34 protein-coding genes and 1 tRNA gene are annotated in these 42,349 nt (G+C 73.8%); 25 read left to right on the forward strand and 10 right to left on the reverse strand.

Annotation, left to right across the window (positions count from 1 at the left end):
* Nucleotides 1–459: 459 nt before the first annotated feature.
* Nucleotides 460–1,161 (reverse strand): Crp/Fnr family transcriptional regulator, encoded by a 702-nt coding sequence (locus tag AC6EXY_RS27500; protein WP_279354697.1) that lies wholly within the window; start codon nt 1,159–1,161, stop codon nt 460–462.
* Between the two features lie 598 nt (nt 1,162–1,759).
* Nucleotides 1,760–1,996, reverse strand: coding sequence for a hypothetical protein (locus AC6EXY_RS27505; protein WP_101834132.1), 237 nt, complete (start codon nt 1,994–1,996; stop codon nt 1,760–1,762).
* Nucleotides 1,997–2,141: 145 nt separating this feature from the next.
* On the opposite strand from AC6EXY_RS27505, the gene nth reads away from it, so the two are divergent.
* From nth to AC6EXY_RS27525, 4 genes are read left to right on the forward strand one after another with little or no spacing between them, the layout of a single operon-like run.
* Nucleotides 2,142–2,876 carry an endonuclease III gene (nth, locus tag AC6EXY_RS27510; protein ID WP_101834037.1) on the forward strand — a complete coding sequence of 245 codons (735 nt, stop codon included), beginning with the start codon at nt 2,142–2,144 and terminating at the stop codon, nt 2,874–2,876.
* Nucleotides 2,873–3,586 (forward strand): NUDIX hydrolase, encoded by a 714-nt coding sequence (locus AC6EXY_RS27515; protein WP_499818467.1) that lies wholly within the window; start codon nt 2,873–2,875, stop codon nt 3,584–3,586. Before nth ends, AC6EXY_RS27515 begins: the two co-directional genes overlap by 4 nt.
* Complete coding sequence (locus tag AC6EXY_RS27520; RefSeq protein ID WP_423748146.1) at nt 3,583–4,050, forward strand: plastocyanin/azurin family copper-binding protein; 468 nt, start codon at nt 3,583–3,585, stop codon at nt 4,048–4,050. Before AC6EXY_RS27515 ends, AC6EXY_RS27520 begins: the two co-directional genes overlap by 4 nt.
* Nucleotides 4,051–4,069: 19 nt before the next feature.
* A complete protein-coding gene (locus tag AC6EXY_RS27525; RefSeq protein ID WP_101834033.1) occupies nt 4,070–5,254 on the forward strand; it encodes a MarP family serine protease in 1,185 nt (394 codons plus the stop codon).
* Nucleotides 5,255–5,303: 49 nt separating this feature from the next.
* Here AC6EXY_RS27525 and AC6EXY_RS27530 read toward each other — a convergent pair whose 3' ends face one another.
* Nucleotides 5,304–6,218, reverse strand: coding sequence for an alpha/beta fold hydrolase (locus AC6EXY_RS27530; protein ID WP_499818466.1), 915 nt, complete (start codon nt 6,216–6,218; stop codon nt 5,304–5,306).
* 131 nt (nt 6,219–6,349) lie between these two features.
* A complete protein-coding gene (locus AC6EXY_RS27535; protein ID WP_101834032.1) occupies nt 6,350–6,847 on the reverse strand; it encodes a phage holin family protein in 498 nt (165 codons plus the stop codon).
* Nucleotides 6,848–7,137: 290 nt separating this feature from the next.
* On the opposite strand from AC6EXY_RS27535, the gene AC6EXY_RS27540 reads away from it, so the two are divergent.
* From AC6EXY_RS27540 to AC6EXY_RS27570, 7 genes are all read left to right on the forward strand, one after another.
* On the forward strand, nt 7,138–8,079 hold the full coding sequence (locus AC6EXY_RS27540) for a Fic family protein (protein WP_101834030.1): 942 nt from the start codon (nt 7,138–7,140) through the stop codon (nt 8,077–8,079).
* Between the two features lie 355 nt (nt 8,080–8,434).
* Nucleotides 8,435–9,640 (forward strand): septum site-determining protein Ssd, encoded by a 1,206-nt coding sequence (gene ssd, locus AC6EXY_RS27545; RefSeq protein WP_499818465.1) that lies wholly within the window; start codon nt 8,435–8,437, stop codon nt 9,638–9,640.
* 5 nt (nt 9,641–9,645) lie between these two features.
* A complete protein-coding gene (locus AC6EXY_RS27550) occupies nt 9,646–10,845 on the forward strand; it encodes a TadA family conjugal transfer-associated ATPase (protein ID WP_101832809.1) in 1,200 nt (399 codons plus the stop codon).
* The gene (locus AC6EXY_RS27555) at nt 10,842–12,158 is read left to right on the forward strand and encodes a type II secretion system F family protein (RefSeq protein WP_243407719.1); all 1,317 of its coding nucleotides are present in this window, start codon (nt 10,842–10,844) and stop codon (nt 12,156–12,158) included. Before AC6EXY_RS27550 ends, AC6EXY_RS27555 begins: the two co-directional genes overlap by 4 nt.
* Nucleotides 12,159–12,223: 65 nt before the next feature.
* Nucleotides 12,224–12,502, forward strand: coding sequence for a DUF4244 domain-containing protein (locus AC6EXY_RS27560; protein WP_279354660.1), 279 nt, complete (start codon nt 12,224–12,226; stop codon nt 12,500–12,502).
* A gap of 9 nt (nt 12,503–12,511) precedes the next feature.
* A complete protein-coding gene (locus AC6EXY_RS27565; protein ID WP_499818463.1) occupies nt 12,512–13,000 on the forward strand; it encodes a TadE family type IV pilus minor pilin in 489 nt (162 codons plus the stop codon).
* The gene (locus AC6EXY_RS27570; protein ID WP_101832808.1) at nt 12,997–13,497 is read left to right on the forward strand and encodes an Rv3654c family TadE-like protein; all 501 of its coding nucleotides are present in this window, start codon (nt 12,997–12,999) and stop codon (nt 13,495–13,497) included. Before AC6EXY_RS27565 ends, AC6EXY_RS27570 begins: the two co-directional genes overlap by 4 nt.
* Here AC6EXY_RS27570 and AC6EXY_RS27575 read toward each other — a convergent pair.
* Both AC6EXY_RS27575 and AC6EXY_RS27580 read right to left on the reverse strand, forming a co-directional pair.
* Nucleotides 13,470–14,348: a hypothetical protein gene (locus tag AC6EXY_RS27575; RefSeq protein ID WP_499818462.1), complete on the reverse strand. Its 879-nt coding sequence runs from the start codon at nt 14,346–14,348 to the stop codon at nt 13,470–13,472. The two genes, AC6EXY_RS27570 and AC6EXY_RS27575, sit on opposite strands and share 28 nt — an antisense overlap.
* Nucleotides 14,349–14,460: 112 nt before the next feature.
* Nucleotides 14,461–16,800 (reverse strand): DEAD/DEAH box helicase, encoded by a 2,340-nt coding sequence (locus tag AC6EXY_RS27580; protein WP_243407271.1) that lies wholly within the window; start codon nt 16,798–16,800, stop codon nt 14,461–14,463.
* 361 nt (nt 16,801–17,161) lie between these two features.
* Between AC6EXY_RS27580 and AC6EXY_RS27585 the strand changes: the two genes are divergently transcribed.
* The 7 genes from AC6EXY_RS27585 to AC6EXY_RS27615 all read left to right on the forward strand — a co-directional run bounded on the left by AC6EXY_RS27585 (nt 17,162) and on the right by AC6EXY_RS27615 (nt 29,525).
* On the forward strand, nt 17,162–17,503 hold the full coding sequence (locus tag AC6EXY_RS27585) for an STAS domain-containing protein (protein ID WP_101830686.1): 342 nt from the start codon (nt 17,162–17,164) through the stop codon (nt 17,501–17,503).
* 45 nt (nt 17,504–17,548) lie between these two features.
* The gene (locus tag AC6EXY_RS27590) at nt 17,549–18,100 is read left to right on the forward strand and encodes an ATP-binding protein (RefSeq protein ID WP_101830687.1); all 552 of its coding nucleotides are present in this window, start codon (nt 17,549–17,551) and stop codon (nt 18,098–18,100) included.
* Between the two features lie 571 nt (nt 18,101–18,671).
* On the forward strand, nt 18,672–21,011 hold the full coding sequence (locus AC6EXY_RS27595; RefSeq protein WP_101830688.1) for a sodium-translocating pyrophosphatase: 2,340 nt from the start codon (nt 18,672–18,674) through the stop codon (nt 21,009–21,011).
* 537 nt (nt 21,012–21,548) lie between these two features.
* On the forward strand, nt 21,549–24,707 hold the full coding sequence (gene topA, locus AC6EXY_RS27600; RefSeq protein WP_499818461.1) for a type I DNA topoisomerase: 3,159 nt from the start codon (nt 21,549–21,551) through the stop codon (nt 24,705–24,707).
* Nucleotides 24,707–27,145: a dTMP kinase gene (tmk, locus tag AC6EXY_RS27605; RefSeq protein ID WP_499818460.1), complete on the forward strand. Its 2,439-nt coding sequence runs from the start codon at nt 24,707–24,709 to the stop codon at nt 27,143–27,145. Before topA ends, tmk begins: the two co-directional genes overlap by 1 nt.
* Nucleotides 27,146–27,180: 35 nt before the next feature.
* Nucleotides 27,181–28,473, forward strand: a complete 1,293-nt coding sequence (locus AC6EXY_RS27610; protein ID WP_499818459.1) for a DNA polymerase III subunit delta' — start codon at nt 27,181–27,183, stop codon at nt 28,471–28,473.
* A gap of 71 nt (nt 28,474–28,544) precedes the next feature.
* Nucleotides 28,545–29,525: a PSP1 domain-containing protein gene (locus tag AC6EXY_RS27615; protein WP_499818458.1), complete on the forward strand. Its 981-nt coding sequence runs from the start codon at nt 28,545–28,547 to the stop codon at nt 29,523–29,525.
* Between the two features lie 16 nt (nt 29,526–29,541).
* Here AC6EXY_RS27615 and AC6EXY_RS27620 read toward each other — a convergent pair whose 3' ends face one another.
* Nucleotides 29,542–30,279: a response regulator transcription factor gene (locus AC6EXY_RS27620; RefSeq protein WP_101830692.1), complete on the reverse strand. Its 738-nt coding sequence runs from the start codon at nt 30,277–30,279 to the stop codon at nt 29,542–29,544.
* Nucleotides 30,280–30,609: 330 nt separating this feature from the next.
* Here AC6EXY_RS27620 and AC6EXY_RS27625 point away from each other — a divergent pair.
* A tRNA-Thr gene (locus AC6EXY_RS27625) sits at nt 30,610–30,681 on the forward strand.
* 472 nt (nt 30,682–31,153) lie between these two features.
* Here AC6EXY_RS27625 and AC6EXY_RS27630 read toward each other — a convergent pair.
* Nucleotides 31,154–31,693, reverse strand: a complete 540-nt coding sequence (locus tag AC6EXY_RS27630) for an inorganic diphosphatase (protein WP_101830871.1) — start codon at nt 31,691–31,693, stop codon at nt 31,154–31,156.
* Between the two features lie 502 nt (nt 31,694–32,195).
* Here AC6EXY_RS27630 and dacB point away from each other — a divergent pair.
* The 5 genes from dacB (at nt 32,196) to folE (ending at nt 39,851) form a co-directional block, all read left to right on the forward strand.
* Complete coding sequence (gene dacB, locus AC6EXY_RS27635) at nt 32,196–33,617, forward strand: D-alanyl-D-alanine carboxypeptidase/D-alanyl-D-alanine endopeptidase (RefSeq protein ID WP_101830862.1); 1,422 nt, start codon at nt 32,196–32,198, stop codon at nt 33,615–33,617.
* A 127-nt stretch (nt 33,618–33,744) separates the two neighbouring features.
* Nucleotides 33,745–34,857 carry a zinc-dependent metalloprotease gene (locus tag AC6EXY_RS27640; RefSeq protein WP_101830863.1) on the forward strand — a complete coding sequence of 371 codons (1,113 nt, stop codon included), beginning with the start codon at nt 33,745–33,747 and terminating at the stop codon, nt 34,855–34,857.
* Nucleotides 34,858–34,912: 55 nt separating this feature from the next.
* Nucleotides 34,913–36,667 carry a hypoxanthine phosphoribosyltransferase gene (gene hpt, locus AC6EXY_RS27645; protein WP_499818457.1) on the forward strand — a complete coding sequence of 585 codons (1,755 nt, stop codon included), beginning with the start codon at nt 34,913–34,915 and terminating at the stop codon, nt 36,665–36,667.
* Between the two features lie 224 nt (nt 36,668–36,891).
* The gene (gene ftsH, locus AC6EXY_RS27650; RefSeq protein ID WP_101830865.1) at nt 36,892–39,114 is read left to right on the forward strand and encodes an ATP-dependent zinc metalloprotease FtsH; all 2,223 of its coding nucleotides are present in this window, start codon (nt 36,892–36,894) and stop codon (nt 39,112–39,114) included.
* Entirely contained in the window at nt 39,111–39,851 is a 741-nt protein-coding gene (folE, locus tag AC6EXY_RS27655; RefSeq protein ID WP_423748050.1) for a GTP cyclohydrolase I FolE, read from the forward strand. Before ftsH ends, folE begins: the two co-directional genes overlap by 4 nt.
* A 105-nt stretch (nt 39,852–39,956) precedes the next feature.
* Here the strand turns inward: folE and hisG are convergent, their stop codons facing one another.
* Together hisG and AC6EXY_RS27665 are read right to left on the reverse strand one after the other, a co-directional pair.
* A complete protein-coding gene (hisG, locus tag AC6EXY_RS27660) occupies nt 39,957–40,805 on the reverse strand; it encodes an ATP phosphoribosyltransferase (RefSeq protein WP_101830873.1) in 849 nt (282 codons plus the stop codon).
* A 65-nt stretch (nt 40,806–40,870) separates the two neighbouring features.
* Nucleotides 40,871–41,161 carry a phosphoribosyl-ATP diphosphatase gene (locus tag AC6EXY_RS27665; RefSeq protein WP_101830866.1) on the reverse strand — a complete coding sequence of 97 codons (291 nt, stop codon included), beginning with the start codon at nt 41,159–41,161 and terminating at the stop codon, nt 40,871–40,873.
* A 228-nt stretch (nt 41,162–41,389) separates the two neighbouring features.
* On the opposite strand from AC6EXY_RS27665, the gene AC6EXY_RS27670 reads away from it, so the two are divergent.
* Nucleotides 41,390–42,184 (forward strand): HAD family hydrolase, encoded by a 795-nt coding sequence (locus AC6EXY_RS27670; protein ID WP_101830874.1) that lies wholly within the window; start codon nt 41,390–41,392, stop codon nt 42,182–42,184.
* The last annotated feature ends 165 nt before the right edge of the window (nt 42,185–42,349 follow it).

Consider the following 42,349-nt stretch of genomic DNA (forward strand, 5'->3'; position numbering starts at 1 on the left):
GGCGGGCCCGGCGGGCCGAACGGGCAAGGCGGGCGGACCCGGCCCGCCGACGCGGGCGGCCGCGGCGGGGCCGGCGAGCAGGCCCGGGAGGTCACGCGGCAGGCGGGCGCCGAGCGGGCGGGCACGGCCACCGCTTCGGCCGTGCCCGGCGGCTGACCGGCGGGCACGGCGGCACACCGCCCGCATCAGGCACTCCGCTCGCGTCGGGGACTCGGCCCACGTCGGGCACTCCGCTCGCGTCGGGCACTCCGCTCGCGTCGGGCACTCCGCTCGCGTCGGGGACTCGGCTCGCGTCGGGGACTCGGCCCGGCTCGGGCGGATGGGCCGTGCGCCCGCGCAGCGTGAAGCCGGCGGGGGCGTCCGATCACGGCCTCCCCCCGCCGGCACTGAGCGCGGACGTACGTCGGCACAGCCGTCCGGACCGCGCCGCACGCGAGCGCGACGCGGACCCGGACGCGGCTATCTGGCCCGGCGGGACAGCCGTTCGCGGTCGAGCAGGACGACGGCGCGTGAGTCCAGGCGCAGCCAGCCACGGGTAGCGAAGTCGGCGAGCGCCTTGTTGACCGTCTCCCGGGAGGCGCCGACCAGCTGGGCCAGCTCCTCCTGGGTGAGCCCGTGCTCGACGCGCACGCCGGCGGCCTCGTTGCCGGGCTGCGCCGGCTCGCCGAACCGTTCGGCCAGGTCGAGCAACGCCTTCGCCACCCGCCCGGGCACGTCGGTGAACACCATGTCCGCGACGTTGTCGTTGGTGCGGCGCAGCCGGCGGGCGAGCACCCGCAGCAGCATCGCGCCCGCCTCCGGGCGAGAACGCAACCAGGGCCGCAGCGCGGTGTGCTCCAGCGACAGCAGTGACGCGTCGGTGACCGCGGTGGCGGTGGCCGTGCGTGGCCCGGGGTCGAACAGCGACAACTCGCCGAACAGGTCCCCGGGACCCATGACGGACAGCAGGTTCTCCCGTCCGTCGGCAGACTGACGTCCTATCTTCACCTTTCCGGACAGGACCACGTACACCCGGTCGCCGACGTCTCCCTCTCGGAACAGCACGTCCCCGCGGGTGACGTCCTGCCGATCAAGATGGTCGGAGAGGGCTAGCCGGTCCTGTTCGGAGAGCCCCACGAACAGCGGTACGCGGGCAAGCAGATCCTCCACGGTCCTGAGCATGCCAGGACTATCGCCAGAGAGCACGGGCAGGGACCCCCAGCATCGAAATGCACCCCGAGGGGTGAACGTAACGCGACCGAACGTGCGCTGATGGCGAGAATCAGGCCTTGATCAGGCACTTCCGGTTGACACATCCGGGGTTTTCGCCTGGCCCAGGATGACCATGTTGCAGTCCGCGCGAACGGTGTCGCCTGAACGGGCCACATCATGCCGGGCAGATCGTCCCGCCGCCGTCCGGGCCCATCGTCCCGGTCCGCCCACCGGCCGATCGACCAACGGACACCGGACCGGCACGCCGGGCCCACGGAATCGAGCCACCTCGACCGTCGCCCCTCGCCGGCCCTGGGAAGCCGGCCGGCGCCAGCCCACCATCGACGGGCTGAGCTGGGCGGACAGCCAGGACCGACGGCACCGCGCCGACGCGGGATCACCGGCGTGGAGCACATCACCCACGACCGGCGGACGCGGGGGCCGCGTGTGCGAGCACGGAACGGCAAGTTGTGCTATGGGCGGTCGTGCTACAGGCGGTGGCGGCCGAATCCGCGCGCGCCGGCCTCCCTGCGCCGAGGTGGCCGTCAGGCCGCGCGCCGAGGGGCCGTCAGGCCGCTCGATGCTTGCCCGGCGGCGGACGGCGCAGGCGCCGCCGATACCGCTCCAGTGCCGCCGGCAGGCCCTGGTGCGCGAGCGTGTCGACCTCGTCCGGCTGCGCGTTGTGAAGGAAGCCCTCGAGCCCCTTGCCGGTGTCCGCGGCGTTCAACGGGCGTTCCACCCGTTCCATCGCCAGCAACAGTCCGAGCAGGAGGAGGGGAAAGAAGATCGCTGCGATGACAAACATGACTCCCCCATGGTGGCCGACGATCGGCCGCGCGCCGCGGGCGGGGGTCGGCGTGTCGCGGATCGGTGTCATCGCGGTGACGATCGTGGGGCTTCGGCCGCGACGCCGGTCTCGGCGCCCCGCCGGGGCGGATACGCTGCCAGACATGCCCGCCGCCCTCGATGTCGCGACCGAGACGCCTCTCGCGCGAACACGGCGGGCCCGTCGGATCGTGCGTCTGCTGGGCGAGATACATCCGGACGCCCGTATCGCGTTGCATTTCGACAACGCACTTGAGTTGCTGGTCGCCACGGTGCTGTCGGCACAGTGCACAGACAAGAAGGTCAACGAGGTCACTCCCGCGGTCTTCGCGCGCTATCCGTCCGCCGCGGCCTACGCGGGCGCCGATCGCGCCGAGCTCGAGGCGATGCTGCGGCCCACCGGCTTCTTCCGGGCCAAGGCGAACTCGCTGATCGGCATCGGCGCGGCGCTCACCGAGCGTTTCGGCGGCGAGGTCCCCGGCTCGCTCGACGCGCTGGTCACGCTGCCCGGGGTCGGCCGCAAGACGGCGAACGTCGTGCTCGGGCACGCCTTCGGCACGCCGGGCGTCACGGTCGACACCCACGTCGGGCGGCTGTCGCGCCGCTTCGGGCTGACCGACCAGAACGATCCGGTCAGGGTCGAGGCGGAGCTGTGCGCGCTGCTCGAGCCCCGCGACTGGACCATCGCCTCGGATCGGATGATCTTTCACGGCCGCCGCTACTGCCACGCCCGCCGGCCGGCCTGCGGGGCCTGCGCGCTGGCGCGGCTGTGCCCCTCGTTCGGGCTCGGGCCGACCGAGGCGGGCGAGGCCGCCAGGCTGGTGCGGGGAACACGAGGGGATGTCGAAGCGCTGCGATGACGGATGTCTCCCCGCCCCGCGGCGCCCCGCAGTGGCTGCGCTCGGCCGCCGCCCAGGCGGACGGCGAACTGGTGCGCAACCGCCCGCGGCCGCCCGCCGGGTCCGACGTCGACCCGCGGCCCGCGGCCGTCCTCGTGCTGTTCGGCGAGGGCCCGCACGGGCCGGACGTCCTGCTGCTCGAACGGTCGGCCGCGCTGCGCAGCCACGCCAGCCAGCCGGCCTTCCCCGGCGGTCGCGCCGAGGTCGGGGACGCCTCCCGCGTCGACACCGCCCTGCGTGAGGCCGCGGAGGAGGTCGGGCTCGACCCGGCCGGCGTGGAGGTGCTCTGCACGACCTCGCCGCTCTATCTGCCGGCGAGCCACCACACGGTGACACCGGTGATCGGCTGGTGGCACACGCCCAGCGCGGTCGCCCCGGTGGACCCCGCCGAGACGGCCTTCGTGTCGCGGGTGCCGCTGGCGGAACTCGCGGAACCCGCCAACCGGTTCTCGGTGCGCTACGCGCCGGAGGTGCTCGCCCCGGCCTTCCACGTGCACGGCATGTTCGTGTGGGGCTTCACCGCGGGCGTGCTCGACGTGTTGCTGCGCCTGGGTGGCTGGGAGCGGCCCTGGAGCCCGGTCGAGATCGTCAGCTATCCCTTCCAGCAACGCGTGCCGCTGTCCACGGCCGGCGACCCACCGGGCCCCCGACCCGAGAGGCAGTCCCGTTGACCCGTACCCCGCACGACGCGCAGGCGGCCGGCCGGCTCCAGGGCGTCCGGGTGCGATCGCCCCGGCGCGGCCCGGCGGTGGCGTCGCTGGCGTTTGTCCTCGCCGTCCTCGTCGGCGCCGCCGGCTGCGGCGGGAACGGTGGCCCCAGCCCGTCCGCCGGCCCGACGGTCGCCGCCACGACCGGCGCGAACGGCGTGCAGGTCTTCGCCGTCACCGGCCTGCCGAGCATGGCCTTCTCCGCCAGTGAGCTGGTGGCGAAGCCGGGGACGATCCGGGTCGACTTCTCGGTCGCGCCAGGCTCGGCGCCGCACAACTTCGTCATCCCGCGGATCCGGGATGCCCATACCCGCATCATCTCCGCCGGAGAGTCGCAGAGTGTCACCTTCACGATCACCCAGCCAGGTGATTATCAGGTGGTCTGTACCCTCCATCCCAACATGACGGCGACGTTGAAGATCACCTGAGTCGGGGCGGGGCAGCATCGTGCCGAGCCTGCTGGACATCATCCTGGTGGCCCTGATCATCCTGTTCGCGATCTCGGGGTACCGCCAGGGTTTCCTGGTGGGCGCACTGTCCTTCGCCGGCTTCCTCGGCGGTGGTGTGCTCGGCGCGAAGATCGTCAAACCGTTCACCGAGCTGATCGGCCAGCAGCAACACGGCGCGCTCGTGGCACTCCTGGTCGTGCTCGGACTCGCGATGGCCGGGCAGGTCGCCGGCACCGCGCTCGGCGTCGCCCTGCGTGATCGGTTGACCTGGCGCCCGGGGCGTGCTGTGGACGCCGCCGCCGGCTCCGTGCTGTCCGGCATCTCCGTCCTGCTCGTCGCCTGGCTGCTCGCGACGGCCGTGCAGCGCTCGTCGTTCACGACGCTCGCGCGCTCGGTCCAGGACTCCCACGTGCTCGCCGCGGTGGACAACGGCATGCCGAACGGGGTCCGCGACACCTTCGCCGACCTGCGACAGCTCGCCGGCAACAAGACGTTCCCCGAGGTCTTCTCGAGCCTGCACGGGCAGCGGATCATCGCCACCGACCCGCCGGACCCGGCGACCGTCCAGGCCATCGGGGTGCGCAACGCCGCCGCGAGCATCGTCAAGATCCGGGGGCTCGCCCGCTCCTGCAACCAGCGGGTGGAAGGCTCCGGATTCGTCATCGCGCCCCAGCGGGTCATGACGAACGCGCATGTCGTGGCCGGGGTGCGCAATCCCACGGTGGTGCTCTCCACCGGGGTACTGCCGGCGGAGGTCGTCCTGTTCGACCCCGACCGCGACATCGCCGTGCTGCGGGTCCCGGATCTCCAGCGCCCGCCGTTGCAACTGCGGTCAAGCCCGGCGGCCGCCGCGGACGACCCGGCGGTGATCGCCGGCTTCCCCGAGGACGGCCCATACACCACCGTGGCCGCCCGGGTCCGCAACCACCAGAAGGCGCGAGCGGCGAACATCTACGAGCGGGGCACCGTCATCCGCGACATCTACGCGGTGCGCGGGCAGGTCCTGCCCGGCAACTCCGGCGGGCCGCTGCTCGCCCCGGACGGCACCGTGCTCGGCGTGGTGTTCGCCGCGGCGATCGGCGACTCCGACACCGGCTATGTGCTCAGCGCGGCCGAGGTGGCCCAGTCCGCCTCGGTGGGCACCGTGGCCGTCGCGCCCGTCAGCACGCAGGGCTGCGACTGACGGCGGCCCGGGACCGGCCCCCCGTCGCACCGCTCGCGCCGGGAACCGGTCAGGAACCGAGCCAGCCGAGGAGTTCGGCGTTGACCACGTCGGGGATCTCCTCGTGCGGGAAGTGCCCGACCCCCTCGTGCAACCGCCACGTGTAGCGGCCGCTGACGTAGCGGCCCGAGCCCTGCGCCGTGCCGGGCAGGAAACACCGGTCGGCGGCGCCATGGATCTGCAGCGTGTCGATGTGGGACGACCGGCGCAGGACGCCGGCGAACCGGGCGCCGTCCGGCCGGAACAGCGAACGGAACACCCACCGGTGGTACTCCAGCGAGCTGTGGGCCACCCCGGGGATGCGCATCGCGGCGCGGTAGCGCGCCTCCGCCTCGGCGTCCGGGTAGCCGGGACCACCCCAGTCCCGCAGCAGCGTCGCGGCGCGGGCGGCATTGTCCGCGACGAGGACACGCTCCGGCCGCCACGGCATCTGGAAGCCGAACAGGTACCCGCTGGCGGCGCCCTGCCCGCGCGGATCCGCCGCGATCTGATGCCGCAGCCGCAACGGGTGCGGCATCGCGAGGACCGCCAGGCGGCGCACGACTCTCGGATGCCGGGCCGCCGTGGTCCAGCCGAGCAGGCCGCCCCAGTCATGTCCGACGACGACCGCGTCACGCTCCCCGAGCGCCCGGATGAGCCCGGCGACGTCGTCGGACAGGGTGAACGCGTCGTATCCGCGCGGTGGCTTGTCACTTGCCCCGTAGCCGCGCAGGTCGGGGGCGACCACCCGATACCCGGCGGCCGACAGCGCCCGCAGCTGGTGCCGCCAGGCCCACCAGAACTGCGGGAAGCCGTGCAGCAGGAGCACCAGCGGCCCGCGGCCGAGCTCGGCGACGTGCAGACGGGTCCCGTTGGCGGACACGTCCCGGTGCCGCCACGGCCCGTCGACCAGGACGCTGGCCGGCTCGGGAACGCTGTCCTCCATCGCCTGCCAGGATGGCAGACCTGCCGCGGACCGGCGCCGTCCGGTGTGCGTGCCCGGACCCGGGCGACGCCGCCGGTGGACCCGGATGGCCGACCGGCGCTCGGTCACACGGCCGGCCGACCGCTGGTGGCTCAGCCCAGCCCGCCACCCGCCGCCGTCGGCGCCCCCGGCACCGCGCCGGCGCGCGACGCCGCCGCGGGAGACGACGATCCGTTCGGGCGCGCCGTCGGGCTGCGCAGCCAGGCGATGTCGTCGCGCACCGTCTGGATGGTCCGTTCGGGCGGTGAGAGCCGACGGAACCTGGTGATCGCGACAAGTGCCAGCCCGCCCGCGACCACGAGGTAGATCGCCGCGGTAAGCAGGTAGGACCAGAACCTCTCCATGCCCGCCCAGGTGAACAGTTCACCGAGGAAGATCGTCACCGCGATGAGCGCGCACAGCCCGAGCCCGGCCGCCACGGCCAGGCAGCCGACGCCCAACGCCGCCGACACGGCCTGCCGGGCCAGCTCCGCCTTAGCGAGGTCGATCTCCTGCCGGACGAGCAGCGAGACGTCGCGCGTGGCCAGCGCCACCAGCTCTCCCAGAGAGGGCTCGCGGCCATCCCGGGTCTTCCCGGTCGTAGTCGACACCCTTCGTCCTCCCTCTGGCCGGCGCCGGCCCACGGGCCGGACGCGCGGCCGATCGCGCGGGTCGGATGGTCCGCGCCCGCGGCGGATCGGGAGATCCCACCGGAGCGACCCCGGCCCGGACCCCGCGGGATCGCACCGCCGACGCATCTCCAGGTGACCGGCCGCGCTCCGGCCGGTCCACCGCCCCCTCGTCCTGTGCGCAGTGTCCCTCGGACAGACCCCAGCCGTCGGCGAACGACGCGTTGATGCCCCTGTGATGCCTCCTACGGATTCCGGCCGGCCCGCCTCGGATGGCCCGGACCGGTAGCGTGCCCACCGTGAACCACCGCCCGTCCGGATCAGTACTCGCCGCCGATCCGCTGGCCCGTGTCGCCGCCCTGCCGGGCGTGCGCGAGGCCGCGGACACCGCCCGTGCCGCCGTCGACACGCTGCTGCGCCACCGCGTCCTGCGCCGTCAGAGCGCGGAGGTGACCGCCGAGGCCTCGCTGCGCGCCGCCCGCGCCTGCGCGGCGCTGGAGGGCCACGAGATCAGCCTCGACCAGCTGCGCGGCATGTTGTCGGCGGCCGGCGACCCGCCGCAGGCGCCTACCGACCAGGCAGCGGTGCCGGCGGGCGGGCCCGATCCCACTGTCCTGGGCACGGTGCGCCTGTACGCCGAGCTGGGCATGCTCGCACCCGCCTGGGAGCGGGCCCCGCGCCAGGCGCTGGCTCGGATGCACGTGCTGCTCGGGCGGGGCGTGCTGCCCGACGAGGAGCTCGGCCGGCCGCGGGCCGACGCGGGGACGCGTCCCCCGTCCGACCCCCTGCGCCTCGGCCCGCCCCCGAGCTCGATGGAGGCCTCGGTCCGGCTCGATGGCCTGACCGGGCTGCTCGTCGCCCCCACCACCGCGCCGGCGATCATCGTCGCCGCCGTCGTGCACGGCGAGCTGCTGGCCCTGCGTCCCTTCGGCGTCCTGGACGGCGTGATCGCGCGCGCGGCGGCCCGGCTGGTCCTCATCAGCCGCGGGCTCGATCCGAAGGCGCTCACCGCGACCGACGTCGGTCATCTGGAGATCGGCCAGGAGGCCGCGGCGCCGGATCACGAGGCCGTCCTCGACTACCGTGCGGCGGCGGACGCGTATGTGCATGGCGGCGCCGAAGGGGTCATCGCCTGGTTGCGGCACTGCTCCCGGGCGCTGGAGCTGGCGGCCCGGGATTCGCTGGCGGTCTGTGAGGCCATCGCCCGCGCCTGATCGCCCCGCTCCGCGGGGCGCGGCCCATGCCCCTCGCGGGATCGTGCGGTTTGACCTCATCCCAGGCGGGGAATGACCGATTTGTCGGGATCTGGCGCCTGGTCCACGCCGGTTCCGATCACAACGGGTGACCTCCTCATCGGGCCCCGTCCCGCGAGGCGGCCCCGCTCCCCCTTCCGGGGCCGCCTCGCCTCCCTCCCCGCCCGACGATGCCGCCCCCCGCCAGAGGCCCGGGCCGGGTCGAATCCCCCATCCGAGCATGCCTCACTCCCCTGTGGACAGCGCTCATCCACAGGGCCCGGTGCGGCGCATGGTGGTTCCCGCCCACCACTGCGCGACCGGGAATAGAGGCCTCATGACCCCCGCCCCGCCCCCGCCGACCGTTCCACCCTCACCCGGGCTGACGGGCGATCTCGGTGCGCCGCCGCGGCCCCTCATCGTGACGGGTCTTCCCGGCCTGATCGACGACCTGCTCCGGCTGGCCGCGGCCGCTGGTGTGAGCGCCACCGTGGCCGTCGAACCCACCGCGGTACGCAGGTACTGGTCGCGAGCGCCGCTCGTCATCGTCGGCATGGACCGCGCGGCGGCGTGCGTCGCCGCCGGCCTGCCGCCACGGCCGCGCTTGGTGCTCGCCGGCGGGGACGTGGACGACGGCCGGGTCTGGTCCACCGGCGCCCGGCTCGGGGCCGATCACGTCGTCTTCCTGCCCGAGGCGGAACTCTGGCTGATGGATGCCTTCGGCACGAGCGGCGGTCCGCCCAGGGGACGGTCAGCGGCGACCCTGGGGGTCGTCAGCGGCCGGCGGGGCAGCGGCGCGTCGACGGTGGCCGTGTCGCTGGCCATCGCGGGGCTGTGCCACGAGCTGACCACCGTGCTGGTCGATGCCGACCCGCGCGGCGGCGGCCTCGGGCCCGCGTTCAGCCAGCTTCTCCCGATGGTCGACAGCTCCCACCTGTTCCGCCGGGGAACGCCACCCCCCGCGCCGCCGCCCCGAGAGGCGGCGGCGCGGGCCGACGCCAGGCCGGCCAGCGCCCGGACGCCGTGGCGCCGATCCGCGAACGCGCCGGAACGGGGCGACCTGACCGTCATGTCCTGGGATCCGCGGGCAGGCCATGTGCTTTCGCCGAGCGCCATGGCCACGGTGCTCGGCTCCGTCGATCCGGCCACGGACCTGACAATCGTCGATCTTCCCTGGCAGCAGGACCCGGCCGCCACCCTGGCGCTGGGGTCCTGCGAGACCGCCCTCGTCGTGCTGCGCGCGGACCCGCACTCGGTCGCGACGGCCGACCGGGTCTGCGCCGCTGTCCGCGACCGATGCGCCGACGTGCGTGCCGTGGTCCGGCGGGACAGCGCGGGGTCGCTCGCCCCCGCCGAGGTCAGCCGGACGCTGGGCGTGCCCCTGGCCGGTGTGGTCGGCGTCGCCGACATCCCCGTGCCGCGGACGTCGCCCGGCCGTGGCACGGGCGGACCGGCGACGAGCCCGAGCCTGATCGGCGAGCACCTGCTGGCCGGGCTCGGCATCCTCGGCGGCCGGGTCACGCGGCCCGGCTGCCCGCAGTGACGGCGATGCCCGCCCGTCGCGGCGGGCGGGCCCCGGGACGCCGGCCGGCGCCGGACGCCGACGACCCGCCCGAGGCGCCGCCAGCGCTCACCGCGATCCCGCCTTCGTCCGACCTGGCCCGCACTCCCGCCGGCGCCGGCCCGCTCGAACCCTTCCTCACCGACCCGTATGTCACGGACGTGCTGGTCAACGCCCCGGACGAGGTATGGGTGGAGCGACGCGGGCGGCTGGAGAGGACGTCGGTCGCCTTCGCCGACGAGGAGGCGGTCCGGCGCCTGGCCATCCGGTTGGCGGCGGCGGCCGGGCGGCGGCTGGACGCGGCGATGCCGTTCGCCGACATCCTGCTCGCCGACGGCACGCGCCTGCACGCGGTGCTGGCGCCCACCGCGGTACGCGGCACCTGCCTGTCGCTGCGGCGGCCGCGGCGGCGGCCCTTCACCATCGACGAGCTGTCCCTCGCCGGCACCGTGAGCCCCGCGATCGCGTCCGTCCTGCACGCGCTGCTGGCCGCCCGGCTCGCCGTCGTCGTCACCGGCGGGACCGGCACGGGCAAGAGCACCCTGCTCGCCGCGCTGCTCGGGGCGGTACGCCCAAGCGAGCGGATCGTCCTGGTCGAGGACACCGCGGAGCTGGTGGTCCCCCGGCCTGGCCTGGTCCGGCTGGAGGCCCGGCCACCGAACATCGAGGGCGCCGGTGAGGTCACCCAGCGGGAGCTGGTCCGCCAGGCGCTGCGGATGCGCCCGGACCGCCTGGTGGTCGGCGAGGTGCGCGGCGCGGAGGTGCTCGACCTGCTCGTGGCGCTGAACACCGGCCACGAGGGCGGAATGAGCACGCTGCACGCGAACGACACCGCCGCCGTTCCGAGCCGGTTGGAGGCGCTCGCCGCCCTCGCCGGGCTGTCCCGCTCCGCGGTGCACAGCCACGTCGCCGCGGCCCTGCACGCGGTCGTTCACCTCCAGCGGGACGCCGACGGCCGCCGCCGGGTCCACGCCGTAGGCGTGTTCCATCGGTCCGGTGACGGTCTGGTGCGGGTGCTGCCGGCACTGGTCACGCCGCGGCCTGGCCGAGGGGTCGGCGCGCACGGGCCTGGCGCGGAGTTGGTCGGCGCGGGGCTGCCGCTGCTGGGCCGCCTGCTGCGTGCTCGCGGCGTCGGGCTGCCCGCCCCACTCGAACCCGCGCGGCGGGCGTCCGGGCGGCCGGCGTGAGCGGGCCGCGCGGGACGGTGTCCCGGTCGGCGACCGCGGCGGCGCTCGGGGCGATGCTCCTCGGCGCCATGGCCGGGCTGGCCAGTGGTCCCGTCGCCGCCGTAACGATCATGATCGCGATCGTCTGTCTCGCCCGGGCCACGCGGCGCGCCCGCGCGCGGCGACGCCACGAGGAGGTACGGGCCGGCGCCGAGGACCTCCTCGCGGCGTTCGCCGCCGAGCTCGACGCGGGGGGCGCGCAGCAGCCCGCGCTGCGGGCCGCCGCGCAGGCGCTCGCGGGACACGCCACCACATTCGCCGCGCGGGACCCGGGCTGGATTCCCCTTGGCGATCTGGCGGCGGAACTTACCGGTCCGGACGACCCCGGCGTGGTCCTGTGCCGATGCGAGGCGTCGGCCGTACGCCAGCTCGGGATCGCCTACCAGGTGTGCACGATGATGGGCGCGCGGCTCGCCCCGGTCGCGGCGATGCTGGCGGTTCACGCCCGGGCGGACGCTGTGCGGGCTGGCGAGCTGACGGCCGCGCTCGCCGGGCCCCGAGCCTCCGGGCGGCTGGTGGCCTCACTGCCCGTCGCCGGCATCGCTCTGGGCTCGCTCGCCGGAGCGAGCCCCCTGCACACACTGCTCCACACCCCGGCCGGCGCCGCGTGCCTCGCGCTCGGGATGCTCGCCGATCTGGTCGGGCTGCGGTGGATGCGGGCGTTCGCCGCCGCGGTCGAGCGAAGGGCGGCTCCGGTCGCGCTGGACGCCGCACGGCGAGGCGCCCCAGCCGGCGCCGCCACCGAGCACGGCCGGCTGATCGCCGATCTGCCGCTGGCCCTCGACCTGGTCGCGGCCTGTCTGCGTGGCGGTGCGACCGTCGCCGCGGCGCTGGCCGCGGTGGGCACGGCCACCGGCGGCACGCTCGGCCGTGAGCTGCGTCGTGCCGCCGCCGCGCTCGCCGACGGCGACCCCGCCCTGCGCGCGTGCACCGAGCTGGTCCGTGCCAGCACGCCCCACCGGCCGTTCGATCGGCTGCCGGCCGGGTTCCGCCGGGGCCCGCTGCGCTCGCCCCGGTCCCGATGGACGGTGATGACGCGCGCCGCCGTCGCCGCCTTCGACCGGGCCCAGGTCTCGGGAGCGAGACCCGCGGCCACCCTCACCCGCCTCGCCGCGCGCGCCCGCGACGAGGCGCACGCGGAGATCATCGCCGCCGCCCGCCGGGCCGGCGTCCTGGCGGTCGTGCCGCTCGGCCTGTGCTTCCTGCCCGCGTTCCTGCTCCTCGGTGTCGTCCCCGCCGTCCTCGGTTCCCTCCCCGGGCTGCTGCCGGCGTGATCACGACGTCTCCCGCAACCACCCACCCTCTGACCCGGAGGTATCCGATGTCCCGACCACCAGGCATGTTCCGACCGCGGGTCACGACCCGACCGGCCAGATCGTCCCGGCGTCCCGGGCACCCGTACCGCCGCCGGCCGGTCCGAGGCGCACTGCGCCGGATCCCGATCGGCCGCCGCGGCGGCGTCACCGGAGGCGACCTGGGCATGTCCACGGCCGAGTACGCGATCGGCACACTCGCCGCCGTCGCCTTCGCCAGCGTCCTCTACGCGGTCGTGACCAGCTCGGCGATCCGATCGCTGATGTCCTCGGTCGTGCAGCGCGCGCTGACGGTGTCGTTCTGAGCCGCCGTCATGCGCCACGCCGCAACACCACGTCGACACGCCGCGACGCGAACCGGGCGCGGCCGGCGCGACGCCGGTCAGGCCACCGCCGAGCTCGCCGTCGGCCTGCCCACCCTGTTCGTGGTCTTCCTCCTTGCCGCCTGGCTGCTCGGTGCCGTGTCCGCCGCGGCCCGCTGCGCCGACGCGGCGCGGATCGGCGCCCGCCTGGCAGCACGAGGCGAACCGGACGCTTCGGCGGCCGCCATGGCGGCGCGGGCCGCGCCGCCCGGCGCCGAGGTGCGAATACGCCACGGGAACGAACTGGTGAACGTCGAGGTCTCGGCTCGGATCGGGGCAGCCGGGCTCGGCCGGCTCGTCCCGGATCTGGTGGTGAATGCCCGCGCCGTCGCCGCGGCCGAGGCCACCAACAGCCCTCCGGCCCCAGCCCCAGCGAACTCGCCAACCGCCTCCGCCATGCCCCGGCCTGCGGCCTCCGCGCCCGCCCGGGCCGGGCCATGACCGGCTGGATGGCCTTCGGGAGGAGACGTCATGCCCGCGATCCCACCTCCGCGGGCGGCGGCCGGCTCCCCGCGGACGCCGGATCGGCAACGGTCCTGCTGCTGGCCGCGATGCTCGCGCTGGGGTGCCTGGCCGGGCTCGCCCTCACCCTCACGACGATCGGTGCCGCGCGCCAGCGCGCGGCGGCCGGCGCCGATCTCGCCGCGCTCGCCGCCGCCGGCATGCCCCCCGCGGACGCGGCGTCCGTCTGCTCCCGCGCGGCGCGGATCAGCGCGGCGAACGGAACGCTCCTGGTCGACTGTCACGTCGTCGCCGACGCCGTCGAGGTCACCGTCCAGGTCGCCCTGCCGGGCGTGCGAGCCGATGTCACCGCGCATGCCCGCGCGGGGCCGTGGGGGCAGGCCGCTGGCGCCTACCAGCCGCCCACCGATCCCACCGACACCACCGACACCACCGACACCGGCCTGGGTCAGGAACGCGCGTCGACGGGGCGCTGAGCCGGCCGGTCGCCCGCATCGCCGCCGCGGCCGTCCCGCCGGCGTAGGTCGGCCACCCTGGCCACGATCCGGTCGCCGCGGCGGGGGTGGGTGTTCGGGGCGCCGCTCGTGGTCCCGCCGTCCGAGTCGGGTCGCGGCGGCGTGGGCACCCGCATGGCGGAGCGCACCGGCGCGCCTTCTCGTTCCGGCTCCCCTGCCCAGGCAGGCGCGGCGTCGCGCTTTGACAGGTCCTCGCCCTTCGACGAGGCGTCACCCCTCGACGAGGCGTCGCGCTTCGCGGGTGCGTCACGCTGGGGGGCGCGGTCCTCCCCCACGGTGGCGGTCGGGGCGCCAGCGGTCGCCGGGATGGCGTCAGACCGCCGCGACGCCGCGGAACGTCGGCCGACGATGCCGGTCGGCCGCTCTCGCGGCTCGGCCGGGCGGCTCGCCGCCGACGCGGTGGCCGCGGCCCCGGCGCCGGCGGGGGCCGTCGGCACCGTGGCGGGCGCCGAGGGGGCGGTGGGAGTCGAGGACCGGGTGGGAGCCGTCGGCACCGGGGCGGGAGCCGGTGCCGGGGCGGATGCGGGCGCAAGGGTCGAGGTCGGGGTCGCGCGGGTGAGAGCCGCGAGCTCCCGCTCCCGCTGGCGCTGCATCCGACGCCGGTGCCGGTCCCGGGCCATGCCGCTCAGGAGCAGCTGGACACCCGTGACGACGAGCACCCCGGTGGCGAGGCCGAGGACGAACAGGCCCCAGACGTTGAAGGAGAGTGTCTGACCCATGATCATCGCATCGGTATGGCCGCTGTTCTCCAGGACGAGGTCAGCGCTGAGGACTCCAGCCACCAGCAACAGAACAACACCGACGGTTACCACCGGAACCTCCACAGCCATCCAGGGGAGCGGGACCGACCGCGATCAGCCGGTGGGCTCGGCCTACCCGCCTATCGTCACGGCGGAACCGCCCAGACCCGGAGTGATCCGTCTTTCAGTCGAGCGCGGCCGTGACAGCGGCGAGCAATCGCCATGCCGCCGCCTTGTCCAGTGGCTCGTTCCCGTTACCGCATTTGGGCGACTGGACGCAGGACGGGCACCCCGCGGGGCATTCGCACGCGCGGATCGCGTCCCGGGTCGCGCCCAGCCAGGCCGCCGCACGCAGGAACCCACGCTCGGCGAACCCGGCCCCACCAGCGTGACCGTCGTAGACGAACACGCTCGTCCGCCCGGTGTCCGGATGCAGCTCGGTCGACACCCCGCCGATGTCCCAGCGGTCGCAGGTCGCGAACAGGGGCAGCAGTCCGATCGCCGCGTGCTCGGCGGCGTGGACCGCGCCGGGGACGTCCCCGGCTTCGATGGCCGCGTCGGCGAGCAGCTCGTCGGTCACCGTGTACCAGACGGCGCGGGTGCGCAGCTGTCGCGGCGGCAGGTCCAGCGGCTCCTGGCCGAGCATCTCCCCGGTGGCGACGAGGCGGCGCTGATAGCCGACGACCTGGCTGGTCACCTCGACCACGCCGAGATGAACCTCCAGGTCAGGCAGGGTGCGCGAGCGGGTCGACTCGACGATGCGGATGTCGGTGTGCTCCCGCGCGACCGTCGTCCATTCGGGCGCCTCCTCGTGCACGAAGGCCACCGACTCCGCGAGGTCGAGGTCGTCCACGACGAAGCTCGTGCCCTGGTGCAGGTAGACGGCGCCCGGATGTACGGCCGCATGGGCGGCACCGGCGTCCACGGTGCCCAGCAGGCGGCCGGTGGCCGTCTCGACGATGCGCACGGGCGGGCCGCCGGCCCCCCTGATATCGAGGTCGGGCCGCGCCCGCTGGGTCCAGTACCAGCCGGTGGTCCGCCGCCGCAGCCGGCCGCGGCGGACGAGGTCGTCGACGACCCGCGCGGCGGCCGGGCCGAACAGCTCGAGGTCCGGTTCGGTGAGCGGAAGCTCGGCGGCCGCGCACTCCAGCTGCGGGGCGAGCACGTAGGGGTTGTCGGGGTCGAAGACGCTTGCCTCCACCGGCCGACCGAACACCGCCTCGGGGTGATGCACCAGGTAGGTGTCGAGGGGGTCGTCCCTCGCGACCAGCACCGCGAGGGAACGGCTGCCGTCCCGGCCGGCCCGGCCGGCCTGCTGCCACAGCGACGCGAGGGTGCCCGGGAAGCCCGCGGTGATCGTGGCGTCCAGGCCGCTGATGTCCACGCCCAGCTCCAGGGCCGAGGTGGCGGCGACACCGAGCAGCTCCCCCGACCGCAGCCGGCGTTCCAGCTCCCGCCGCTCCTCCGGCAGGTAGCCGGCGCGGTAGGCGGCCACCCGGTCCGCGAGGTCGACGGCGACACGCCCGAGCTCGCGCCGGGCGTTGACCGCCACGACCTCGGCGGACCGGCGGGAGCGGACGAAGACCAGGGTGCGCACGCCGTCCGCGACGAGGTCGGCAAGCAGGTCCGCCGACTCCGCGGTCGCCGACCGACGCACCGGCGCGCCGTTCTCGCCGCCGCCATGTGGCTGGTCGGCCGGCCCCCCGCTTCCCGGCCCGGTCCAGAGCAGGGGCGGCTCGTAGAGCACGAAGTCCAGGGGACCGCGCGGCGCGCCGTCGCCGTCGACCACCTCGACGTCGACACCGGTGAGCCGGCCCGCCGACACGCCGGGATCGGCGACGGTCGCGGACGCCAGCACGAACACCGGAGCCGCGCCGTACCGCGCGCAGACCCGGCGCAGGCGACGGATGACCGCGGCCACGTGGGCACCGAAGACGCCGCGGTAACCATGGCACTCGTCGATGACCACGAACCGCAGACCCCGCAGGAACTGCGCCCACCTACGGTGCTGGGGCAGGACCCCACGGTGCAGCATGTCGGGGTTGGTGAGCACCAACCCGGCGTGCGCGCGGACCCAGTCCCGCTCGGCGGCCGGCGTGTCGCCGTCGTACGTCGCGGCCCGAACGGCGAGCCGCAGGGCCCGTACCGAACGCAGCTGGTCGTGGGCGAGCGCCTTGGTCGGGGACAGATAGAGCGCCCGCGCGGACGGTTCCGCGAGCAGCCGGGACAGCACCGGCATCAGGTATCCGAGCGACTTGCCCGAGGCGGTACCGGTCGCCAGCACGACGCTGCGGCCCGCGTGCGCCGCCTCGGCAGCGGAAGCCTGATGCGTCCACGGCGCCTCGATGCCCGCGGCCGTCCAGCGCCCGCGCAGGACCGGATCGATCCACTCCGGCCACGGCGCCCGCCGGCCAGGGCGCGCGGGAACCGGCTCGACATGCGTCATGCAGCCCGCGCGCCGGACGTCCCGACGAAGCCCGGCCAGGACCGCCGCCGCGCCGTCCACCTCCGCCGACGAACTCACGACCGTCGAGGATATGCGGGCGCCCGCCCCACTCGCACGGATGATTCCGGCGCGTTCGGTCCGACGTCACCGACCGGCACCCCCACGGCGCCGCCGCCGACAGCCGAACGATGCCGGGCCACGGGCCGCCACCCGACGGACAATCCGCGCGACGGCCGCGACCCGAGGCCGCCAAGCGACCCCCGCGAGCCAAGATCGGGGATAGATTTCCAGCAGACGTCGTCGACAGCGCCGCCACGATGCCGTGAACCCGCGATCTGTGTCGCGGGCCACCGGATTGATCCTCCCCGTGGGAGGGTAATGGCGCCGTGATGTCGGTCGCCCGAAGCGCGGGACGGCCGGAGGCACACAAGGAGGATCCGTGGACCTGTCCCTCACGACTCGCCAGGAAGGCAACCACACGGTCGTCGTGGTGGGCGGCGAGATCGACGTGTACACCGCGCCGAAGCTTCGCGAGCAGCTGATCGATCTCGTCTCCGGAGGGTCCTACCACCTCGTCGTCGACATGGAGGGGGTCGAGTTCCTCGACTCGACCGGCCTCGGCGTCCTCGTCGGTGGGCTCAAGCGGGTGCGCGCGCACGAGGGCTCGCTGCGGCTCGTCTGCACCCAGGAGCGCATTCTCAAGATCTTCCGGATCACCGGGCTCACGAAGGTCTTCCCGATCCACTCCTCCGTCGAGGAAGCGCTCGCGGCCCACGAGTGAGCGGCGATCCGGAAACCACGCCCCTCGGAAAGGCAGGGCTGCCGTATGCCCACCGTTGAGCTGCGGTTCGCCGCCCTGAACGGGCACGTCCGCACCGCACGTATGATCGCAACGGCGGTCAGCCGGCGAGCGGGCGTGCCCGCCGGCGCAGCCGACGAGATCAAACTCGCGGTCACGGAGGCATGCGCCCGCGCGGTGCGGGTGAACCGCCGGCACGCGCCGCAGTCCCCGGTGCTTGTCGCGCTCATCGACGCACCCGAATCGTTCACCATCACGGTCGCCGACCGCGGCCGGACGGGTGACGAGGTCGCGCCGGGGCCGGATGGCGGCCTGGTCACCGCGTCCGCGCTTCTCGATCTTGAGCCGGAGTCCGTCGTCGACCCCCCCTGGTGGTCGCAGCCCGCCGCGGGCGGACCGGACGCGCAGGACGACCCGGACGAGGACACCGCGGGCCTCCCGTCCGGCCTTGGCCTCGCCCTCATCGAGGGCCTCGTCGACGAGGTCGAGATCAGTCGCGGGCCCGACGGAGTGGGGACGGTCGTCGCCATGACCTGGCACACCGACCTCAGCGCGGTACCACCCAAGCCCGTCCGGTAGCGAGCGACCGGTCACGGCCGTCCGGGATGGCGACCGGGTCGGCCCAGTGAGGCCACCTCCGCACGGCCATTCCCGCACGGCCACTTTCCGCACGGCCACGTCCGCGCGGCCCCGGCGCCGCGAAGCGCCGCGGGCCGCCAGCGGTCGCGGGACGCCGGATGACGGGCTTAGCCGCCTGGCGTGAGCGGTCGGACTCGTCCGGGCTGCGTCCTTCAGGATCTGCCGTATTCGGCATTAAGGCAGCAATGCCATCTCTTATCGTGGCAAAAACACGCAGAATAGGCCGACCCGGGCAGCCGGCCCAGAAAAAGCAGCGCACGTCACACTGGTGTGGATAGACTCCGCCGCATCTCACGGACGGTTGAGTTCGAACCGTCGGAGACCCCTTGTGCCCCCCGAAAGAACCGTCGGATACGTCGAAAACGGGAGAAATCCGGCGGAACTGAACCCGGGCGTCGCCGGATGCGACGCCCGGCCGCCGACGTCTCCATGACCGTCGTTTCCACCGGTATGGCACCGACGGGCTATCCGAGCGAGGCGGTGGGCGCACAGAGCAGACCCGGGAGGAGCCATGTCCCCGATCCACGCCCTCCAGTCCGAGGGCACTGGAATCGACCTTAGTGGCGGATCCCTAGGCCTGGTCGCCGGTGTGGCGATCGTCGCAGCCCTCGCGCTGCTCGTTGCCGGCTACCTGGTACGGGAGGTATTGGCCGCCGATCCCGGTACCCCGCGGATGGTGGAGGTCGGGCGCGCCGTCCAGGAGGGCGCCGCGGCCTACCTGAGACGGCAGTTCCGGACGCTTGCCGGATTCGTCGTCGTGATTCCGTTCGTGCTGCTTCTCCTGCCGGCGGACGACACCGGCGCCAAGGTTGGCCGCTCCGCGTTCTTCGTGGTCGGAGCGATCTTCTCGGCACTCGTCGGGTTCGTCGGGATGTCGCTCGCCACCAGGGCGAACACCCGGACGGCCGCCGCGGCGATGACCCGCGGCGAACGGGCCGCCGTGCGGATCGCCTTCCGCACCGGCGGCGTCGTGGGAATGTTCACCGTCGGCCTGGGGCTGCTCGGCGCCGCGGTCGTCGTGCTCGTCTTCCGGGACACCGCTCCGCAGGTGCTGGAGGGGTTCGGGTTCGGCGCCGCGCTGTTGGCGATGTTCATGCGGGTCGGCGGCGGGATCTTCACGAAGGCGGCGGACGTCGGCGCGGATCTCGTCGGCAAGGTGGAGCAGGGAATTCCCGAGGACGACCCGCGCAACGCCGCGACGATCGCCGACAATGTCGGCGACAACGTGGGTGACTGCGCCGGCATGGCGGCGGACCTGTTCGAGTCCTACGCGGTGACCCTGGTCGCGGCGCTCATCCTCGGCGTCAGCGCGTTCGGTGAACGCGGCCTGGTCTTTCCGCTGCTGATTCCCGCCGTCGGGGTGATCACCGCGGTCATCGGCATCTTCGCGGTCTCGCCGCGGGCACGTGACCGGTCGGGGATGGCCGCCATCAACCGCGGGTTCTTCGTCTCCGCCGTGGTGTCCGCCGTCGGCGTCGTCATCGTCTGCCTGCTTTACCTCCCGACGAGTTTCGTCGACTTTCCCGGGATGGCCGGGAGCACCCAGTCCGGAAATCCCCGGGTCATCGCCATCAGTGCCGTGCTCATCGGCATCGTGCTCGCCGCGGCGATCCAGCTGCTGACCGGCTACTTCACCGAGACGAGCCGCCGGCCGGTGCGCGGCATCGCCGAGGCGTCCCTCACCGGACCGGCCACGAACATCCTCGCCGGCATCGGCGTCGGACTCGAGTCCGCGGTCTACTCCGCGCTGCTCATCGCGGCCGCCGTCTTCGGGGCGTACCTACTCGGTTCCGGCAGCGTCACCATCGCGCTGTTCGCGGTGGCGCTGGCCGGCACCGGCCTGCTCACCACGGTCGGCGTAATCGTCTCGATGGACACCTTCGGGCCGGTGAGCGACAACGCCCAGGGCATCGCCGAGATGTCCGGCGAACTGGACGAGGCCAGCGGCGAGATCCTCACGTCGCTGGACGCGGTCGGCAACACCACGAAGGCCATCACCAAGGGCATCGCGATCGCCACCGCCGTCCTCGCCGCCGCCGCCCTGTTCGGCTCGTTCACCGACACGGTGACCACCGCGCTCGGTGACGCTGGCGTACTCCCCGAGAACGGCCGCGGCACCGTCGGTGGCCTGAACATCGCCTATCCGGACGCACTGGTCGGCCTGATCATCGGCGCGGCCGTGGTGTTCCTGTTCTCGGGCCTGGCCATCAACGCGGTCGGGCGTGCCGCCGGCCGGGTCGTCCTGGAGGTCCGAAACCAGTTCCGCACCCGGCCCGGCATCATGGCGGGCACCGAGAAGCCGGACTACGGCGCGGTCGTCGACATCTGCACCCGTGACTCGCTCCGCGAGCTGATCACCCCGGGCACACTGGCCGTCCTCGCCCCGATCGCCGTCGGTTTCGGGCTGGGATACCCCCCGCTGGGGGCGTTTCTCGGCGGCGCCATCGCGGGTGGCGTCCTGATGGCGGTGTTTCTCGCGAACTCCGGCGGCGCCTGGGACAACGCGAAGAAGCTCGTCGAGGACGGCACCCACGGCGGCAAGGGATCGGAGGTCCACGCGGCCACCGTCATCGGCGACACGGTCGGCGACCCGTTCAAGGACACGGCCGGCCCGGCCATCAACCCGCTGCTCAAGGTCATGAACCTGGTCAGCCTGCTGATCGCGCCGACGGTGGTGAAGTACTCGGTCGGGACGGACCGCAACACCGCGCTGCGGGTGACCGTCGCGCTCGTCGCCGTCGCCGTCATCGCGGCCGTGATCGTCGTGTCCCGGCGGCGAGGCGCGTCCATCGCCGGTGACCCCCCTGTCGCACAGCCGACAGGCCAGGACGAAGAGAAGATCAGCGCCTGACGGCCCGCACCACCCCGCGGCCCCGGCTGTCCGGGCCGCGGGGCGGCGCCCGCCGGCGGCCGGTCACCTGACCTGCGCGGCAGGGGACGGCCCGGCGGAAGCGGCGGCCGCTCGCCCGCCCGGCGCTGGTCGGCGCGACGGGTGCGAACACCGCGACCATCCACTACCCACAGTGACATCGATGGGCCGGCGGTGGGCGGCCCGAGACCGCCGTGTTACACCGTCGTGCGGGCCCTCCCGGGCCGTCGAGGCGTGCGCCGGTGCGCCGCGGGTAGACGTTCGAGCACCAGCGCCATGCCCGGACGGCACGCTCCGCGGAGTCCGGCGGCGGCGTACGGTGCTGCGAGGCGTCGCTATCACTCCGGCGGCCGCTCACCGCTCGACCGGTACCCGCCGGACCCCCGTCCGAAGCCCATGTCACGACCAGCACCGCGCTCCGCCCGAGCAACATCCGCCATATCCGGGACCTACGCTCGCCAGGGGCGCCCTACGCTCCATCCGCCGGGCCCGCAGCCAGCAGCCGCACCGAGGAGAGAAGTGCCACCGCGCACGAAGACGACGACACGGACGACCGCGCGGTCATCCGCACGGGTCGCCGAGCCCGCCGAGCCCGCGGGCAACGGCGCCACGCCGAGCCCCGGCACGGCGGCCGCCGAGGCGTCCACGGACGGCCCGCAGGCCGCGGGCCGGGGTACCGGCGTCACCACGGCGCCCAGCGCCCGCACACCGGCCAGCCGCGGTTCGGGGCGCCGGGCGAGCACCGCCGACCGCGGCGCCGCCTCCGGTGACGCGGACCTGCCGGCCGCCGGGTCGGGCACCCGGCTGGTGATCGTGGAGTCGCCGGCGAAGGCGAAGACGATCGCCGGATACCTCGGCCCGGGCTGGCAGGTGGAGTCGAGCATCGGGCACATCCGGGATCTGCCGCGCAGCGCCGCCGATGTCCCGGCGGCACATCGGGGCAAGCCCTGGGCCCGCCTCGGCGTCGACGTCGACAATGACTTCGAGCCGCTCTACGTGGTCACGGCGGACAAGAAGCTCCAGGTCAGCAAGCTCAAGGCGCTGGTGAAGGACGCCAGCGAGCTCTACCTCGCGACAGACGAGGACCGCGAGGGCGAGGCGATCGCCTGGCATCTGCTGCAGACGCTGAAGCCGACCGTGCCGGTCAAGCGGATGGTCTTCCACGAGATCACTCCGCAGGCGATCCGCCGCGCCGTCGACAACCCGCGGGAGATCGACGAGAACCTGGTCAACGCCCAGGAGACCCGTCGCATCCTCGACCGTCTCTACGGCTACGAGGTCTCCCCCGTGCTGTGGAAGAAGGTCATGCCGAAGCTCTCGGCGGGCCGGGTGCAGAGCGTGGCGACCCGCGTGCTCGTCGAGCGTGAGCGGGCTCGGATGCGCTTCCGCTCCGCCGAGTACTGGAACATCGAGGGCCTGTTCGGGGCGACGGTCGCCCGCCAGGGCTGGGCCGCGGCCCCGGCCGGCGGGGACGGCGGCGCCCCCGCCGGTGCCGACGCCGAGGTCGAGCGCACACCCCTGCCGGCGACGCTGGTCGCCCTGGACGGCAGCCGGATCGCGACCGGCCGGGACTTCGCCGCCACCGGCGAGCTGACCACCGCGGGCGTCACCCGGCTCGACGAGCAGGGCGCGCACGCCCTCGCCGAGCGGCTGGCGGACGCGGCCTTCGCGGTGCGCTCCGTCGAGACCAAGCCCTACCGGCGTTCCCCCTACCCGCCGTTCATGACCTCGACGCTGCAGCAGGAGGCCGGGCGCAAGCTGCGGTACTCCAGCCAGCGCACCATGCAGATCGCGCAGCGGCTGTACGAGAACGGCTACATCACCTACATGCGCACGGACTCGACGAACCTGTCCGAGACGGCGCTCACGGCGGCCCGGGCCCAGGCCGAGACGCTCTACGGCCCCGAGTACGTGCCGCCGCGCCCGCGCACCTACGCCAAGAAGGTGAAGAACGCCCAGGAGGCGCACGAGGCGATCCGGCCCGCGGGCGACCACTTCCGCACCCCGGGCGAGGTGCGCGGCGAGCTGGACGGCGACTCCTACCGCCTCTACGAGCTCATCTGGCAGCGCACCGTCGCCAGCCAGATGTCCGACGCCCGCGGGACGAGCGCCACGATCCGCCTCGGCGCGACCAGCTCGGCCGGCGAGAACGCCGAGTTCTCCGCGTCCGGCAAGGTCATCACCTTCCCCGGCTTCCTGCGCGCCTATGTCGAGGGCGCCGACGACCCCGACGCCGAGCTGGAGGACCGCGAGCGGCGCCTGCCGGACGTCCGCGAGGGCGACCCGCTGACCACCCGCTCGCTCACGCCCCGCGGGCACGCCACCAGCCCGCCGGCCCGCTTCACCGAGGCGAGCCTGGTCAAGACGCTCGAGGAACTCGGGATCGGCCGGCCGTCCACCTACGCGTCGATCATCGGCACGATCCAGGACCGCGGCTACGTCTGGAAGAAGGGCTCGGCGCTGGTCCCGAGCTTCGTCGCGTTCGCCGTGGTCGGGTTGCTGGAGGACCACTTCTCCCGGCTGGTCGACTACCGGTTCACCGCCACGATGGAGGATGATCTCGACGACATCGCCTCCGGCGAGGCGGCCTCGACCGACTGGCTGACCCGCTTCTACTTCGGCACCGGCGACGGCACCGCCACCGCCACCGCCACCGAGGCGGGCCTGAAGCATCTGGTCAGCGAGCGCCTCGGCGAGATCGACGCCCGCGAGGTCAACTCGATCCCGCTCGGCGAGGCCGACGACGGCACGTCCGTGGTGGTCCGGGTCGGCCGGTACGGGCCATACGTCCAGCGCGGGGACGGCCGAGCCAGCGTGCCCGACGACCTGGCGCCCGACGAGCTCACCGTCGCCCGCGCGCTGGAGCTGCTGGCCGCGCCGAGCGGCGACCGCGTCCTCGGCGTCGATCCGGCCGGCGGCGCGACCATCACGGCGAAGGCCGGCCGGTTCGGCCCCTACGTCACCACCGACACCGATCCGCCGCGCACGTCCAGCCTGCTGCGCACGATGTCGCTGGAGACGCTGACGCTCGACGACGCGATCCGCCTCCTCTCGCTGCCGCGCAACCTCGGCGCCGCCGAGGACGGCGAGGAGGTGACCGCGCAGAACGGCCGCTACGGCCCGTACGTGAAGAAGGGCGCCGAGAGCCGGTCGCTGGAGTCCGAGGAGCAGTTGTTCACCGTGACGCTCCCCGAGGCGCTGGCGCTGCTCGCGCAGCCGAAGGCCCGGGGACGGCGGGCAGCCGCCCAGACGCCGCCACTGCGCGAGCTCGGCAACGATCCGGTGAGCGGCAAGCAGATGGTCATCCGCGAGGGCCGCTTCGGCCCGTACGTGACCGACGGGGAGACCAACGCGAGCCTGCGCAAGGGCGACGCCGTGGAGACGATCACCGATGGGCGGTCGGCGGAGCTGCTCGCCGACCGCCGTGCCCGCGGCCCGGCGACCAAGCGCGCCCCCCGCACGACCGCCAAGGCACCCGCCAAGAGCAAATCCACCTCGGCGAAGAGCGGCACGGCGAAATCCAGGACCGCCAAGAGCGGCACAGCCAAGAGCGGCACAGCGAAGTCCGGATCCGTGAAGGCGGCGACGGCCAGGAAGACCGCCACGACCGATGCCGCGGACAGCGGCGCGGACGGCGGCGCGGGCGCGAGTTCCGGTGACGCCCGCCGGGCGAGCTGATGGTCCGGCCGATCGGTCGGTCCCACGGGCCGACCGACGCGGCGCCGGCGGACGCCGGGTCCACACGGGCTGATCTGGCACAGGCCGAGCCGGTGCGGGCAGACCTCGCGCCGCCGGACGCCACGCCGGTCGAGACGACGGTGGAGCACTCGGCACCGGCCACCGGGATACCCGGCGCGGATCGCCCCACCGCGGATCAGCCCGCCGCGGATCAGCCCGCCGCGCCGCCGTCACACCCGGCATCGGGGGATGACGCCGACCCCCGGGCCGGCGGTTCACCCGGTACCGCGCGGCGCGGGACCTGCCGGCCACGGATGCGCCGCGCGTCGAGCCGACATCCGGTGACGACGGTCCCGTCCCCGCCACCGCGCGCGGACGCCACCGACGGCGGCGACAGCGACATCGTCGCCGTGCTGCGCATCCCGGAGTTCCGGCGGATGTGGATCCAGCTGAGCCTGTCCAGCCTCGGTGACTGGATGGGCCTGCTGGCGACGACCGCCCTCGTCACGCAGCTGCAGGAGAGCTTCTCCGGGCAGGCGTACGCCATCGGCTCACTGCTCATCGTCCGGCTGATGCCGGCGCTGATCCTCGGGCCGCTGGCCGGCGCGCTCGCCGACCGCCTCGACCGCCGGCTGACCATGGTCGTCACCGATGTGATCCGGTTCGGGCTGTTCGTCTCCATCCCGATCATCGGCACGCTCGAATGGCTGCTCATCGCGTCGTTCCTGGTGGAGGCGGTGACTCTGGTCTGGGCACCGGCGAAGGACGCGAGCGTCCCGCATCTGGTGCCGCGTGAACGGCTCGCCGCGGCGAACACGCTCAGCCTGATCATGACCTACGGCACCGCGCCTCTCGCCGCCGCGATCTTCACGCTGCTGGCGACGATCTCGCGTGCGCTGGGCCCCAGCGTTTCCTTCTTCCGGGACTCCTCGGTCGACCTCGCCCTCTACTTCAACGCCGCCACCTTCCTCGGCTCGGCGATCGTCATCTGGGGCCTGCGGGGCATCGGGCGGGCGGCCCGGCCGGAGTCGGGGCCGGAACCCGGCTTCCTCGCCTCCATCACCGAGGGTTGGCGCTACGTCGGCCAGGACCGGCTGGTCCGCGGCCTGGTCGTCGGCATCCTCGGCGGGTTCGCCGGTGCCGGGTGCGTGATCGCGCTGGGCCGGCTGTACGTCGAGATCCTCGGCGGCGGCGACTCGGCCTACGGCGTGTTGTTCGGCGCGGTGTTCATCGGTCTCGCCGCGGGCATGGCCGCCGGGCCGAAGCTGCTCGGCGACTACAGCCGGACGCGCCTGTTCGGCGTCTGCGTCACCGCCGCGGGCGTCACCCTGGTCGTCGTCGCCGTCATCCCGAACCTGGTGATCGCCTGCATCCTGGTCGTCGCGGTGGGGGCGTTCGCCGGGGTCGCCTGGGTGACCGGGTACACGCTGCTGCAGGCCGAGGTATCCGACGAGCTGCGCGGGCGGACCTTCGCGCTGGTGCAGTCCCTGGTCCGCATCGACCTGCTGGTCGTGCTCGCCGCGGCACCCGGGCTGGTCGGCCTCATCGGCTCGCACGGCGTCCACCTCTGGGGTGACATCACCGTGCGCGCGGACGGTGTCACGGTGGTGCTGCTCTGTGGCGGTCTGCTTGCGGTGGCCGTCGGCCTGTTCGCCTACCGCCAGATGGACGAGCGCGCCGGTGTCGCGGTCTGGCCGGAGCTGTGGAACGCGCTGCGCGGCCGCCGGCCGGCGTCGTCCAGGCTCCCCCGCCACGGCGGGTTCCTGATCGCGGTCGAGGGCATCGAGGGCTCCGGCCGCACGACCCAGGTGGAGCTGCTGCGCGGCTGGCTCGCCGAGCAGGGGCGAGAGATCGTCGTGACCTCCGGATCCGGCGGTACCGAGACCGGCGCCGGGCTGCGGGCATTGTTGTTCGACCCCGCCACCCGGCTGCACACCCGCACCGAGGCGCTGCTGGACGCCGCCGACCGCGCCGAGCACGTCGCCCGGGTCATCGAGCCGGCGCTGGCGCGGGGCGCGATCGTCGTCTCCGACCAGTACATCGACGCGGCGGCGGCCTACCAGAGCGCACACGGGACGCCGGTCTCGGACGAGCTCGGCCGGCTCACCCAGTGGGCGGTCCAAGCGCTCACCCCGGATCTGACCGTCCTGCTCGACCTGCCACCGGAGGTGGGACTGCGCCGCGCCGGCGCCCTCGCCCCGCAGACCCACGATCCCGCCGAAGTGCTCGACGCCGAGATGCTCGACGCCGAGATGCTCGACGCCGAGATGCTCGACTATCACCACCGGGTCCGTGACGCGCTGCGACGCCAGGCGCGGCGGGACGCCTCCCACTACCTCGTCGTCGACGCGACCCAGGACCGCGACGAGATCCACGCGACGATCCGAGCCCGGCTCGCGTCCCGGCTGACCCGGCACGTCATCCCGACGGCCGTCTGATCCCCGCCACCCGGTACGGGGTGGATGATGGGGCCGTGACCGTCTGGGATTCGCTCGTCGGGCAGGACGCGGTGGTCGCGACCCTGCGCACCGCCGCGGCGTCCGCGGCCCGGGGCTCGGCGGCGTCCGCGGGCACGGCAGGACGCTCGGCAGGCGAGGGCGCATCGCCGCCCGGCCTCGGCGAGTCCGCCGCCAGCCGGTCGGGGATGACCCATTCGTGGTTGTTCACCGGGCCTTCGGGCTCCGGGCGGCAGGAGGCCGCGCGGGCGTTTGCCGCCAGCCTGAACTGCGAGCGCGACACCCCCGGCTGCGGTGAGTGCGCCGGTTGCCACACCGTGCTCACCGACACCGCTGCGGACCTGCGCACGATCACCCCGGAGGGCCTCTCCCTGGGGGTGAAGGACGTACGTGCCCTCGTTCGCGACGCCGCCAGCGCCCCCACCGCCGGCCGATGGCGGATCCTGCTGCTCACCGACGCCGACCGGCTCACCGAAGCCGCCGCCAACGCGCTGCTCAAGGCGCTGGAGGAGCCGGCGGAGCGGGCCGTGTTCCTGCTGTGCGCCCCCGCGGTCTCCGACGTGTTGCCGACCATCCGGTCTCGGTGCCGGACGGTGGCCCTGCGCCTGCCCACCGCCGCCGACGTGCTCGACATGCTGTTGCGGGAGGGCGTCGACGAGCGCACCGCGCAGACCGCCGCACGCGCCTCGCAGGGCCATCTCGCGCTGGCCCGCCGGCTCGCCACCGACGAGGCCGCCCGCGCCCACCGTGCGGCGGTGCTGCGCATTCCGTCCCGGATCGGCCGGGTCGGCGACTGCCTGGCGGCCGCCGCGGAGCTCGTCAACGCGGCGAACGCCGACGCCGAGGCCGCGGGCGCCGAGCGGGACGAGGCCGAGACGGAGGCCCTGAAGACGGCGCTGGGCGTCGGCGCGACCGCCTCGGGCGGGAAGTCGCGCTCCGCCCGCGCGCCGAAGGCGGGTGCCAAGGCGCGCACGATGGTGGTGCGCGGCGCCGCGGGCGCGCTGAAGGAGCTGGAGCGCACCCAGAAGAGCCGAGGCCGGCGCACGATCCTCGACTCCCTGGATCGGGCCCTGGTGGACCTCGCCGGGCTGTACCGCGACGTGCTGGCCGAACAGCTGGGCGCCCCGGTCGACGCGATCCATCCCGATCAGGCCGCCGAGGCCTCGCGCCTCGCGGCGGCCTCCACCCCCGATCGGGCGCTGCGATGCCTGGAGGCCGTGCTGGCGACCCGGACGGCCCTGGCGGACAACCCCGGGCTCGTTCCTCTGCTCGCCGTCGAATCGCTGATCCTCACGCTGCGCGAGATCTGACCGGGCCGTGGGCGGGACCCGACCGCCCGAAAGGAGGGTTCAGGCCCGAAGCGGCCGGGCATATCCGACCCGTGCCGATGATGTGCGCGGTGGTGTTCTCCCCCCGCGGCAGGCTGTACTACGCCGACCCGGGGCCCCTCACGCCACGGGTCGGCGACCACGTCCTCATGCCGACCGACGACGGCCCCGAGGTCGCCACCTGCATGTGGGCGCCACAGTGGGTGTCCGACGACGTCGGTGGGCTTCCGGTGCTGGTGGGGATGGCCCTCGAGGAGGACCTGCGGCGCTCGGAGCTGTCCCGGCGCCGGCGGGCCCGGGCCCGGGTGGCCGCCCGTCGCCTGGCCCGGGAGCACGACCTGCCCATGAAGATCGTCGGAGTGGATCACACCCCGGAATCCGGCGGGTACACCGTCTTCTTCACCGCGGAGGGCCGGGTCGACTTCCGCGGGCTCGTCCGGGACCTCAACCGGACGCTGGCCGCCCGGGTACGGCTGCGCCAGCTGTCCGCCCGCGACGGCGCCCGGGCCCAGGGCGGCATCGGCTCGTGCGGGCGGGACCTGTGCTGCGCGACGTTCCTCACCGACTTCGAGCCGGTGAGCCTGCGAATGGCGCGGGACCAGCACCTCGCCCTCAACCCGATGCGCATCAGCGGGGCGTGCGGGCGGCTGATGTGCTGCCTGCGCTACGAGCATCCGCTGTACGAGGAGTTCGCCCAGGCGGTGCCGGCGGTCGGCGAGCGGGCCTGCACGCCGCACGGCGAGGGCCGGGTCGTGCGCCACGACGTGCCGCGCCAGGAGGTCGTCGTCGCCCTCGACGAGGGCGGTCGGACGTCCTGCGAGCGAGCCTCGGTCTGCGGCGCCCGGGCTGCGCACGACGCCGCCTACCCGCGGGTATCCGCCCCGCGGCCGTCGACCCCGAGTACGCCGACCCCGAGTACGCCGACCCCGAGCCCGCCGACCCCGAGCCCGCTGGACACGACGCGCGCGGACGCACCCGCGGCGCCCGGCCCCGGCGCCTCCCGACAGCGCACCCGTCAGTGGCGCCGTTCCTGACCGGAACGCGGGGCGATCACGGGTCGAAGCGGTAGCCCATCCCGCGCAGGGTGGTGACCAGCCGGCGCTGAGGCGGGCGACCCTCCACCTTCGTGCGCACCCGTCGCACATGCTCGGTGACGGTCGCCGGGTCCTGGAAGCGCGTTCCCCAGACCTGCTCGAGCAGCTCCTCACGGCTGAACACCCGCCGCGGGTGGCGGGCCAGGAAGGCCAGCAGCTCGTACTCGCGCGCTGTGAGGTCGATGCGCTCGCCAGCGACGGCGACCTCGCGGGCCCGCAGGTCGATCGACACGTCCCCGTAGACGAGCGGGTCGTTGCCATCCCCGTTGCGCTGGGGCGGCGGCTCGGCCGGGCGGCGGCGCAGCCGGGCCCGCACCCGGGCGACCAGCTCGCGCAGCGAGTACGGCTTCACGACGTAGTCGTCGGCACCCAGCTCGAGGCCGACCACCCGGTCGACCTCCTCGGCGCGCCCGGTGAGCATGATCACCGGAACCTCGCTGGTCTGGCGCAGGCGGCTGAGCACCGCGAAGCCGTCCATCCGCGGCATCGCGACGTCCAGCACCACCAGATCGATCTCCGTTGTCTGGAACAGCCGCAGGGCGGCTTCGCCGTCCGCGGCCTCCAGCACGCGATAGCCGAATCTTTCCAGGCTGCGCGCAAGTGCCACGCGCGACGCCTCATCATCCTCGGCGACGAGGAGCGAGGCTCCTCGCGTCGTCGCTGCGGCAGGTGCAGCGTCTCCGGCCCCGGTCATGGAGCGAAACCCTACGCATCCTCTCCGGAACCACTGCGAGCGGGGTAGCGATTTGCGCCGTTCGACGCCCCACGCCCCAGAAAATGTGACAATAAACGGATTGGATACAAACCGATCGTCACGTCATCGGCCCACAGGGCGCGGGGCCATGACGGTCCGCTGGGATCACATCCCACGATCGTTCGCGCCGCCGCGTCCGCGCGCCGCACCATCGGGCGATGGGCGCCAACGGCCGAGTCGCGGCCGTCGGCGAACGGCGCGCACCACCGGCGACAGCCGCCCCGCGCCGTCTGGCATACTCGGTTCCGGCCGGTGCGATCCTGGCCGATCGCCGGAGTAGCTCAGTGGCAGAGCAATCGCCTCGTAAGCGATAGGTCGCGGGTTCAATCCCCGCCTCCGGCTCACACCCCGTCTGACCGGGGCTCTCGCGGGCCAGACCTCGATGGCTCCCGCAGCACACCGGTCGCACGCCGACGTCGCCTCGCTGTCCCACACGCACGACCGCTGTCCAGGCCGTGCCTCGGGTTGCGATCTTTGCGTCGGGCTACCGCGTCAGCGGTCCGAGGCCGTTCGGCGGCGGCGGTCCGCGGCGGCGGTCGGTGACAGCGTTCTGACACTGTCACGGCGTTCCCTGCCAGAAACCTAGGGACAAACCGGACACGACACACGGGGAAACTGGCATCACGCCGCCTTCCCCCGCGGCCACTCCCCCTCCACGGGAAGTCCCCCGCCTCCTCGGCGTTCCGGTCGCCCCCCACACCGATGTTGATCATGAACGGGTGGTGTCGGGGCGGTGGTCCGCGCGGGCGTCCGCCCCCTCAGGCGGCCGGCCGAAACCGGTGCGTGAGGAGGCGGCGCCGCGACGAACAGCCGGTCACGCGGACTTCGACTCGGCCTCCTGGTCGTGCCCCTCGGCCGCCGTGGCCTCGGACTCGCGCAGCCGCTTGATCGAGGCGAGGATCTCCCGCTCGGCCTCCTTGCGGTCGACCCACGAGGCGCCCTCGACCGACTTGCCGGGCTCGAGGTCCTTGTAGACCTCGAAGAAGTGCTGGATCTCCAGCCGGTCGAACTCCGGCAGGTGGCGCAGGTCCCGCAGGTGCTCCTGGCGGACGTCCGCGACCGGGACGCAGAGGACCTTGTCGTCCGGCCCCTTCTCGTCGGTCATCTCGAACATGCCGATCGTCCGGCACCGCACGAGGCAGCCCGGGAAGGTCGGCTCCTCCAGCAGGACCAGTGCGTCCAGCGGGTCACCGTCACGCCCGAGGGTCCCCTCGATGAACCCGTAGTCCGAGGGGTAGTGGGTGGAGGTGAACAGCATCCGGTCCAGCCGGATACGCCCGGTGTGGTGATCCATCTCGTACTTGTTGCGCTGACCCTTGGGGATCTCGATGGTCACATCGAACTCAAGGTCCACTCCGCTCCCTGTCTCCTTCACGATCGGGACCGCCCGGTCCGTTCCGGACGGCTGCCATGTCTGCACCTGCTCCTCGGACCGCGATGGTCGGCCCGGCACCGCCAGGCGGGTGCCACGGCTCGCGGCGCCCCGCACCACGGCCACGGCCACGGCGGGCCCCCGGCCGGACATCACGCCCGAGGAGGTCGACATCCAGTGTCCCGGAAGCCACCCCCAACCGGGGCCACCCGGTCGGCATCGCCACACCACCGTTCGCCGGACGGCGCGCCGACGCGCGAACCGGTCCGGTCCGGCCGGGATCCCAGGGCGGGGGCCGCCCCGCCACCTCGCGCCATACGGTGACACAGCCGTCCGGCCTGCGCCACCGCGGGCATCCGCTCCCGCTCCCGGTCGCATCTCCCACAGCCGGTCGAACTCTGCGTGCGGCGGCCGAGAGGGATCGCGGGCACCGATCCGGACGGGGCGGCCCCGCGCCCGGCGGGCGTTGCGTAGTGTCCCCGAGGTGATATCCGCCGCGCCGGTAGCCCGCCTGGGAGGGCTCACCGCGCTCGCCGGCGCCCTGTTCGCCGGATCGCTGGCCCCGGTGCCCGCCGCCGGGGCGGACGCGGGGCCGGGCGGTGCCGCGGGACGGCCGGGGGTCGTGGCGCTGGCCGGCCTCGATCCGGCGGCGCCCGCCCCCGACCCCGCCGCCGTGGCCACGCGTCTCGCCGGGACGCTCGGCGATCCCGTGCTGGCCGGCCCGGCGGCGTTCGTCGTCGACGCCTCCAGCGGCCGGGTGCTGCTCGACCAGCGGGGCCGCGTCCCGGCCACGCCGGCCTCGACGCTCAAGACCGTGGTCGCCACGGCCGCACTCGCGACCTTCCCCGACGACCGGCTGCGCACGACGGTCGTCCACAGCCCGCCGCCCGGCGGCTCGGCGACGGCGCCCGGTGGCACGCTGTGGCTGGTCGGCGGGGGTGATCCCACGTTGACCGCGGCACCGCGCGGCGGCGGGTACCCGGCGCTGTCCCGCCTCGCCGACCTCGCCGGTCAGGTGCGCGCCGCGGGCATCCGCTCGGTGGGTCAGGTCCTCGGTGACGCGTCGCTGTTCGTCGGGCCGGATCGAGCCCCGGGCTGGCGCGACAACTACGTCACCGACGGCGACGTGGCGCCCGTCTCCGCGCTCGCCGTCGACGCGGGTCGCTCCGCGCCGGGTGCCATCGGCCCCCGCGCTCCCGCCCCGCCCGCGGCGGCGGCGGCCGCCTTCGCTGGCGCGCTCACGGCGGCGGGTGTCCAGGTCGGATCGATCGGCCTGGGGCGCGCCGACCCGTCGGCCCGCGAGGTCGCCGCGGTGCGCAGCCCGCCGGTGCGGGTGCTCGTCGAGAAGATGCTCTCCGAGTCGGACAACGATCTCGCGGAGAGCCTCGGCCGGCTGGTCGCCCACCGCCGCGGCCTGCCGGCCTCATTCGCCGGCGCCACCCGCGCCGTCACCGACACGGTCGCCGGGCTGGGTATCCCCACGGCGGGCATGACCCTCTACGACGTCAGCGGCCTGTCGACCGGCGATCTGATCCCGCCCGCGACGCTCGTCGCCCTGCTGCGGGCCGCTGTGACGGCGGTCCGGCCCGAGCTGCGCACGCTGCTCACCGGACTGCCGGTGGCCGGCTTCTCGGGCACTCTGGACGACCGCTATGGCACCAGCGACACCGCGGCCGGCGCCGGCGAGGTCCGGGCGAAGACCGGCACCCTGCGCAACGTCAGCAGCCTGGCCGGCCAGGTCGTGGATGCCGACGGCCGGTTGCTGCTGTTCGCGTTCCTGTCCCCGGCCCAGGAGGCGACCGGCACCAAGGCCGCCCTGGACCGGGTGGCGGCGGCGCTCGCGGGCTGCGGCTGCCGGGCGGCGCCGACGGCACCCGCCGCCGGCCGGGCGGCGACGGCCCGATGAGGTGCCGCCGCGCCCCGGCGGACACCGGCCCTCGGCCCGACCGGCACCGCCGGCGCGAAACGCCTCGGCCCGACCGGCATCGCTGACACGGGGGCAGAGCGCGTGCGGGCCCGGTACGCTCGGATTCGTGGACGCCGAGCTGGTCGACTGGGAACTCGCCGTGACGACGGCGAAGAAGCTGGTCCGCCCCGGCCCGCCGACCACGCGTGAGCAGGCAGGCGAGATCGTCGCCGAGCTGCGCCGGCTCGCGGTGGAGGCCGAGCGGCACGTCGAGGACTACACCCACCTGACGCCCGCGGGCTCGCCCACACCGATCAACGTCGTGGACCGTCCCGAATGGGTTCGCTCGAACGTGGCCGGCCTGCGGGTGCTCACCGCGCCCCTGCTGGGCCGGCTCTCCGAGCAGCAGCGCGGGACCTTCTCCACCGCCGTCGGCCGCCGGGTCACCGGCGTGCAGCTCGGCACTGCGCTCGCCTACCTCGCTGGCAAGGTGCTCGGGCAGTTCGAGGTGTTCCTGCCCCCCGAGGAGTACCTGGCGGGGCCGCAGGGCGCGGGCACGCCGGACGCCGTCGGCCGGCTCAGCCTGGTCGCGCCGAACATCGCCCACGCCGAGGCGACCATGGGCGTGGTGCCGCGGGACTTCCGGATGTGGGTGTGCCTGCACGAGCAGACCCACCGCAGTCAGTTCACCGCGGTGCCATGGCTGCGGGCCCACCTCGAGTCCGAGATCACGGCGTTCATCGAGGCCACCGACCTCGACCCGGACGTCCTCGCCGACCGGGTGCGCTCCGCGGTGACGGCGCTGCGTGGCGCGGTGTTCGATCGTGGCGCGGACGGCCCGAGCGTCGTGGAGGCGTTGCAGACACCCGCGCAGCGCGCCGTGCTCGACCGGCTGCAGGCCCTCATGACGCTGCTGGAGGGGCACGCCGACCAGGTGATGGACGCGGTGGGCCCGAAGGTGGTGCCGACGGTCGCGGACATCCGCTCCACGTTCGAGGGCCGGCGCGACGGCGGATCGCCGATCGACCGGTTCGTCCGCCGCCTGCTCGGCCTCGACCTCAAGATGCAGCAGTACCGCCAGGGCGGGGCCTTCGTCCGGGCCGTCGTCGCGGAGTCCGGGGTGGGTGGCTTCAACACGGTCTGGGAGTCGCCGGCCACGCTGCCGACGCGCGCCGAGCTCGTCGATCCGACCGCGTGGATGCAGCGCGTGCTGGGCAGTCGCCCGTCGATCTCGGCGTGACCGCCGTGGGCCGCGGGCGTGCCAGCGCCGGACGTTCCCCCCTACGGCCCACCTCATGACCTCGACTGTCACCGACGGTGACCATTCGGGCGGGGCGGCCTCCGCCCGCGCCCGCCGGGCACCCGATCCGGCGGTCGCCGCGATCCGCCTCGCGGTCCGTACCGCGATCGCCGATCTCGATCCCGGCGCACTCGTCCTCACCGCCTGCTCCGGCGGTCCGGACTCGCTGGCGCTGGCCGCCGCGCTCGCCTTCGTCGCGCCGCGGCGCGCGCTGCGCGGTGGGCTGCTCGTCGTCGATCACGGCTGGGACGACGGGTCCGCCGCCCGCGCGCAGGACGTCGCCGAGGCCGGCCGCGCCCTCGGCCTGCGACCGGCCGAGGTGCTGGTCGCGCACACGGCGCGCTCCGAGGGGGCGGCCCGCGACGCGCGCCGGGCCGTCCTGCTCGGCGCCGCCGAGCGGCTCGGCGCCGCCGCGGTCCTGCTCGGCCACACCCTCGACGACCAGGCCGAGACGGTGCTGCTGCGGCTGGCACGGGGCGCCGGCGCCCGCTCGCTCGGCGGGATGCGGCCGGCGGACGGGGTGCTGCGCCGCCCCCTGCTCGGGCTGCGCCGCGCCGACACCCGCGCCGCCTGCCGGGCGCTGGGGCTCTCGGCCTGGGACGACCCGACGAACAGCGACCGCGCCTTCGCCCGGGCTCGGGTGCGGCACAGCGTTCTCCCGCTGCTCGAGGCCGAGCTCGGCCCCGGCATCGCCGAGTCACTGGCCCGCGGCGCCGACCTGCTGCGCGCCGACGCGGACGCGCTGGACGCGACGGCGGCGGCGAGCTACGGCGCCGCCGCGGCGACGATCGGCCCGGTCGGCGGGGAGATCAGCTTCGAGGTCCCGGCGCTGGCGGCCATGCCCGCCGCGATTCGGGGCCGGGTGCTGCGCCGCGCCGCTCTCGACGTCGGCGCCTCCGCGTCGGCACTGCGGGCCGAGCACGTCTGGGCGGTGGAGGAGCTGGTGACCCGGTGGCGCGGCCAGAAGCCGGTGCCGCTGCCCTCGGGAGTGCTGGCCCGCCGCTGGGCGGGCCAGATCACACTGACCGGCCCGGCGGAGGTGTCGCGGCCGCTGGGCGCGACAGCCGGTCGGGTCCCACAGGCCGCTGGCCGGCCGCACCCGGAGCCGGCGTTCATGGAGGAGGAGCATCAGGTGACCCAGGCCGCGACGACCACGCCCGACACCGGCGGACCGCGCGGGGACGCGCCGGCGGCCAGCCCGCATCCCGACATCGACGAGGTCCTGGTCACCGCCGACGAGATCGCCGCGAAGATCCGCGAGCTCGCCGCCAGGGTCGACGCCGACTACGCCGGCCGGGAGATCCTGCTGGTCGGGGTGCTCAAGGGCGCCGTGATGGTGATGGCGGACCTGTCCCGGGCCCTGAGCGTGCCGCTGACCATGGAGTTCATGGCGGTGTCCTCGTACGGGTCGTCGACGTCGTCCTCGGGCGTGGTGCGCATCCTCAAGGACCTGGACCGCTCGATCGAGGGGCGTGATGTCCTCGTCGTCGAGGACATCATCGACTCCGGTCTCACGCTGTCCTGGCTGCTGAAGAACCTGCGCTCGCGCGGCCCGGCGTCGCTGGAGGTGCTCGCGCTGTTCCGCAAGCCGGAGGCGATCACCGTGGACGTCGATGTCCGCTATGTCGGATTCGATATTCCCAGCGCCTTCGTCGTGGGCTATGGCCTCGACTACTCCGAGTACTACCGCACCCTTCCCTTCGTCGGAACGCTCACGCCGGACGCGATCGAACGCGGCGCGCCGGACTGACGGCAGGGCGCCGCGCGGGGCCCTCGGCGGCATCGACGGGCCCGGCGCACGACCGTGCGGCCCCGGATCGCCAGGGCCGGAACAGCACAGGCCGCCGATCCGTTGGTCGGATGTGCGCGCGGTGAGATGCGCGCACCGGCGGTACCCTCGGCACAAGGGAATCCCGATCGAGGGCAGTACACACGTCAGGAGGGCGGAGCGCTCGTGTCCGGTGCTCCAGACAGATGACTCCAAGAAGAATCTTCCGTGGCTGGGTGCCACTGCTGCTCCTGGTCCTGTTCGTGATCATCCTCACGACAGGCGTCCTTTCGGGTCCCAGCGAGTACGGCAAACGTGACCTGAACTTCGTCCAGCAGCAGATCGACGACGGCCAGGTCGCGAAGGCCAAGATCCAGGACTCCAAGCAGCTCATCCAGGTCCAGACGAAGGACGGCCGGAAGTACGAGTCGTCCTATGTCAGCGAACAGGGTGTCGTTCTCGCCAACGAGCTGCGGAACAAGCGCGTCACGTACGACGTCTCGGTCGACCGCGGAAACATCCTGGTCTCCCTCCTGCTCAACCTGCTGCCCGTACTGCTCGTGGTGCTGCTGCTGTTCTTCTTCATGAACCAGATGCAGGGCGGCGGCAACCGGGTCATGAACTTCGGCAAGTCCAAGGCCAAGCTCGTGAGCAAGGACACGCCGAAGACGACCTTCACCGACGTGGCGGGCGCCGACGAGGCCATCGAGGAGCTCCAGGAGATCAAGGAGTTCCTGGAGAACCCGAGCAAGTTCCAGGCGATCGGCGCGAAGATCCCCAAGGGCGTGCTGCTCTACGGGCCGCCCGGTACCGGCAAGACGCTGCTCGCACGGGCGGTGGCCGGCGAGGCCGGGGTGCCGTTCTACTCGATCTCCGGATCCGACTTCGTCGAGATGTTCGTCGGTGTCGGCGCCAGCCGGGTGCGGGACCTGTTCGAGCAGGCGAAGGCCAACGCCCCCGCGATCATCTTCGTCGACGAGATCGACGCGGTGGGCCGCCACCGCGGCGCCGGCCTCGGCGGCGGGCACGACGAGCGTGAGCAGACCCTCAACCAGCTGCTCGTCGAGATGGACGGCTTCGACGTCAAGGGTGGGGTCATCCTCATCGCGGCGACGAACCGGCCCGACATCCTCGACCCGGCGCTGCTGCGGCCCGGGCGTTTCGACCGGCAGATCGTCGTCGACCGGCCGGACCTGCTCGGCCGCGAGGCGATCCTGCGGGTGCACGCCAAGGGCAAGCCCATCGGCCCGGACGCCGACATGCTGATCATCGCCCGGCGCACGCCCGGGTTCACCGGTGCGGATCTCGCGAACGTGCTCAACGAGGCCGCGCTGCTGGCCGCCCGGTCCAACCTGAAGTTCATCTCCTCGGCGCTGCTCGAGGAGGCGATCGACCGGGTCATGGCCGGGCCGGAGCGCAAGACGCGGGCGATGAGCGACAAGGAGAAGAAGCGCATCGCCTACCACGAGGGCGGACACGCCCTCGTGGCGCACGCGCTGCCGAACTCCGACCCCGTGCACAAGGTGACGATCCTGCCCCGGGGCCGTGCGCTCGGCTACACCATGCAGCTCCCGCTGGAGGACAAGTACCTGTCGACCAGGTCGGAGATGCTGGACCGGCTCGCCGTCCTCCTCGGCGGTCGTACAGCCGAGGAGCTGGTCTTCCACGACCCGACGACCGGCGCGAGCGACGACATCGAGAAGGCCACCCAGATCTCCCGAGCGATGATCACCCAGTACGGGATGAGCGACAAGCTCGGCGCGATCAAGTTCGGCACCGAGAACAGCGAGGTCTTCCTCGGCAAGGAGGTCGGGCACCAGCGCGACTACTCCGAGGAGGTCGCCAGCGAGATCGACGCCGAGGTCCGCCGGCTCATCGAGGCGGCGCACGACGAGGCGTGGGAGATCCTGGTCACCTACCGCGACGTGCTGGACAATCTCGTCCTGCGGCTGATGGACACCGAGACGCTGAGCAAGGACGAGGTCGCCGAGGCTTTCGCCACCGTGCAGAAGCGGCCGGTACGCGGCACCTACACCGGAGTGGGCCGGCGCATCCCGTCCGACCGCCCGCCGGTGCAGACCCCGGCCGAGCTGGGCCTCATCTCCTCCGGCGTCGCCGACCTGGTCAAGGACCCGGCGCATGGGCACGGCCCGGGCAACGGCGCGAGCGGCGGCGACCCGACGGCCCCGCCGCACGGCGTCCCCGGCCCCGGCGGGGTGATGGGTCCGGGTGGCATGGGGCCCGGCGGCGGGATGGGACCGGGTGGGATCGGTGGACCGGCCGGGAATGGCGGGCCTGGTGGGCATGGTTACCCACAGAGTCAGCCACCGGCGTCCGGTGGTGCCGACGCGCCGCCCGACGGACCGCGGATCGCGAACCCATGGGCCCCGCCGTCCTGGCCGAACGATGACGAGAGGAGACGCCGTTGACGTCCGATTCCCAGATCGGGTTCACCTCGACGGAGGAGGGGGTGCGCGAGGTGGGCGCCACGGGATCGAACGGCTTCGACGTCCCCAGCCCGCTCGCCGGCAACGGCACGGGTACTTCCACGGCCGTGCCCGCACGTGATCGGGGCAGGCCCAGCCAGGTCCGCCCGTTCGACCACGACCGGGTGGCCCGCGCGGTGCGCGAACTACTGATCGGCATCGGTGAGGATCCGGACCGGGAAGGGCTGCGCAAGACCCCGGACCGGGTCGCCCGTGCCTACCGGGAGGCTGTCGAGGGCCTCGGCCGCGAGCCGAGCGAGGTCCTCACGACGGTCTTCGACGAGGGCCACGACGAGATGGTGCTCGTGCGCGACATCGACTTCTCGTCGCTGTGCGAGCACCACCTGGTCGTGTTCTCCGGGCAGGCGCACGTCGCCTACATCCCGAACAACAAGGGCCAGATCACCGGCCTGTCGAAGCTGGCCCGGCTGGTCGATCTCTACGCCCGCCGCCCGCAGGTTCAGGAGCGGCTGACGTCGCAGATCGCCGACGCGCTGGTCGACGTGCTCGATCCCCGCGGGGTGATGGTCGTCGTCGAGGCGGAGCACCTGTGCATGTCGATGCGCGGCGTGCGCAAGCCGGGCGCGACGACGGTGACCTCCGCGGTCCGCGGCCAGTTCCTCAGCACCGCCACCCGCAACGAGGGCATGTCCCTGATCCTGCGAGGTGGCCGGCACTGAGCGCCACGCACAGCTGAGCACCGGGTATCCGGAAACCTCGGGGGCCGTCCGCCATGCGCGGACCGGCCCCCGAGGCCTGTTTCCGGGCCGGGCTTCGGCCGGCCGTCAGAGCCGGCAGGCCTGGATGCCGGAGACGAGGATGCCGCGGGCGCCGAGATCCCACAGGTCGTCCATCGTCCGGTTGACCTCGGCCCGCGGAACCATCGCCCGCACGGCCACCCACTCCTCCCGCTGCAGCGGGGAGATCGTCGGCGACTCGTAGCCGGGCGTGATCTCGCAGGCCTTCTCCAGGACGGCCGTCGGGACGTCGTAGTCCATCATCACGTACCGGCGGGCGACGAGAACGCCCTGCACACGGCGCAGCAGCCGCTCGTGTGCCCCGGTCAGCACCGCTCCGCGCTTGGCGATGACGATGGCCTCGGAGCGCAGTACCGGCTCGCCGAGCAGCTCCAGTCCGGCGGCCCGCAGGGTGCGACCGGTCTCCACCACGTCGGCGACCGCGTCCGCCACCCCGAGGCGCACCGCGGTCTCCACCGCGCCGTCGAGGGTGACGATGCCCGCCGGGGTGATGCCACGCCCGGCGAGATCGGCCCGCACCAGCGCCGGGAAGGACGTCGCGATCCGCTTGCTCTGCAGCTCCGCCACGTCCGCGAAGGCGCCCTCGGGAGCGGCGTAGCGGAAGGTGGCGTGCGCATAGCCCAGCGGCAGCAGCTCCTCCGCCGCGGCGTTGCTGTCCAGCAGCAGGTCGCGCCCGGTGATCCCGAGGTCGAGCCGCCCCGACCCCACGTAGACGGCGATGTCCCGCGGCCGCAGGAAGAAGAACTCGACGTCGTTCTCGACATCGGTGATCACCAGTTCCGCCGCATCGCGCCGGGCATGGTAGCCGGCGTCGGCGAGCAGCTGGCTGGAGGCCGCGGACAACGACCCCTTGTTGGGAACCGCAATACGAAGCATCGTCACTACTCAGCGTCTACTAAGGTTTTCGTCTACAAGGTCTACCGAAATGGATCGCGGGGCGCTCACAGGTGGGAGTATACGTCGTCCAGGGAAAGGCCCAGCGAAATCATCATCAGCTGGCTCCAGTAGAGCAGCTGGGAGATCTCCTCGGCCGCCCTGTCCCGGCCTTCGTGCTCGGCCGCCATCCAGGCTTCCGCGGCCTCCTCGACGAGTTTCTTGCCGAGATGGTGAACGCCCTTGTCGAGGGCCGCGACGGTGCCCGAACCGGGCACCCGGCGCTGCCATTTGTCGGCGACCTCGGCAAAGAGTTCGTCGAAGGTTTTTACGGTGGATGCTTTCGCCGCGGCCGCCACGGCCGCCGGGGTGGCGGGAGCCGACGCCGGCGATCCCCCCTGCGCTCCGGGCCGGGAGACAGACCCGGACGGCGACGAGCCTGGCCGATCGGCAGGAACCATGTCCGGCATGCTACCCGGCGACGCGACGCCTCCCGGCCCGTCGAGTGGCCACGGTCCGTGCAGGCCGGCCGCCATGCCGCGGAACCAGGCCCGCCCGCCCCGGCGTTGCTGGTTGACTGGGTCACTGTGTCCCCGCCTGTCCTCGTCGCCACGGATCTCGACGGCACACTGATCCGCAGCGATGGCACCGTCTCGGCGCGCACCCGCGCGGCGCTGGGCCGGGTGCGCCGCAGCGGCGCGACGGTCGTGTTCGTGACCGGGCGCCCGAGCCGAGTGATGGCGGGGATAGCCGCACAGACGGCCGCGTCCGGCCTCGCCATCTGCGCCAACGGCGCGCTCGTGTTCGATCTTGACGCCGGGGTCGCGGTCAGCCACCGCTACCTGGAGTCCGCCACGGCGCTGCGGCTCGCACGCGCCATCCGTGAGCTGGTGCCGGACGCGGCGTTCGCGGTCGAGAGCGGGACACGCTTCGGCCGGGAACCGCGCTTCGAGACGATGTGGCCGGACCCCCAGGAGCTCGTCGGGGCCTTCCACGAACTGCTCGTGACACTGCCGGCCACGAAGCTGCTGGTTCGCCGGGGCGGGCGGCCGTTCACGGCGGTCTACGACGTGATCGTGGAGCTGGCCGGGGCGGACGCGGTGGTCACCACGTCGAGCGCGGACCTGGTGGAGATCGCCGGGCCGGGGGTGTCGAAGGCGGTCGCGCTCGCGGAACTGGCCGCGCAGCGTGGGGTGCGCGCCGATCAGGTCGTCGCGTTCGGCGACATGCCCAACGACCTGCCGATGTTCGCCTGGGCCGGCCACTCGGTGGCGGTCGCCAACGCCCATCCGGACGTGCTCGCCGCCGCGGACGAGATCACCGCGTCCAATGACGACGACGGCGTGGCGCTCATCCTCGAACGGCTCTTCCCGGCCGACTGAACGGGCCGACCGAACGGGCCGCCGGCAAACCCGTCGACAATGAGCATTTTCAATGTTATTTTACGTGAATTGCGGGAATGTTCCGTCGCGCGCGTTTAAGAGAAAGTCCGGCGAACCAGCCGGAGAGTGGAAGTTGTCCGACTACTGTCCGTCCAGGCGGGAGAA

The organism is Frankia sp. RB5, from assembly GCF_059816245.1.

Excerpts from the sequence above, each read along its gene's own strand:
- ssd (WP_499818465.1), top strand. The coding sequence starts at position 8,435 with ATGACCCCCGCCCCGCCCCCGCCGACCGTTCCACCCTCACCCGGGCTG.
- hpt (WP_499818457.1), top strand. The coding sequence starts at position 34,913 with ATGACCTCGACTGTCACCGACGGTGACCATTCGGGCGGGGCGGCCTCC.
- AC6EXY_RS27505 (WP_101834132.1), bottom strand. The coding sequence starts at position 1,996 with ATGTTTGTCATCGCAGCGATCTTCTTTCCCCTCCTCCTGCTCGGACTG.
- ftsH (WP_101830865.1), top strand. The coding sequence starts at position 36,892 with ATGACTCCAAGAAGAATCTTCCGTGGCTGGGTGCCACTGCTGCTCCTG.
- AC6EXY_RS27570 (WP_101832808.1), top strand. The coding sequence starts at position 12,997 with ATGACCGGCTGGATGGCCTTCGGGAGGAGACGTCATGCCCGCGATCCC.
- nth (WP_101834037.1), top strand. The coding sequence starts at position 2,142 with ATGCCCGCCGCCCTCGATGTCGCGACCGAGACGCCTCTCGCGCGAACA.
- hisG (WP_101830873.1), bottom strand. The coding sequence starts at position 40,805 with ATGCTTCGTATTGCGGTTCCCAACAAGGGGTCGTTGTCCGCGGCCTCC.
- AC6EXY_RS27500 (WP_279354697.1), bottom strand. The coding sequence starts at position 1,161 with ATGCTCAGGACCGTGGAGGATCTGCTTGCCCGCGTACCGCTGTTCGTG.
- AC6EXY_RS27590 (WP_101830687.1), top strand. The coding sequence starts at position 17,549 with ATGCCCACCGTTGAGCTGCGGTTCGCCGCCCTGAACGGGCACGTCCGC.
- AC6EXY_RS27540 (WP_101834030.1), top strand. The coding sequence starts at position 7,138 with ATGGCCCGGACCGGTAGCGTGCCCACCGTGAACCACCGCCCGTCCGGA.
- AC6EXY_RS27550 (WP_101832809.1), top strand. The coding sequence starts at position 9,646 with ATGCCCGCCCGTCGCGGCGGGCGGGCCCCGGGACGCCGGCCGGCGCCG.
- AC6EXY_RS27620 (WP_101830692.1), bottom strand. The coding sequence starts at position 30,279 with ATGACCGGGGCCGGAGACGCTGCACCTGCCGCAGCGACGACGCGAGGA.
- tmk (WP_499818460.1), top strand. The coding sequence starts at position 24,707 with ATGGTCCGGCCGATCGGTCGGTCCCACGGGCCGACCGACGCGGCGCCG.
- AC6EXY_RS27595 (WP_101830688.1), top strand. The coding sequence starts at position 18,672 with ATGTCCCCGATCCACGCCCTCCAGTCCGAGGGCACTGGAATCGACCTT.
- AC6EXY_RS27515 (WP_499818467.1), top strand. The coding sequence starts at position 2,873 with ATGACGGATGTCTCCCCGCCCCGCGGCGCCCCGCAGTGGCTGCGCTCG.
- AC6EXY_RS27530 (WP_499818466.1), bottom strand. The coding sequence starts at position 6,218 with ATGGAGGACAGCGTTCCCGAGCCGGCCAGCGTCCTGGTCGACGGGCCG.
- AC6EXY_RS27565 (WP_499818463.1), top strand. The coding sequence starts at position 12,512 with ATGCGCCACGCCGCAACACCACGTCGACACGCCGCGACGCGAACCGGG.
- AC6EXY_RS27560 (WP_279354660.1), top strand. The coding sequence starts at position 12,224 with ATGTTCCGACCGCGGGTCACGACCCGACCGGCCAGATCGTCCCGGCGT.